This is a genomic window from Rhodococcus sp. KB6 (genome assembly GCF_001445685.1).
Lineage (GTDB): Bacteria > Actinomycetota > Actinomycetes > Mycobacteriales > Mycobacteriaceae > Rhodococcus_F > Rhodococcus_F qingshengii.
The window spans coordinates 286,518-344,188 of the sequence record NZ_LNAK01000134.1; the positions used below are offsets into that span (position 1 = coordinate 286,518).

General features: G+C 62.4%; 49 protein-coding genes (2 of these 49 cut by a window edge). 38 read left to right on the forward strand and 11 right to left on the reverse strand.

Annotated features, from left to right (window positions below; all coding sequences use genetic code 11):
• The 19 genes from ASU23_RS21305 to ASU23_RS21395 form a co-directional block, all read left to right on the forward strand.
• Positions 1 to 1,255 carry the 3' portion of a pitrilysin family protein gene (locus ASU23_RS21305; protein ID WP_003942169.1) on the forward strand. The gene continues 104 nt to the left of window position 1, outside the view, so 1,255 of the gene's 1,359 nt are visible here — the last part of the coding sequence; its start codon lies beyond the left edge, outside the window; it ends in the stop codon at positions 1,253 to 1,255.
• A 28-nt stretch (positions 1,256 to 1,283) separates the two neighbouring features.
• Positions 1,284 to 2,396 carry an alcohol dehydrogenase catalytic domain-containing protein gene (locus ASU23_RS21310; RefSeq protein ID WP_172827083.1) on the forward strand — a complete coding sequence of 371 codons (1,113 nt, stop codon included), beginning with the start codon at positions 1,284 to 1,286 and terminating at the stop codon, positions 2,394 to 2,396.
• Positions 2,397 to 2,577: 181 nt separating this feature from the next.
• The gene (locus ASU23_RS21315) at positions 2,578 to 4,272 is read left to right on the forward strand and encodes a cutinase family protein (RefSeq protein WP_058038663.1); all 1,695 of its coding nucleotides are present in this window, start codon (positions 2,578 to 2,580) and stop codon (positions 4,270 to 4,272) included.
• 160 nt (positions 4,273 to 4,432) lie between these two features.
• Positions 4,433 to 4,762 carry a hydrogenase maturation nickel metallochaperone HypA gene (gene hypA, locus ASU23_RS21320; RefSeq protein ID WP_073512368.1) on the forward strand — a complete coding sequence of 110 codons (330 nt, stop codon included), beginning with the start codon at positions 4,433 to 4,435 and terminating at the stop codon, positions 4,760 to 4,762.
• 2 nt (positions 4,763 to 4,764) lie between these two features.
• Positions 4,765 to 5,577: a hydrogenase nickel incorporation protein HypB gene (gene hypB / locus ASU23_RS21325; protein ID WP_058038664.1), complete on the forward strand. Its 813-nt coding sequence runs from the start codon at positions 4,765 to 4,767 to the stop codon at positions 5,575 to 5,577.
• Between the two features lie 180 nt (positions 5,578 to 5,757).
• On the forward strand, positions 5,758 to 6,873 hold the full coding sequence (locus ASU23_RS21330) for a NiFe hydrogenase small subunit (RefSeq protein ID WP_007735073.1): 1,116 nt from the start codon (positions 5,758 to 5,760) through the stop codon (positions 6,871 to 6,873).
• A 54-nt stretch (positions 6,874 to 6,927) separates the two neighbouring features.
• Positions 6,928 to 8,721 (forward strand): nickel-dependent hydrogenase large subunit, encoded by a 1,794-nt coding sequence (locus ASU23_RS21335; protein ID WP_058038665.1) that lies wholly within the window; start codon positions 6,928 to 6,930, stop codon positions 8,719 to 8,721.
• A 3-nt stretch (positions 8,722 to 8,724) separates the two neighbouring features.
• The gene (locus ASU23_RS21340) at positions 8,725 to 9,627 is read left to right on the forward strand and encodes a NifU family protein (protein WP_058038666.1); all 903 of its coding nucleotides are present in this window, start codon (positions 8,725 to 8,727) and stop codon (positions 9,625 to 9,627) included.
• A 19-nt stretch (positions 9,628 to 9,646) separates the two neighbouring features.
• On the forward strand, positions 9,647 to 10,267 hold the full coding sequence (locus ASU23_RS21345; RefSeq protein WP_058038667.1) for a DUF5947 family protein: 621 nt from the start codon (positions 9,647 to 9,649) through the stop codon (positions 10,265 to 10,267).
• Complete coding sequence (locus ASU23_RS21350; RefSeq protein WP_007735081.1) at positions 10,264 to 10,902, forward strand: DUF6084 family protein; 639 nt, start codon at positions 10,264 to 10,266, stop codon at positions 10,900 to 10,902. The genes ASU23_RS21345 and ASU23_RS21350 overlap by 4 nt, the downstream gene beginning before the upstream one ends.
• Positions 10,899 to 12,260 carry a hypothetical protein gene (locus ASU23_RS21355; protein ID WP_058038668.1) on the forward strand — a complete coding sequence of 454 codons (1,362 nt, stop codon included), beginning with the start codon at positions 10,899 to 10,901 and terminating at the stop codon, positions 12,258 to 12,260. The genes ASU23_RS21350 and ASU23_RS21355 overlap by 4 nt, the downstream gene beginning before the upstream one ends.
• Before the next feature lie 174 nt (positions 12,261 to 12,434).
• Positions 12,435 to 12,929 (forward strand): hydrogenase maturation protease, encoded by a 495-nt coding sequence (locus ASU23_RS21360; RefSeq protein ID WP_047271381.1) that lies wholly within the window; start codon positions 12,435 to 12,437, stop codon positions 12,927 to 12,929.
• 3 nt (positions 12,930 to 12,932) lie between these two features.
• Positions 12,933 to 13,220, forward strand: coding sequence for a HypC/HybG/HupF family hydrogenase formation chaperone (locus ASU23_RS21365; protein ID WP_007735086.1), 288 nt, complete (start codon positions 12,933 to 12,935; stop codon positions 13,218 to 13,220).
• Positions 13,217 to 15,505, forward strand: coding sequence for a carbamoyltransferase HypF (gene hypF, locus ASU23_RS21370; protein WP_050655148.1), 2,289 nt, complete (start codon positions 13,217 to 13,219; stop codon positions 15,503 to 15,505). The genes ASU23_RS21365 and hypF overlap by 4 nt, the downstream gene beginning before the upstream one ends.
• A 16-nt stretch (positions 15,506 to 15,521) precedes the next feature.
• A complete protein-coding gene (locus tag ASU23_RS21375; protein WP_003942168.1) occupies positions 15,522 to 15,821 on the forward strand; it encodes a HypC/HybG/HupF family hydrogenase formation chaperone in 300 nt (99 codons plus the stop codon).
• Positions 15,818 to 16,930: a hydrogenase formation protein HypD gene (hypD, locus tag ASU23_RS21380; RefSeq protein ID WP_007735088.1), complete on the forward strand. Its 1,113-nt coding sequence runs from the start codon at positions 15,818 to 15,820 to the stop codon at positions 16,928 to 16,930. The genes ASU23_RS21375 and hypD overlap by 4 nt, the downstream gene beginning before the upstream one ends.
• Complete coding sequence (gene hypE, locus ASU23_RS21385) at positions 16,920 to 17,990, forward strand: hydrogenase expression/formation protein HypE (protein ID WP_058038669.1); 1,071 nt, start codon at positions 16,920 to 16,922, stop codon at positions 17,988 to 17,990. Before hypD ends, hypE begins: the two co-directional genes overlap by 11 nt.
• The gene (locus ASU23_RS21390; protein WP_054825611.1) at positions 17,990 to 18,739 is read left to right on the forward strand and encodes a DUF6390 family protein; all 750 of its coding nucleotides are present in this window, start codon (positions 17,990 to 17,992) and stop codon (positions 18,737 to 18,739) included. Before hypE ends, ASU23_RS21390 begins: the two co-directional genes overlap by 1 nt.
• Before the next feature lie 31 nt (positions 18,740 to 18,770).
• Positions 18,771 to 20,588, forward strand: coding sequence for an ABC transporter ATP-binding protein/permease (locus ASU23_RS21395; RefSeq protein WP_058038670.1), 1,818 nt, complete (start codon positions 18,771 to 18,773; stop codon positions 20,586 to 20,588).
• Positions 20,589 to 20,670: 82 nt separating this feature from the next.
• On the opposite strand, the gene ASU23_RS21400 is transcribed toward ASU23_RS21395, so the two are convergent.
• Positions 20,671 to 22,995: a LuxR C-terminal-related transcriptional regulator gene (locus ASU23_RS21400; RefSeq protein ID WP_058038845.1), complete on the reverse strand. Its 2,325-nt coding sequence runs from the start codon at positions 22,993 to 22,995 to the stop codon at positions 20,671 to 20,673.
• Positions 22,996 to 23,229: 234 nt separating this feature from the next.
• Here ASU23_RS21400 and ASU23_RS21405 point away from each other — a divergent pair, with 234 nt between their 5' ends.
• From ASU23_RS21405 to ASU23_RS21415, 3 genes are all read left to right on the forward strand, one after another.
• Positions 23,230 to 24,894, forward strand: coding sequence for an alpha/beta-hydrolase family protein (locus ASU23_RS21405; protein WP_047271397.1), 1,665 nt, complete (start codon positions 23,230 to 23,232; stop codon positions 24,892 to 24,894).
• A gap of 103 nt (positions 24,895 to 24,997) precedes the next feature.
• Complete coding sequence (locus tag ASU23_RS21410) at positions 24,998 to 26,425, forward strand: hypothetical protein (protein WP_058038671.1); 1,428 nt, start codon at positions 24,998 to 25,000, stop codon at positions 26,423 to 26,425.
• A 313-nt stretch (positions 26,426 to 26,738) separates the two neighbouring features.
• A complete protein-coding gene (locus tag ASU23_RS21415) occupies positions 26,739 to 27,401 on the forward strand; it encodes a GAP family protein (RefSeq protein WP_058038672.1) in 663 nt (220 codons plus the stop codon).
• A gap of 51 nt (positions 27,402 to 27,452) precedes the next feature.
• Here ASU23_RS21415 and ASU23_RS21420 read toward each other — a convergent pair whose 3' ends face one another.
• Positions 27,453 to 28,916, reverse strand: coding sequence for a glycoside hydrolase family 5 protein (locus ASU23_RS21420; protein ID WP_058038673.1), 1,464 nt, complete (start codon positions 28,914 to 28,916; stop codon positions 27,453 to 27,455).
• Between the two features lie 176 nt (positions 28,917 to 29,092).
• On the opposite strand from ASU23_RS21420, the gene ASU23_RS21425 reads away from it, so the two are divergent.
• Entirely contained in the window at positions 29,093 to 30,013 is a 921-nt protein-coding gene (locus ASU23_RS21425) for an alpha/beta hydrolase (protein ID WP_058038674.1), read from the forward strand.
• A gap of 220 nt (positions 30,014 to 30,233) precedes the next feature.
• On the forward strand, positions 30,234 to 31,148 hold the full coding sequence (locus ASU23_RS21430; protein WP_007735104.1) for a tyrosine-protein phosphatase: 915 nt from the start codon (positions 30,234 to 30,236) through the stop codon (positions 31,146 to 31,148).
• A gap of 174 nt (positions 31,149 to 31,322) precedes the next feature.
• Here the strand turns inward: ASU23_RS21430 and ASU23_RS21435 are convergent, their stop codons facing one another.
• Positions 31,323 to 31,898 (reverse strand): TetR/AcrR family transcriptional regulator, encoded by a 576-nt coding sequence (locus ASU23_RS21435; protein ID WP_030535586.1) that lies wholly within the window; start codon positions 31,896 to 31,898, stop codon positions 31,323 to 31,325.
• 108 nt (positions 31,899 to 32,006) lie between these two features.
• On the opposite strand from ASU23_RS21435, the gene ASU23_RS21440 reads away from it, so the two are divergent.
• From ASU23_RS21440 to ASU23_RS21450, 3 genes are all read left to right on the forward strand, one after another.
• Entirely contained in the window at positions 32,007 to 33,188 is a 1,182-nt protein-coding gene (locus ASU23_RS21440; protein WP_058038675.1) for a GDSL-type esterase/lipase family protein, read from the forward strand.
• A gap of 71 nt (positions 33,189 to 33,259) precedes the next feature.
• Complete coding sequence (locus tag ASU23_RS21445) at positions 33,260 to 33,766, forward strand: hypothetical protein (protein ID WP_058038676.1); 507 nt, start codon at positions 33,260 to 33,262, stop codon at positions 33,764 to 33,766.
• Between the two features lie 52 nt (positions 33,767 to 33,818).
• Positions 33,819 to 34,634, forward strand: coding sequence for a MerR family transcriptional regulator (locus tag ASU23_RS21450; RefSeq protein ID WP_058038846.1), 816 nt, complete (start codon positions 33,819 to 33,821; stop codon positions 34,632 to 34,634).
• Positions 34,635 to 34,653: 19 nt separating this feature from the next.
• Here the strand turns inward: ASU23_RS21450 and ASU23_RS34305 are convergent, their stop codons facing one another.
• On the reverse strand, positions 34,654 to 34,809 hold the full coding sequence (locus tag ASU23_RS34305; RefSeq protein WP_165638325.1) for a hypothetical protein: 156 nt from the start codon (positions 34,807 to 34,809) through the stop codon (positions 34,654 to 34,656).
• A 276-nt stretch (positions 34,810 to 35,085) separates the two neighbouring features.
• Here ASU23_RS34305 and ASU23_RS21455 point away from each other — a divergent pair, with 276 nt between their 5' ends.
• Positions 35,086 to 36,135, forward strand: a complete 1,050-nt coding sequence (locus ASU23_RS21455) for a biotin/lipoate A/B protein ligase family protein (protein WP_003942269.1) — start codon at positions 35,086 to 35,088, stop codon at positions 36,133 to 36,135.
• Between the two features lie 45 nt (positions 36,136 to 36,180).
• Here ASU23_RS21455 and ASU23_RS21460 read toward each other — a convergent pair whose 3' ends face one another.
• Complete coding sequence (locus ASU23_RS21460; RefSeq protein WP_058038677.1) at positions 36,181 to 37,341, reverse strand: hypothetical protein; 1,161 nt, start codon at positions 37,339 to 37,341, stop codon at positions 36,181 to 36,183.
• A complete protein-coding gene (locus ASU23_RS21465; protein WP_030535581.1) occupies positions 37,341 to 38,288 on the reverse strand; it encodes a metal-dependent hydrolase in 948 nt (315 codons plus the stop codon). The genes ASU23_RS21460 and ASU23_RS21465 overlap by 1 nt, the downstream gene beginning before the upstream one ends.
• Positions 38,289 to 38,512: 224 nt before the next feature.
• Between ASU23_RS21465 and ASU23_RS21470 the strand changes: the two genes are divergently transcribed.
• Positions 38,513 to 39,169, forward strand: coding sequence for a TetR/AcrR family transcriptional regulator (locus ASU23_RS21470; RefSeq protein ID WP_007735111.1), 657 nt, complete (start codon positions 38,513 to 38,515; stop codon positions 39,167 to 39,169).
• Here ASU23_RS21470 and ASU23_RS21475 read toward each other — a convergent pair.
• Both ASU23_RS21475 and ASU23_RS21480 read right to left on the reverse strand, forming a co-directional pair.
• Positions 39,135 to 39,869, reverse strand: a complete 735-nt coding sequence (locus tag ASU23_RS21475) for an energy-coupling factor transporter transmembrane protein EcfT (protein WP_042450697.1) — start codon at positions 39,867 to 39,869, stop codon at positions 39,135 to 39,137. The genes ASU23_RS21470 and ASU23_RS21475 overlap by 35 nt on opposite strands.
• Positions 39,866 to 41,905 carry an ATP-binding cassette domain-containing protein gene (locus ASU23_RS21480; RefSeq protein ID WP_030535578.1) on the reverse strand — a complete coding sequence of 680 codons (2,040 nt, stop codon included), beginning with the start codon at positions 41,903 to 41,905 and terminating at the stop codon, positions 39,866 to 39,868. Before ASU23_RS21480 ends, ASU23_RS21475 begins: the two co-directional genes overlap by 4 nt.
• Before the next feature lie 102 nt (positions 41,906 to 42,007).
• Between ASU23_RS21480 and dapB the strand changes: the two genes are divergently transcribed.
• Together dapB and ASU23_RS21490 are read left to right on the forward strand one after the other, a co-directional pair.
• The gene (gene dapB, locus ASU23_RS21485; RefSeq protein ID WP_003942179.1) at positions 42,008 to 42,772 is read left to right on the forward strand and encodes a 4-hydroxy-tetrahydrodipicolinate reductase; all 765 of its coding nucleotides are present in this window, start codon (positions 42,008 to 42,010) and stop codon (positions 42,770 to 42,772) included.
• Positions 42,769 to 43,233: a hypothetical protein gene (locus ASU23_RS21490; protein ID WP_003942246.1), complete on the forward strand. Its 465-nt coding sequence runs from the start codon at positions 42,769 to 42,771 to the stop codon at positions 43,231 to 43,233. Before dapB ends, ASU23_RS21490 begins: the two co-directional genes overlap by 4 nt.
• A 34-nt stretch (positions 43,234 to 43,267) precedes the next feature.
• Here ASU23_RS21490 and ASU23_RS21495 read toward each other — a convergent pair whose 3' ends face one another.
• Together ASU23_RS21495 and ASU23_RS21500 are read right to left on the reverse strand one after the other, a co-directional pair.
• Positions 43,268 to 43,876 carry a DUF3105 domain-containing protein gene (locus tag ASU23_RS21495; RefSeq protein ID WP_202427056.1) on the reverse strand — a complete coding sequence of 203 codons (609 nt, stop codon included), beginning with the start codon at positions 43,874 to 43,876 and terminating at the stop codon, positions 43,268 to 43,270.
• A gap of 96 nt (positions 43,877 to 43,972) precedes the next feature.
• Positions 43,973 to 44,920, reverse strand: coding sequence for a hypothetical protein (locus ASU23_RS21500; RefSeq protein WP_058038678.1), 948 nt, complete (start codon positions 44,918 to 44,920; stop codon positions 43,973 to 43,975).
• Positions 44,921 to 45,120: 200 nt separating this feature from the next.
• Between ASU23_RS21500 and ASU23_RS21505 the strand changes: the two genes are divergently transcribed.
• Positions 45,121 to 45,519, forward strand: coding sequence for a DUF1801 domain-containing protein (locus ASU23_RS21505; RefSeq protein WP_007735116.1), 399 nt, complete (start codon positions 45,121 to 45,123; stop codon positions 45,517 to 45,519).
• Positions 45,520 to 45,526: 7 nt separating this feature from the next.
• Here the strand turns inward: ASU23_RS21505 and ASU23_RS21510 are convergent, their stop codons facing one another.
• Positions 45,527 to 46,684 (reverse strand): isochorismate synthase MenF, encoded by a 1,158-nt coding sequence (locus ASU23_RS21510; protein WP_020969440.1) that lies wholly within the window; start codon positions 46,682 to 46,684, stop codon positions 45,527 to 45,529.
• A gap of 199 nt (positions 46,685 to 46,883) precedes the next feature.
• On the opposite strand from ASU23_RS21510, the gene ASU23_RS21515 reads away from it, so the two are divergent.
• From ASU23_RS21515 to ASU23_RS21540, 6 genes are all read left to right on the forward strand, one after another.
• Positions 46,884 to 47,114 (forward strand): phosphopantetheine-binding protein, encoded by a 231-nt coding sequence (locus ASU23_RS21515; RefSeq protein WP_003942230.1) that lies wholly within the window; start codon positions 46,884 to 46,886, stop codon positions 47,112 to 47,114.
• The gene (locus tag ASU23_RS21520; protein ID WP_003942103.1) at positions 47,102 to 47,902 is read left to right on the forward strand and encodes a 2,3-dihydro-2,3-dihydroxybenzoate dehydrogenase; all 801 of its coding nucleotides are present in this window, start codon (positions 47,102 to 47,104) and stop codon (positions 47,900 to 47,902) included. The genes ASU23_RS21515 and ASU23_RS21520 overlap by 13 nt, the downstream gene beginning before the upstream one ends.
• Before the next feature lie 41 nt (positions 47,903 to 47,943).
• The gene (locus tag ASU23_RS21525; protein WP_042450693.1) at positions 47,944 to 49,608 is read left to right on the forward strand and encodes a (2,3-dihydroxybenzoyl)adenylate synthase; all 1,665 of its coding nucleotides are present in this window, start codon (positions 47,944 to 47,946) and stop codon (positions 49,606 to 49,608) included.
• Between the two features lie 36 nt (positions 49,609 to 49,644).
• Positions 49,645 to 50,292: an isochorismatase family protein gene (locus ASU23_RS21530; RefSeq protein ID WP_003942132.1), complete on the forward strand. Its 648-nt coding sequence runs from the start codon at positions 49,645 to 49,647 to the stop codon at positions 50,290 to 50,292.
• A gap of 47 nt (positions 50,293 to 50,339) precedes the next feature.
• Positions 50,340 to 50,792, forward strand: coding sequence for a flavodoxin family protein (locus ASU23_RS21535; protein ID WP_003942217.1), 453 nt, complete (start codon positions 50,340 to 50,342; stop codon positions 50,790 to 50,792).
• Between the two features lie 207 nt (positions 50,793 to 50,999).
• Positions 51,000 to 57,671, forward strand: partial view of a non-ribosomal peptide synthetase gene (locus ASU23_RS21540; RefSeq protein WP_253741430.1) — the 5' portion only. 5,790 nt of this gene lie beyond the right edge of the window; the window shows 6,672 of its 12,462 coding nt (coding positions 1-6,672); its start codon is at positions 51,000 to 51,002; the stop codon falls past the right edge of the window.

Below are 57,671 nucleotides of genomic sequence, written 5' to 3' on the forward strand. Positions count from 1 at the left end.
CGGCCTGCGCGTCGTCACCGAGTTCATTCCCGGTGTGCGTTCCGCCTCCGTCGGTGTGTGGGTCGGAGTCGGCTCGCGCGACGAGCAGCCGAGTGTGGCCGGTGCCGCGCATTTTCTCGAGCACCTGCTGTTCAAGTCGACGCCGTCACGGACGGCGTTGGACATCGCGCAGGTCATGGATGGTGTGGGCGGCGAACTCAATGCATTCACGTCGAAGGAACACACCTGTTTCTACGCGCACGTGATCGACGACGACCTTCCGATGGCGGTTGACCTTGTCGCCGACGTCGTGCTGCGAGGGCGTTGCAGAACCGCGGACGTCGACGTCGAGCGGCAAGTAGTGCTCGAAGAGATCGCGATGCGTGACGACGATCCGGAAGACTTGCTCGGCGACGCGTTCCTGACCGCGTTGTTCGGCGATCATCCTGTCGGCCGTCCGATCATCGGTAGCGTCGAATCGATCGAGTCGATGTCGCGCAATCAGTTGCATTCCTTCCATGTTCGGCGTTACACACCGCAGCGGATGGTGCTGGCCGTAGCGGGAAACGTCGACCACAAGCAGGTTGTGACGCTCGCTCGCCGTGCATTTGCCGGACATCTCGAGCGCGGGGTCAAGCCGGCGCCGCGGCGCGAAGGCACTCTGCGGTTGCGAACGATGCCTGAATTGAGCTTGACCCACCGCGACAGCGAGCAGGTCCACCTTGCGCTCGGGGTACGCGCGTTCGGCCGGCACGAGGGCCATCGCTGGGCGCTGTCGGTGCTCAACGCCGCAGTGGGCGGTGGGCTGAGTTCTCGTCTGTTCCAAGAGATTCGGGAGAAGCGCGGGCTTGCGTACTCCGTCTATTCGGGCGTCGACACCTTCGCGGACACCGGAGCGTTCTCCGTGTATGCAGGTTGCCAGCCGGAGAACCTCGGGGAGGTTGCCACGGTGATCCGCGAGGTACTCGCGAACGTGGCGACGGACGGAATCACCGATGCCGAGATCGCCCGCGCCAAGGGATCGCTGCGCGGCGGATTGGTTCTGGCACTGGAAGATTCAGGCTCACGCATGAACCGTATCGGTCGCAGTGAACTGAACTACGGCAACCATCGCAGTGTTGCGCAGACGCTCGCGACCATCGACGCAGTCACCTCCGAAGAGGTGCTCGAGGTGGCGCAGGTGCTCTTGACGAGGCCGTTTGCAGCCGCCGTCGTGGGTCCGTACAAGCGGGTTCGTGACCTCCCCGCGTCGGTACGCGGGATCGTGGGCAAGTAGTTCGAACTATCGAAATCGGGGTGTGCAGTTGAAGATCCGTGGTGCAGTGCTCGAAGAGATCGGCCGGAAGCGTCCCTTCGCAGAGTCGACTCCGATTTCGATTTCGGAACTCGACCTCGAATCCCCGGGCCCGGGTGAGATCCTGGTCAAGATCGAAGCTGCCGGGCTTTGTCACTCCGACCTCTCCGTGGTCGACGGGAATCGGGTACGACCCGTGCCGATGTTGTTGGGCCATGAGGCGGCAGGTCGAATCATCGAACTCGGCGACGGAGTTGATTCGTTGTCGGTGGGCACCCGCGTCGTGATGACTTTTCTTCCACGGTGCGGTGAATGTGCGGGATGCGCCACTGACGGCCGGATGCCTTGCACGGTGGGTAGCGCTGCCAACAACGACGGCAGTTTGCTCGGTGGCGCGCAACGACTGCGGCGCTCCGGCGAGAACGTCAAACATCATCTCGGTGTTTCGGGTTTCGCGACGCATGCTGTGGTCAACGCCAAGTCGGTTGTTCCCGTCGACGACGACATCCCGGCCGAAATTGCAGCCGTACTCGGTTGCGCGGTGTTGACCGGTGGGGGAGCGCTCCTCAACGCGGCGAAGCCTCGCCCGGCAGACACCGTGATGGTGGTCGGCTTGGGTGGCGTCGGGATGGCCGCAATCCTGACGGCGAGGGCACTCGGGGTCGAGAACGTCATCGGCGTCGACGCACTGGAGTCCAAGCTGGCTCAGGCGCTGGAACTGGGCGCGACCGAGGTCTTCACACCGTCCGGCCTGTCCGAGAGTGGCGTTCGCGCAGACATCGTCGTCGAGGCCGCGGGAAATTCTCGGGCCTTCGAGACAGCGGTGGCTGCGACGGCAGCGGGTGGCACGACCGTCACGGTCGGGTTGCCGGCGCCTGACGCGCGCTCGTCGATCTCACCTCTCGGACTGGTCGCCGAAGCGCGGACCATTATCGGCAGCTACCTGGGATCTGCGGTCCCGTCCCGCGACATCCCGATCTACGCGCAGTTGTGGCGCGACGGGAAGCTGCCGGTCGAGAAGCTCATTTCCTCGCGAATCGAATTGGCCGACATCAATTCGGGTATGGACGAACTCGCCGACGGAAAAGCAATCCGACAGGTCATTATCTTCGACGCGGAGTAGGTGCACGTCGGTGTTATGCAGCGGAAATGAGGCGTTTGCGCTCCCGATTCCCTCCCGAGTCGCCACGGAAAATCGTTACCCGTTGTAACGCTCCTCTCGTACTGGACGACTACTCGAATGACGTTGCGTGACGCCCCGGGGGTCGGTCGTACGTTTTCCAAAAGCTGATTGGGGAGAAGATATGCCGGTTCGTGGGTTCTTTTCGCGACATCGAATACTGGCGGGTGCAGTAGCGCCCGCAGCGCTCGGCGTGGCCGCACTGGTCGCGGTTGCGGTCGCTGTGGACTCTCCGGAGTCACGCACGATCGAGACACAATTGACGTCGTCGGTCACCGAGTGTCACGACATGGTCAGCATCGCGGTTGCCGGTCGACACGACACACCGGACGCTTCGACGGTGAAGATGTTGCTGGGAGCCGACGGGAAGCCGCTGCCGGCCGCCCTGTCCGGTGACTACAAGAGTGAACGCGTCGACCAGGTGATCAACCCGGCAGGCTCCGTCAACGCGAACAAGCCCGGCTCGTACGCGGCTGTGTACATCGCGTACCCGGCCAACATGGCGTCCTACGAGGATGCCGTCGCTGCCGGCGCTGCAAATACGCAGTCCGTGATGAGTGCCATCGCCAAGGAATGCCCGAAGACTCAGTTCTCGATCGTCGGGTACAGCGAAGGCGCCGATGTGGTGCGTTGCGTCGCGATGGACATCGGTACGCAGGAGAACAACGAGTTCGGGGTCGACCCGGACAAGGTTGTCGGTGTGGTCATGCTGGCGGATGCAGGCCGTGAAGCGGGCGACGGTACGTTCCTCGGTGCCAAGAATCCGTTCACGAACCCGGATAACTTCAATACGAAGTACCAGAACGGCACCTCCGCGACACCTGGCGAAGGTGTACTCCCCGGCACTGCCGGAGGTTTCGGCAAGCTGAACGGCAAGGTCGCGTCCTTCTGCTCGGACGGTGACTTCACCTGCTCGGCTCCCAGCAACATCTCTCTGTTGATCTTGGCGGCAAATGTCGGTCGGCAGTTGAACATCGACCAACTCGAAGCGCAGGGTCTGAACCCGGCCACCGGTCAGGACGTCGCGGTGGTGTTCGGCCAGATCGTCTTCGAGGCGTTCGCAGACATTTCGTCCAATCCCAACTGGATGCAGAGTGACGAGACATTCCTTCAGGTGATGCTCAAGGTCTCGGATCCGGAGTACAAGCCCGGAAAAACACCCGCGCCGGCGCCGGTAGCCGAGGGCGAGACGGTGTCCACCGACAAGGTGTCTCCGCTGGCATATCTGCCGCAGAAGCTTTTCAAGGAGATCGTCGGTCTGATTGCTACCAACCAGAACACGATTCCCGTGATCTTGAGCGACCCCTACCAGCAGACACTCGCTCCAGACGTCGGACACCACTTCGATTACTGGCGAGATGCGGATGCGGCCAACGGCAAGCCGTTGACTTCAGCTGAGTACGCAGCGGCCTGGCTCACCTACCTCGCCCAGCAGGCGAAGGAAGGAAAGCCCGTCGACACAACTGCGAAGCCGACCCCGGAACAGATCAGTGCTGCTGTCGATGCCTACATGGCTGACGGCAATGCTGAGGGCGACGCCGCGGTGGCTGAAGGCACCGGAACCGGTCAGGCACCGGCCGGGACCACTGGCTCCACGGGATCTGCTGGAGCGCCCGCAACCACGTCACAGGTGCCTGCGGCAGGATCGGCGTCGGTCACATCGGGAGCGGTTGCCACTCCGACGGGTTCGGCGGCAGTGACGCCGACGTCGACAGTTCCGACCACACCGGTAGCGGGAACGGATGCAACGACGGCGCCCCCGACTACGACAGTGACGTCGACGACCACGACGACGAAGGTGCCGGTTCCGAACCCGTAATCCTTCTCGCCGGCGTTCGTCACACGAATAACGCTGTCACAGGCTGCGATCCGCAATTAGTTGCGGATCGCAGCCTGTTTTCGTGTACGGGTTACGCACAGCGACCGTTGGTGCTTATCGTGGAAGGGAGGTTTCCGGATCACGAATCGTGGGTTTCACCGTGCACGAGCTGTCCATTGCGCAGAGTGTGGTCGAAGCCGTGTGTGAGCGTGCCGGCGAGCGACGAGTATCGAGCGTGCGGCTTGAAGTAGGGCAACTCTGCGCGGTGGTTCCACACTCTCTGCTGTTCTGCTTCGACGTCGTCACCGCGGGTACTCACGCCGAAGGTGCCAGCTTGCACATCGATGAGATTGCAACCAGCGCGCGATGCAAAAGCTGCGGCGTGATGTTCTCGCCGCCCGACATGTTCTTGCTGTGTGAATGCGGCAGTGCTGATGTCGAGGTGCTTGCCGGCCGAGAGTTACGGATCCTGTCGATGGAAGTGAGCTGAGCATGTGCGCGACGTGTGGGTGCGGGGACACCACAGGACCTCGGGTGTCGGTAGTCGCAGACGGAGAACACGAGCAGGAACACGACGATCATGGGCACGGTCATGGGCACGGTCACGAGCATGACCATGAGCGCGGCCACCCCGACCACACCGTGATTCTCGAGCAGCAGGTGCTCGCCAAGAACGACGGCATTGCGGTTCACAATCGTCAGTGGATGCGGAACCGCCGAATCACGGCGCTCAACATCATGAGTTCCCCCGGCGCGGGGAAGACGACATTGCTGGCGCGAACTATCCGGGAGCTCGGATGTCAGCGACCGATAGCCGTGATCGAAGGTGACCAGGAAACCCGGCTCGACGCCGAGCGGATCCGAGATACCGGCGCGTCGGTGGTGCAGGTGAATACCGGGGCCGGATGTCACCTCGATGCCGCGATGATCGACCGCGCACTGCGCGCCTTGGATCCCGCTGAAGAATCGCTGCTTCTGATCGAAAACGTCGGAAACCTGGTGTGCCCCGCGCTCTTCGACCTCGGCGAGGAAGGCAAGGTTGTCCTAATTTCGACGCCGGAGGGGGCAGACAAGCCGAAAAAGTACCCACACATCTTCGCTGTCGCGGACCTCGTGGTGATCAACAAGATCGACTTGCTCCCGTACGTCGAGTTCGACGTCGATGCCTGCGTCGAGCAGGCGAGAATACTCAATCCTGCTGTGCGCGTTGTTGTTTTGTCTGCCACGACAGGTGAGGGCATGGACGAGTGGTACGAGTGGATCGGTAGTCGTTCGGCGATTTCTCCGGTGGCCGTTGACAACTGATCTGCTCGGGTAGTTAATGAAATGAGTGGGTGCCACGCAAGTGGGCCGAGGTTCGACTCCGGTGGCGTCAGCGTTTCGGTGCCGCGGCAATTCGAGGCCACAGAGTCTTGAGGCCATAGCGTGTCAGGCCGGTGGCGGCGCCGAGAATCAGGCGCAAGTGCACCCGTGAAAGCGGCTGACATGGACACACAAAAATCGACTGCTGGCACCACGGCGGAACCTGCCTCCGAAAGCGCAGCTACCCCCGCAAGCGCAGCGGCCAAAGCGGAAGAAACTCTGATCCACGTGCTGTGGATCAATGCCGGTCTCAGTTGCGACGGAGATTCGGTGGCGCTCACTGCAGCCACACAACCCAGTATCGAGGAGATCGCGCTCGGCGCGTTGCCCGGCCTGCCTCAGGTAGCGGTTCATTGGCCGCTCATCGACTTCGAATGCGGACCGCAGGGTGGCGCTGACGATTTCCTGGAGTGGTTTTGGAAAGCCGACCGCGGAGAACTGGAACCCTTTGTTCTTGTCGTCGAAGGATCGATACCGAACGAGAAACTTCACGACGAGGGGTATTGGTGCGGCTTCGGGAACAATCGCGAAACCGGCCAACCGGTCACCACGAGCGAATGGCTCGACAAGCTGGCACCGAAAGCCACTGCGGTAGTTGCGGTCGGTACGTGCGCGACCTACGGCGGCATACATGCGATGGCCGGCAATCCGACCGGTGCGATGGGTGTGCCGGACTATCTCGGGTGGACCTGGAAATCGAAGGCGGGCATCCCGATCGTCTGCGTTCCCGGGTGTCCCATTCAGCCGGACAACCTCTCCGAGACCCTGACTTATCTTCTGTACATGGCCACTGACCAGGCGCCGATGATTCCCTTGGACGAATCCCTGCGCCCGCAGTGGCTTTTCGGTGCCACCGTTCACGAGGGCTGTGACCGTGGTGGGTACTACGAGCAGGGTGAGTTCGCGACGGAGTACGGGTCACCGAAGTGCATCGTCAAACTCGGATGTTGGGGACCGGTCGTGAAATGCAATGTCCCCAAACGTGGTTGGATCAACGGAGTCGGCGGGTGTCCCAACGTCGGCGGGATCTGTATCGGGTGCACGATGCCGGGGTTCCCCGACAAGTTCATGCCGTTCATGGATGAACCACCTGGCGGCAAACTCTCCACCAATGCGGTGGGAATGTACGGGTCCGTGATTCACAGTCTGCGCCGGATCACCGGTCACACGTTGGACAAGGAACCGCACTGGCGCGAGCGCGGGTCGAAATTACTCACCGGTGCAACGCGTACGTGGTGACCGACCGGATACATTCAAATCAGTTCGTGAGCAACGTCTCTGGGAGGCACTGCAATGACGGCCATCGTTCCCGAACCCACCTCGACTGCAGACCGCGACGGTCTTGTCGAGATGGCGTGGGACCCCATCACCCGAATCGTCGGCAGTCTGGGCATCTACACCAAGATCGACTTCGCCAATCGCGAAGTGGTGGAGTGCCACAGCACGTCGTCGATCTTTCGCGGGTATTCCCTGTTCATGAAGGGGAAGGACCCGCGCGACGCGCATTTCATCACCAGTCGTATCTGCGGCATCTGCGGTGACAATCACGCCACATGCTCGTGCTACGCACAGAACATGGCGTACGGCGTCAAGCCGCCGCATCTGGGCGAGTGGATCGTCAATCTCGGCGAGGCCGCCGAGTACATGTTCGACCACAACATCTTTCAAGAGAATCTTGTCGCCGTCGACTACTGCGAGAAGATGGTCTCCGAGACGAATCCCGGTGTGCTGGCGCAGGCAGAGAACACGCGCTGCCCGCACGAGGAGCAGCACGGGTATCGCACGATCGCGGACATCATGCGGACTCTCAATCCGTTCACGGGTGAGTTCTATCGCGAAGCGTTGCAAGTCTCGCGTTCGACTCGCGAAATGTTCTGCTTGATGGAGGGCAGGCACGTTCACCCGTCGACGCTCTATCCCGGCGGCGTCGGCACCGTCGCGACGATCGAACTGATGACGGACTACATGTCGCGGCTGATGCGGTACGTCGAATTCATGAAGAAGGTCGTGCCGATGCACGACGACCTGTTCGACTTCTTCTACCAGGCGATGCCTGGTTACGAAAAGGTTGGCCTGCGGCGGACCCTGCTGGGTTGTTGGGGATCGTTCCAAGACCCCGAGTACTGCAATTTCTCCTACAAGGACATGACCGACTGGGGCCGGAAGATGTTTGTCACTCCCGGTGTGGTTGTCGACGGAAAGTTGGTCACCACGGATCTGGTGGACATCAACCTCGGTATCCGAATCATGCTGGGCTCCTCGTATTACGAGGACTGGAGTGATCAGGAGATGTTCGTCAAAACCGATCCGCTGGGTAACCCGGTCGATCGCAGGCACCCGTGGAATCAGCACACCAACCCTCACCCGCAGAAGCGGAACCTCGAGGACAAGTACAGCTGGGTCATGTCACCGCGATGGTTCGACGGAAAAGACAACCTTGCTCTGGATACGGGCGGGGGAGCATTGGCTCGCCTGTGGAGCACCGCTCTGGCCGGCCTGGTCGACATCGGATACCTGGAGTCGACCGGACACAGTGTGAAGATCAATCTTCCGAAAACAGCACTGAAGGCTCCTGTCTCGCTCGAGTGGAAGATTCCCGAACATGGCAGCAATACCCTCGAAAGAAACCGCGCGCGAACGTATTTCCAGGCATACGCAGCCGCGGCTGCCCTTCATTTCGCTGAGAAGGCGCTTGTCGAGATCCGGGCCGGCCGGACCAAGACGTGGGAGTCGTTCGAGGTCCCGGACGAGGGTATCGGTTGCGGATTCACCGAAGCCGTCCGCGGAGTTCTCTCACATCACATGGTGATTCGTGACGGAAAAATCGCGAACTATCACCCGTACCCACCGACACCGTGGAATGCGAGCCCGCGCGACAGCTACGGAACCCCCGGTCCGTACGAGGATGCCGTGCAGGGTCAGCCGATCTTCGAGGAGAACGATCGAGACCACTTCAAGGGCATCGACATCATGCGGACCGTGCGTAGTTTCGATCCCTGCCTGCCGTGTGGTGTTCACATGTATCTCGGCGGTGGCAAGACTCTGGAGAAGTTGCACTCTCCGACGCAGTCCGTGACCGGGGAGTGATCGATGGAGCAATCGGCCGACTACTGGCGCGGAGCAGGTGAGCGCATCGAGACGTTGTTGCAGGCCAATGCCGGCGCAGGCCCGGTGGCGAGAGATCGCGCCGAGCAACTGGTGCGTGAAGTCGTGCAGTTGTACGGCGCAGCACTCGAACGCACCGTCGCTCTGGCAGATCCGGCCACGATGGATGCGATGGTTCGCGACGATCTGGTGTCCAGCCTGCTACTGGTGCACGGACTTCACCCGCACGACGTGGAGACCCGCGTCCGCACTGCGCTCGACAGCGTGCGTCCGTACCTCGGTTCGCACGGAGGCGACGTCGAACTGATCGAGGTGGCGGACGGCGTAGTGCGACTACGGCTTCTCGGAAGCTGTAACAGTTGCCCTTCGTCCTCGGTGACCCTCGAAACCGCGGTCCAGGACGCGGTGCAGGCGGCGGCACCCGAGACCACCGGAATCGACGTCGAAACACCGGATTCGCACGAGCTGAAGTCGGGTGTGATTTCGGTCGAGTCCCTGTTCTCGCACGTTCACGCCGACGGGGGAGGTACGCACTGGGTGGAGGTCCCCGAATTCGCCGAAGTCGAGGTGGGAGAGGTCGCGGGCTTCCGCGTGTCGGGCACCGATCTGTTGGTCTGCCGCTCCGGTGACGATCTGTACGCGTATCGCGACCGTTGCCCGGTGTGTGAGCACTCGATGGCGCGGGCTGTGCTCGAACGCATGATGGGCCGTCCTGCCCGAGACGCCGCTGTCCTCACCTGTCCGACGTGCTCTGCCCACTTCAGTGTGTACGGGGCGGGAGCGCGGGTGGGCACCGGCTCCGAGCACCTGGCGCCTGTGCCGGTGCTGATTCGCGACGGAGTGCTCTCGGTCGCGCTTGCTGACGATTCTGTGATACCGGTGACCTAGCCGTGAACGCAGCCCGGTCATGAAAGTCACTGTGGGAGAGGTGCTCACACGAATCGCCTCGTCGCGTGTCGTTCCGACCGGACCGAGGTGTGAGATGTGTGCGGCGGGCATAGGCGACGAACACCAGCACGTCGTGGACGTACAGGTCCGGAGCCTGATGTGCGTGTGCCGACCCTGCTATCTACTCTTTGCACCGGTCGACGCGGACCTTCGATACAAAGCGGTTCCCGATCGGTACCTCGAGTTTCCGGACTTCGACCTCGGCCCTGGCCGGTGGGAGTCTCTGGAAATCCCCGTCGGCCTGGCATTCTTCTTCCGCAACTCACTCCTCGACAAGTACATAGTCCTCTATCCGGGACCGGCCGGAGCTACCGAATCCGAGTTGCCCATCGACTCGTTCGAGACTGTGCTCGAGGAGAATCCGGGGCTCGCGCAGATGCGGGCCGACGTCGAGGCGTTGATCGTGTCGGTGCCCACGTCAGGACAATCGCCGAGATGCTTCGTTGTTCCCATCGACGCCTGTTACGAACTGGTGGGACGATTGCGCACCGTGTGGCGCGGATTCGACGGTGGCCAGGATGCCGCACGCGCAGTGGACGAGTTCTTCGGGCGCGTCGAGGCGCGAAGCAGGTCGGCATGACTGTTCTCGACTTCTCGATCGACAACATGGAGGTGGAACCGTACGCGGTTACGCCGAATCTGACGGTGAGATTGAGAATGTCGGAATCCACCGGCACGACCGTCCGTGCGGTGGCTCTGCGCGCGCAGGTACGAATCGAACCACACCGCCGACCGTACTCCGACGCCGAAGGCGAAGGTCTGCGCGATCTCTTCGGTCCGCGGGAGCGTTGGTCGAGTACGCTGCGCACCTTCCTGTGGATGGAATGTTCCACGGTCGTTCAAGGATTCACCGGAACAACGGTCGCGGCCTTGCCCATGGCGTGTACGTACGACTTCTCGGTGACGGCGTCGAAGTACATGCACGCACTCGGAGACGGAACGATTCCGATCGTGGTTCTACTGAGCGGCACGGTATTCACCGACGGACCGCGTGGTTTCTCCGTGCAGCAGATCCCGTGGGACAGATCTGCTGCCTACGAATTGCCGGTCGACGTGTGGAAACAGCTGATGGCTGCGCATTATCCGGCGTCTGGTTGGGTACGCCTCGACCATGAGACGATTGCCGATCTCGTGCGGTTCAAGGCAGCGCACGGCCTCACGGACCTCGATTCAGCCGTGCGGCAGTTGCTGACGGCGAGCCAGGTGCCGCGATGACTCGAACGGGGATGGATCACGACGTTCGGGCCGTGGCCGACGCCGTCCTGTACGAGGGATATCTTCTCTATCCCTACCGGGCCGGCTCGGCGAAGAATCAATCCCGTTGGCAGTTCGGGGTTCTCGGACCGCCCGGCGCCGCCGAGGTCGGAGTCGGCGAGGAACCGTCGATGTCCGCGCAATGTCTGCTCGGCGAATTCGAGCGGAACGGCGTCGAGGTTTCTGCGACTGTGAGATTTCTGCACCACCAGTCGCGGACGGTTGAACGACTCGGCGCCGGCGGGGCGTGGATCCCGGTCGATCGGTTGGTAGTCGGCGAGCGGGAGTCGATCTCGTGGGACGAAGCCACCGAGTCCGAGATCGTGTTGGGTCCGTGGGGTCTGGACGAACTCGAGGCCGGCGTCGAAGAAACCTTCTGTGCGGCCGGAGTTGTCGAAGGAGAGACTTTGTCGGGCTCTCGGGGCAGGGTGGTCGGACGGATCGTTCGGACACGGCTTCCGGTGAATGGCCTCTTGGCAGTGAGCGCCTCCGCCGGGGACGGACGCACGGTGATTTCCGTGACGATCATGAACGCCACGAGCGTCGACGCACGGGACAAGGGCACGGCCACCGCGCAATCGATGCTGGGGACTCACGTCATTGTGAACTGCACAGGCTCGAGGTTCCTGTCGTTGTTCGAAGAAGCAGATCACTCGGAGCAGTTGCGGCAAAATCGCTGTTATCCGGTGCTTGCGGGGACCGAGGACCCCACTCACCCTGGCACATCTCCCACCGTTCTGGTGTCACCGATCATCCTGTACGACTTTCCCGAGATTGCGCCGCAGAGCGAGGGATCTCTCTTCGACTCGACCGAGATCGACGAAATTCTCACCCTGAGAATCCTTGCCATGACCGACGAGGAAAAGGCGCGGGCGCGAGCTACCGACTCCAGAGCTGCCGACATCATCGACCGATGTGAGCGATTGACGGACGACGATCTAGCCGGCCTGCACGGTGTGCTGCGAAATCCGCACGCCGGTTCTGATCTGATACCCGAGGTGCCTGACGGTGTGGACTGGTGGACCCCGGAAGCCGACACCAGTGTCCAACCACGCACCGACGCAGTTCTGATCAACGGCGTCCGTGTCTCTGGTGGAAGTACAGTTCGGCTCCACCCCTCACGCCGCGCTGATGCTCAGGACCTGTTCTTCGACGGCCGGATCGCCCACGTCGCCACCATTCATGAAGACGTGGACGGCGACATTCATGTTGGGGTGACACTGTTGGACGATCCGGCCGCCGATCTGCACAACTGGTACGGCCGCTACCTGTACTTCGCGCCGGACGAGATAGAGCCGATGCCGCGCGACAGCGCGTGACGTACTCACAGCTATCGAACTTCACAGCTATCGAGAGGAGAACTCGCCATGAGGAGCATGGGATTGCTGTCGACGGCACTTCTCGGCGCCACCGCGATCGCAGCCGCGATCGTCCTGGTGGTGTCGATGCCGGACATCCAGCGCTATCTGCGAATGCGAAAGATGTAAAGCGCTGTGCGCGTGCTGATTGCAGGTGTCGGAAACATATTTCTCGAAGACGACGGATTCGGCCCCGAAGTTGTTCGGGCGCTGCAGCATGAGAATCTCCCATCGGGAGCTCACCTGGTCGACTACGGGATTCGGGGCGTGCATCTGGCGTACGACTTGTTGGAGTCGTGGGACGCCCTGGTCCTGATCGATGCCTTACCGGCGACCGGAGTCCCGGGCAAGCTCGCGATCATCGAAGTGGACCCCGAAAGTGAAGGCCCGCAAGGAGGTTTCGACGCGCACTCGATGCATCCGAGTTCGGTGTTTGCCAGCCTGCAGGCCCTCGGCGGAACACTCCCGCGGACGTTCGTGGTGGGGGCACATGCGAAATCGATCGGCGACGGAATCGGATTGAGTGCGGAGATGCGTGATTCGGTAAGGCAAGCCGCTTCTGCGGTGCTGGCACTCGTCCGGTCCATCGACGTGGACTGTGATGCCACCACACTGGGGCCGGAGGTGTGAGTCATGTGTCTGGGGATTCCGGGACGGGTACGCGAACTACTGGACGGATACGGAGGTCAACTCGCTCTCGTCGACGTGGAGGGGGCACCACGCAAGGTCAACATCGGAATGCTCGACGAAGGCACCGTCACGGCAGGTGACTGGGTGGTGATCCACATGGGCTTTGCAGTCGAGAAGGTCGACGAGCAGGGAGCTCGCCATGCTCGGGCCGGCCTCGAACTGATGGGCCGTGGTGGCCACGACGGTGAGGTAGTCGACTCCGATACTGGTAACGGCGAGGTCGGGACATGAAGATCGCCTGCCGTGTCATCGTTCGTGGCGTAGTCCAGGGGGTGGGCTTCCGGCCGTTCGTCCATGCGACCGCCACCGAACTGGGACTGTCGGGTTCGGTGGGAAATTCTGCTCTCGGTGTCGTGATCGACGTCGAAGGCGACGGAGAGACAATCGATGCATTTGTCGCTCGGGTGCGAAACCGCCCCCCACCGCTGGCACGGGTGGAGTCGGTGGAGCGCGAGGACTCGCGGCCGGTTGGTCGTGAGGGGTTTCGCATAGTCGAGACGGATGCGGGGTCGGTCGGGCGAACCTTGGCGCCGGCGGATGTCGGGATCTGCGACGACTGCCTCCGGGAACTGACTGATCCGAGCGATCGGCGATATCGTCATCCATTCATCACCTGCACCAACTGCGGTCCGCGATTCACGATCATCGAATCGCTGCCCTACGACCGGGCCGCTACGACGATGAAGCGATTCCCGTTGTGCGCGAACTGTGCGGCGGAGTACGTGGATCCCGCCGACCGCCGGTTTCATGCGCAACCGATTGCCTGCCCGCAGTGCGGTCCAACGCTATCGTTCGTGGAAGGGGACGCGCCCGCCGTGACCGGTGAGGGTGCACTGCTACGAGCCCGATCCCTACTGCGAGACGGGAAGATTCTTGCTGTCAAGGGAATCGGAGGATTTCACCTGGCTTGTGATGCCCGCGACGACCGCGCGGTTCACGAGTTGCGTGAACGCAAGCATCGAGCAAGCAAGCCGTTGGCGGTGATGGTGCGCGATGTGCCAGAAGCCAGAGAGTTGGGTGTGGTCGGTGATGCCGAGGCTGATGCCATGTCCTCGCGCGAGCGCCCGATTGTGCTGGTTGCCAAAGCGTCTGGATACGCGCTTTCCCCCTTGATTGCCCCCGGCATTCCGGATATCGGAATCATGCTGGCCTACAACCCGATTCAGCATCTTCTTCTGGGTTTGGCCGGAGAAGAGGCGGGCCCAGCGGTGTTGGTCATGACATCGGCGAACATCGGCGGTGAGCCGATTCTGTACTCCGACAACGATCTCGAACGATTGGGTGACCTGGCCGACGGGGTATTGACCCACAACCGTCCGATCTTGATGCCGTGTGACGACTCGGTGATGCGAATAGTCGGCAGTGGAAGACAGTTGCTTCGTCGCTCGCGCGGATATGCTCCGCTGCCCGTCACCGCGCCGTTCGACGTACCGCCTACCTTGGCGGTCGGGGCCGACCTGAAGAACACCTTCTGTCTTGCCGAGGACGGATATGTGTGGCCGAGTCAGCACATCGGAGACATGGGCGACCTCGCTGTCATCGACAGTTTTGCTGCGTCGGAGAGTCACTTCGAATCGATCACGGGGGTGGTGCCGCACCAGATCGCCTGTGACGAGCATCCTCGGTATCGCTCGTCCTCGTGGGCTCGCAGTCGTAGTGGTGACCGACCGGTGCGCATCGTCGGGCATCACCACGCACATGTGGCTTCCGTGATGGGGGAGAACGGCCGGGACGGGAGCGAACCAGTTCTCGGAATAGCGTTCGACGGCACCGGCTACGGGGCGGACGGCGCAGTGTGGGGAGGGGAACTACTGCTGGCGACGTACAAGGGTTATCGCCGTCTCGCGCATCTGGGATACGTACTGCTGCCCGGTGGCGATGCCGGAGTGGAACGGCCGTACCGAATGGCGCTCGCCCACCTGTGGCATGCCGGGTTGGACTGGGAATCCGACCTCGCGCCCGTGGCAGCCTGTCCGCCCCGAGAGCAGTCGGTCCTACTTCACCAGATGGAAACCGGTTTCGGGTGCGTGGACACCTCGAGCATGGGGCGGTTGTTCGACGCAGTCTCCTCGCTGACCGGGGTCCGTCAGAGGGTCGACTACGAAGCGCAGGCTGCCATCGAGTTGGAGGGGGTGTCGAGGGGAGTCGACAGCGCCGGTTCGCGGTACACCTTCGATTGGACGCAGTCGGACGACGATTCGTGGACAGCAGATCCGCGGTCGGTCATTCGGGCTGTTGTCCGCGATCTCCGGGAGAAGTTGCCCGCTGAAGTGATCGGCGCCCGTTTCCACGAATCCGTAGCGCACCTGGTGCTCGAGTGGGCAATTCGTGGCCGGGAACTGGCGGGAGTGGACGAGGTAGTACTCACCGGAGGTGTCTTTCAGAACCCTCTACTGCTCGTTCGGGCGTGTGCTCTGCTCTCAGACGCTGGATTCACGCCGTTGACAGGACTGGAGTTGCCGCCGAACGACGGCGGTCTCGCCTACGGCCAAGTGCTGGTGGGGAGTTCGTCATGAGGTCAGGAGTTGTGTCATGTGCCTAGCCGTACCGGGACGTATCGAGTCCCTGGAGGAACGCGACGGAACGACGATGTCGGTGGTGAACTTCGGTGGCGTCCGAAAAGAAGTGTGTCTCGAGTACATTCCGGGCGCCCAAGTCGGCGAGTACGTCGTGGTGCACGTCGGATTTGCCATCCAGCGACTCGACGAGGAATCCGCTCGCAGCACGCTGGCGGAATTCGAGCACCTCGGCGTACTGGAAGAGGAATTCGGTGACGGGTTCGAAAGGGCTGCCCGGGCCGCGGGGATCGAACCGAAGGAGACGGAATCATGAAATATCTGGACGAGTTCTCCGATCCGGAACTGGCCGGCAAACTGCTGGATCAGATCCGTGCGCTGGCCACACGGCGATGGGCGATCATGGAAGTGTGTGGTGGTCAGACACATTCGATCATCAGACACGGCATCGATCAATTACTTCCCCAACAGATCGAGATGATCCACGGACCCGGATGCCCGGTCTGTGTCACCCCGCTCGAGATCATCGACAAAGCTCTCGAAATCGCGGCAAGACCCGATGTCATTTTCTGCTCCTTCGGGGACATGTTGCGAGTTCCGGGGAGTTCGTCGGATCTGTTCCGCATCAAGAGCGCCGGCGGTGACGTGCGGGTGGTGTACTCACCGTTGGATGCACTGACTATTGCCAAGGAGAATCCGGGCCGGCAAGTGGTGTTCTTCGGGATCGGATTCGAGACCACCGCGCCGGCCAACGCCATGACCGTCTATCAGGCCAATCGCCTGGGTATCGAGAACTTCTCGCTACTCGTTTCGCACGTTCTGGTCCCGCCGGCGATGGCCGCGATCATGGATTCGCCAGAGTGCCGCGTGCAGGCATTTCTGGCGGCCGGGCATGTGTGCAGTGTGATGGGAACGTCGGAGTACCCGGCGCTGGCCGAGAAGTACAAGGTCCCGATCGTCGTCACCGGATTCGAGCCGCTGGATCTGCTGGAGGGCATCCGAAAGACGGTGCTGCAGTTGGAATCGGGTCGATACGAGGTCGAAAATGCCTACGCCCGTGCCGTCACCGCGCAGGGCAACACCGCAGCGAAAGCGATGCTCGAGGATGTGTTCGCCGTGTCGGACCGGACGTGGCGCGGCATCGGATCGATCCCGGACAGCGGTTGGCAGCTGGCACCGAAGTATGCGTATTTTGATGCCGAAGAGCGTTTTTCGGTGACCGATATCCACACTGACGAGTCGAGCGTCTGCCGTTCCGGAGAAGTGTTGCAAGGTTTGATCAAGCCACACGAGTGCAGTGCCTTCGGGAAGGAATGCACTCCGCGGAATCCGCTCGGTGCCACGATGGTGTCGTCCGAGGGGGCGTGCGCCGCGTACTACCTGTACCGGCGCCTGGAACTTCAGGAGGCGGGTCATGCCGGCTGAGGAGACCGCTGTCGTGGACTTGTCGGCGTGGGTCTGCCCACTGCCGCTGCGTGATTCGCCGAACATCGTCATGGGGCACGGTGGTGGAGGAGCGATGTCCGCCGAGCTCATCGAGCACCTGTTCCTGCCCTCGTTCGGAAGCGCTGCCGATGCAGAACTCGGTGACTCGGCCGTATTCGACGTCGGCGGGGTGCGGCTCGCGTTCTCGACCGACTCGTATGTCGTCAAACCCATGGTGTTTCCCGGCGGAACTATCGGCGATCTCGCTGTCAACGGAACGGTGAACGACCTGGCGATGACTGGAGCGCAGCCATTGGTGATGTCGACGGCATTCATCCTGGAAGAAGGGACGGCACTGACCGACATCGCGGGAATCGCGAAGGCGCTCGGTGAGGCCGCGCACGTTGCCGGCGTTCGGCTGGTGACAGGTGATACCAAGGTCGTCGATGCCGGTCACGGCGACGGAGTCTTCATCAACACCGCAGGAATCGGGATTGTCGCAGACGGGGTGGACATCAGCCCCACTCGCGCACAAGTGGGTGACGTCGTGATCGTCAGCGGCGACATCGGCGTTCACGGCGTGGCAGTGATGAGTTGTCGCGAAGGTCTCGAATTCGGGACCGAAGTGCGCAGTGATTGTGCGGCCCTGAACGGCGTGGTGGCCGACATGATTGCCACCGGTGTCGACATCCACGTCCTGCGCGACCCTACGCGGGGCGGAGTCGCCGCGACCCTCAACGAGATCGCTCAGGCGTCGAACATCGGGGTTGCGCTGGTGGAGCGAGATCTGCCGATTCCCGCTGACGTGCGCGACGCCTGTGGGCTACTCGGCTTGGATCCGTTGTACGTCGCAAACGAGGGCAAGTTGATCGCTTTCGTTCCACGCGAAGATGCCGCCCTGGTTCTGGAAGCGATGCACGGCAATCCACTGAGTGTGGGAGCCGCCGTGATCGGGGAGTGCGTGGCCGAACATCGCACAATGGTGGTGGCGCGTACGGCATTGGGAGGCAATCGGGTAGTGGATTTGCCGGCAGGTGAACAACTTCCTCGGATCTGCTGATGACTGCCGTCGGTATGAACGGGCCGGCGTTGTTTGCCCGCTACGCGTATCCGCCGAACGAGTTGGGTTACTGCGGACCCGACGATCCTTCAGTGCTGCTTCGTCTGGCCAGCGGCAACTCGGGCAGCGGCGACCGTGATCACGCTCGTCAATTCGACGGTGCGTGGCCGTACCTCGAGGCATTGGCTGTAGGAGCGGGCATCGACGACCCCCTGGATTCGCGAGTGATCGAAGCCTATTGGGTGGGAGGTGATCTCCTCGACTCTCTCGATTCGGGGAAGTTGTTACAGCACTTGAGGGGGGCATTCGGTGAACGCGAGAACACCGGGTTCCTCCCCGTCCTCGGGGGTCGGGACCGCGCGCTCGCGCACCACAGTTTTCACGTATTTCTGGTGTATCCGTGGGTCAAGCTTCTTCGGAAGCGCGGTGCGGTCCCACTGTCCGTCCTCCAGAACTGCCGGATCAGATGGGGAGTGGTCGAGGACGTCGGCGAGGAGCATGCATTGGTGGTTTCGTCCCCGCTCGAGTTCGACGGTGAGCAACTCGCACGCGGCCGACCGGCAACGCAGAGAGTGCGGTGGAGGGTCGAGGGCAACGCGCTTGCGGCGATGCCCGTCCCCGGCGCTGTGGTGACGATGCACTGGGATTGGGTGTGCGACAGGATAACGGCAGAGCAATCACGTGCATTGGATGCCGCGGAAGACTCGGGATTGCGGATCGCGAACCGAATGCTGTCGACCGATATGTGATCGTCAGTTCCCCTCCAGGACGGAGGCTACGGTGAATTGGGGTAGCGCGGTACCGGACAGCGCACTGTGGTTGGCAGAGGCATATGCGATCACGGTAGCGGTTCTCGTCGTCACCGCGCTGCTGCTTGCTCGGTATACCGTCTGGGGCAACCAGTTTCGGCGAATGGCTTGGCCCTACTTCGATCCCCGGCGCACCGTCATTCCGCTGTCGATTCTCGCGTTACTGCTGCTGCTCACGATATTCGGTGTCCGCGTGACGGTGTTGTTCTCGTACTGGTACAAGGATTTCTACGACGCCATTCAGAACCTCGACGAAACCGCTTTCTGGCACTACCTGCGAGTGTTCGCGATATTGGCCGCAGTCCACGTCGCTAGCTCACTCGTCGTCTACCTGGTAGGCCAAACACTCGATATCAATTGGCGCAGTTGGCTCAATGACACATTGACCGACGATTGGCTCGACGGCCGCGCGTACTATCGCGGAAACTTCCTGGAGAACCCGGTCGACAATCCGGACCAACGTATTCAGGCAGACATCACCGCATTCGCGACGTCGTCCCGCACGTTGTCCATGGGCGCCGTCGCCGCAATGGTCTCGATCGTCAGCTTCACCAAGATCCTGTGGGATCTGTCCGGTCCCTTGACTGTTTTCGGTGCCGAGATTCCGCGAGCGATGATCTTTTTCGTCTACATCTACGTGTTGGTGACCACGGCACTCGCATTCTGGATCGGCCGGCCTTTGATCATGCTGAACTTCTTGAACGAGAAACTCGGCGCCAGCTTCCGGTACGCGTTGGTTCGACTACGGGAGTACGGCGAAAGCATCGCCTTCTATCGCGGAGAGAACGTCGAACGACGCACGCTCGGACTACGTTTTGCTGCAGTGATCCGCAATATGTGGGCGATCGTCTTCCGGACGCTCAAGTTCAGTGGCTTCAATCTGGCAGTGGATCAGACAGCGGTGGTGTTTCCGTTTCTGGTCCAGGGATCTCGATTGTTCAGCGGGCAGATCACTTTCGGCGACGTGATGCAAACTGCTCAAGCATTCGGCCAGGTGCACAATTCGTTGTCGTTCTTTCGAGAGTCTTATGCCGATTTTGCAAGTTTCCGGGCCACACTGATCCGTTTGACCGGGCTCGCCGATGCCAATCGACGTGCCCGCGCACTTCCCGTGCTCGACGCGTTCTCCGCTGGCAGTCATTTGGTTGTTCGGGGACTCGACGTGCGCACGCCGGTTGGTGAGGCGTTGATCTCCGAACTCGACATGTCACTGGGGCCCGGCGATGCACTGCTGGTGAAGGGTCCGTCGGGTAGCGGCAAAACCACGCTGCTCCGCAGCATCGCGCAGTTGTGGCCGTACACAAACGGTTCCGTGACCACCCCGGTCGGAGACGTCCTGTTCCTCTCACAACGGCCATACCTACCATTGGGTTCTCTGCGCGCGGGTTTGGCATATCCGGACCAGTTGCCCTCAGGTCAGCCGAACACCGGGCGCTCGAACTTCGACGACCGCAGGCTCCACGATGCGCTCGCCGAGGTGCATCTCGCACATTTGATCGGTCGGCTCGACGAGCCGGCTGATTGGACTCGAATTCTGTCGCCGGGCGAACAACAACGGTTGGCGTTCGCCCGAGTCCTCCTGATCCGACCGCGAACCGCATTTCTCGACGAGGCGACATCCGGAATCGACGAAGGCCTCGAGTACACGCTCTACGACATCCTTCGCCGTGAACTGCCCGACAGCATCATTGTCAGCGTCGGGCATCGCAGCACCCTCGACGTTTTTCACAATCGACAACTCGAACTGCGCGGTGCGGGACACTGGACTCTCGCTGATCACGAAGGCTGAGAAAACTTTCGACAGTCGGATTCTTGCGACAGGATTCGGCCGGGTTACCCGCCGCGCCGCGATCGATCGGAGACACGGACCGTCACGAGGTCGAAGGGTTGCGGAAGTCGTTTGTGCGCTGGAGCACCCAGGCCGCAATCCTGGTGCGCGAGCCGTACCCCAGTTTGTTCAGTATGTGATCGACGTGGCCGTCGACAGTGCGCTGAGAAATGACCAGCTTGTCCGCGATTGCTCGGTTGGTCAGGCCCTGTGCGACGAGTTCGGCCACCTGCTGCTCCCGCGGAGTCAGCACTTCGTCGGCCGCCGATTTCGGTGATCCACCGGGCGGTTGCTCTCTCAGCGCGCGGGCCGCTGCGTCGTCGAGAGTCAGAGCTCGTCCATGAGCGAATGCTGTTTGAAACACCCTGTCTCCGATCCGGTTACGAGCCTCGGTCACGCTGTTTTCGTGGTACGGGACCATGCTCCTGAAGGTGTCCATCGGGCTGCCCGTGGCGGTGAACAGCGTGTCGGCAGCTCCCATCAGTGTGGCTGCCAGCTTTGTGTCCCGGTCGACAAGCGTCCACGCGATTTCCTCGAGGCACCATGCACATCCGAACTGGTTACCCAGCCCTCGCAGCAATCGGAGAGAATCTTCGAGTAGCTCGATACCGCGAGCGTGGTTGCCATGACGCCACAGGGCGGATCCGTAGTCCGACATCGTCATCGACCGCCACAAGATTTCGCCGCGCGATTCGGTGAGGGCCAACTCCTCCTCGTAAATACTTGCAGCCCGGTCGGTTTCGCCGAGTGCGTCGACGACGAAGGCGAACCAGTAGAGCGCGGGTACCAGACGGGCGATGTCGTCGTTTGCCCGGAATGCTGCGACAGCCTGCTCCAGGTACTCGGCGCCGCGCACGAGATCGCCGTCGGCGACCGCGACGAATCCGAGCGTGTACCGCGCCAGTATGCGTCCGTCGTCGTTCCGCTGCATCTCGGCCTGTCGCCGAGCCTCTTCGGCAATGCTTGTCGCCGAAGCGATATCTCGTTGGAGGGCTGCCAGCAGTGCGCCTGTCGCGGCGGCCTCGACTACCGCCTCATCGAGAGTGCCCTCGGTCAGTTCGGGCACCTCGGCCAGGGCGCGACCCAACCAGTAGCGACCTTCGTTGAATCGACCACGTGCAAGCCAGTAATCATGCAAGGCACTTGCGGTACGCAATGTGGCTTCGACCGAGTCGGGTTCGGTCAGACCGAATTCCAACGCGGTGCGCACGTTGGGTAAGTCGCGGTCGATCCGCGTCATCCAATCGATTTGGTGCGGCCCCGTCCAGTCGACTCCGGCGCGGAAGACGAGTTGCCTGAACCACTCACTGTGCCTGCGCTGCAGCGAGACCCACTCGTCGACTGACACCAGTTCACGCCCGTAGTCGCGAAGAGTCTCGAGTAGGCGGTAGCGGACGTAAGAGCCGTTTTGTTCACGGATGAGGATCGACTTGTCGACAAGGGACATCACGAGATCGCCCAAGTCGTCGTTCTGTGCTTCGTCGGCGAGAATTCCTTCGACGGACCCGAGATCGAAGCTACCCGCAAATACGCTCGAGTTCGCCCACAACGACTTCTCCGGCGGCGTACACAGAGCGAAGCTCCAGTCGATACTCTGTGCAAGCGTTTGTTGACGCGCTGGAGCGTTCCGGCTGCCCCGCGTCAGCAGTTGGAAGCGGTCGTCGAGTTTTTGCAGGATCTGATCGACCGACATCGCCCTCAGTCGGGCAGCCGCCAACTCGATCGGCAGTGGTAGTCCTTCCAACCGGCGGACGATCTTCTCCACAGCCGCGCTGTTCTCGCTGGTGATGCGGAAGTCCGTCACGGAGGAACGTGCCCGCTGCTCGAACAGCATCATCGCATCACCATCACGGGTGTCGGTTGGCGACGGCGCCTCGGTGGGAAATCGCAGAGGCGGCACCCGTAATACCATCTCGCCGGGAATGTCGAGCGGTTCTCGGCTGGTCGCCAGAAGTGCCAATCGGGCACAGCACCGGAGAAGTTCGGCGGCGGTGTCGGCAACCCAGCCGATGAGGTGTTCGCAATTGTCCAGAACAAGCAGGACACGTTCGTCGACGAGACGGCCGATCAGTACCGATCGCGGTGACCGCGTAGATCGGTCTTGTACTCCGAGTGCGGCAAGAATCGTCTGATCGAGAAGTGCCGGCTCCCGCAGTTCGCTGAAGTCGACGAACCAGACGCCCCCGGGGAACGCACGGGAGGAATCATCGGCGGCACGGAGCGCCAAGCGGGTTTTGCCGACCCCACCCAGGCCCGTAAGGGTCACAAGCCGGTAGTCCGACAGCAGGCGTCGGACTTCTTTGGCCTCGGACCGACGACCGACGAAACTGCTCAGTTCGATCGGTAGGTTTCCTCGTTTTGCCGCCATGAGAATCGCGCCGAATTTGTACGTCCTGAGTGGATTGACCCCACACAGTGTACGCGGAATCGCGTGTGCGAAATCTGTCAAGGCACCACCGGTGTTCGCCCGTGATTGCCGTTGGGCCGAAGCTTTTCGGTGCATGACGCGGAATAGCGAGCACTTTCCACCGACGTAGTTCGCGCCTCATTCGAAAGGGATGAGAGGCGCATTTCATCTTTCTGGCGCACTTACGATTCGGGCATGAAACGTGTGTGGGAAGGTGTGCGGCGCTACGGCAAAACGCTGCACTCGGTCGGGTTGTCGTTCGGTCTGGTGTTTTTCGTCCTCTCGATGAGCCCGTCCCTCTTACCGCGCGCGTGGTACCTGCAGGGCGTGGCAACCGGTATTTCCGTCGCCACCGGGTACGGCATCGGTGTGAGCGTGGCGTGGATGATCCGCAAATGCGGAGTCGAACCGAGATGGTCGGACCGGACCAAGCGGATCGGTTGGGCCGTACTCGCCGTACTGGCAGTGATATTGGTGCCTCTGTTTCTGATCTTGGGTTCGTGGTGGCAGCAGATCGTCCGTGATCTGGTCGAGGCGCCTCGCGTGAACCGGGCGAACTATCTTCTGGTGCTGCTGATTTCGCTGGTGGTGTGGTTGACCTTGTTGGAGGTGGGTCGTGGTCTGCGGTATCTCACCAGAGGGCTCGCTGCCGTTGCTCTGCGGTTTGTTCCCAAGGAAGCAGCGAAAGTCGCGAGCTTGGTCGTCGTCTTCGCGTTGGCGATCTTCGTCGTCAACGGTGCCCTCTACAACGGGCTCATCGCTTTTGCGAACTGGAGTTTCTCCGGCGCGGACAACGACACGCCCGATGGTATCGACCAGCCTCTGATCGCCGAACGCAGTGGTTCACCCATGTCTGCCGAGGCATGGGATTCGCTGGGCAAGGAGGGTCGCACTTTCATGGGTAGCGGGCCGTCTGCGGTGCAGATTTCCGCGCTGACCGGCCGGGACGCGAAGCAACCCATCCGCGTGTACGCCGGCCGTGAGTCGTCGGATTCCGTCGACGGTGTCGCGCAGCGGGTCGTCAACGAACTCGAGCGCACCGGCGGCTTCGACCGTGCCGTCCTGGCAGTAGTGACCACCACCGGCCGCGGCTGGGTGAACGACGACGTGGCGTCCGCTTTCGAATACGTCCAGGGCGGCGACACCGCCATCGCGGCGATGCAGTACTCGTTCCTTCCCAGCCCTTTGGCATTCATCGCCGATCGCGAAACCCCGATGGCCGCAGGCCGGGCGCTGTTCAACTCTGTCTATGCGAAGTGGATCGATCTGCCGCTCGACAAGCGCCCCAAGCTTGTCGTTTTCGGCGAGAGCCTCGGATCGTACGGGGGGCAGGCCGCGTTCGCGGGAGCACAGGACATGGCGACGCGGGTGGATGGGGCGTTGTGGTCGGGGACTCCGAACTTCACCGCTCAATGGCAGGAGATCACCAGCAGTCGTGACTCCGGCTCACGGGAAGCCGTGCCGGTGATCGACGACGGGCAGTCGATTCGTTTCGCTGCCTATCCGGAGGATCTCGAACTGGATGCGCCGTGGAACGACTCACGCGTCATGTACTGGCAGCACGCCAGCGACCCAATTGTCTGGTGGTCTTTCGACCTGCTTCTGAACAAGCCGGACTGGCTTGCCGAGCCTCTCGGCCGTGATGTCGATCCGGGAATGACGTGGATACCGTTCGTGACATTCTGGCAGGTGACACTCGACATGGTCTTCTCGGCGGACGTTCCGCCAGGTCACGGGCACAACTACGGTGCCGAGGCGGCGGACATGTGGGCGCGGATCCTGCACCCCGACAACTGGTCTCAGTCGGACACCGACGCGATTCGCGGCGCTCTGACGAACGACTTTCAACCCACCAAGTAGTAGTGCGGAGTGCGGACCTCGTGACGGTCTCTCGTCGTTGGACCGGGAGTACTCGCTCTAGATCGTTCTATCACTGTTTGTCAGCTATCTAACAAGGAGCGCGATGCATTCATCAAGAACACTCGTAGCTGCGGTGGCGCTGAGCGCGATCACTGTATTTGCCGGGGCTGGGTCCGCGGTTGCCGCGCCGGCGGTCGGATCTGTCGATTTCGGTTCGTCGAGCGGATCCGGATCAGGAACCGGTTCGGCTAGCGGATCCGAATCTGGTTCTGTCGATTTCGGATCCGGCGGACCGGACGTCGAGCATCCGGTGTCGACCTGCTTCTGGTCCGTGCCGATCAATCCCGAGCGCGCGGACCCACAGCTCAACTACGCCTTTCCTGACACTGCGGCGATTTACTGGGCTGCGCAGTTCACAATCCCCGAGAACGCCGAGTTGGTTATCCGAGGGCAGTATGCGCATGCGCGCTATCAGTCGTTGAACTCGTACAACGCGGCAACCGCGATGCCGACCGCCGTCCTCAATGACATTTCGACAGCTCCCGACGCAGGTTCGCGCAACACCTATCTTCCCGGTGCCGATCGATCGAACGAAAGTGCCAGGTCGTACACGGCTTCCGTCCTCAACGAGGCCTCGCCTGTTGAGCCGAAACCCAACACCTTGTATGCCGGTGTGCCAGGTCAGGACCGGATAAGCCTGCTTTATCGCATCTACCTGCCGGACAACGGGCGTGATCTCACCGGCGGCGTTGGACTGCCTGAGCCAGAGCTGCACCTTCCCGGTGGTCAAGTGCTGCGGGGGCAGGATCTGTGTTCAGCGGTCGGTGCGGACAACGGAATCTTGAAGCCGGCTTCGCTGCCGTTAGACACGTACAAGGCATTGCGTGACCAACCGGGCAAGCCTGCGACATTCCCTTCCGAGCAGGCACCAGTCTGGCGGGCGTACTACAGCGCCGAGTTCACGCTCGGCTGTACCTATCTCGGCAAATGCGATGGCACACCCCAGCGGGTGGGCGGGCAGTACTCCAACATCGACAACAGCTACGTCACAGCCGAAGTCAACCGTGGGTTCGGCGAAGTTCTAGTACTTCGGGGAGAGTTGCCGAGGACTCCGAAGACTACAGGCGGCGCAAAGAATCTCGACAGCGCGGTCGACATGCGGTTCTGGTCGATGTGCAGCAATGAATCGCTGGCAACGACGAAGGTAGCGACGTGTCTGTTCGACGAGCAGATGGCCACTGATGCGGATGGTCGCTACACGATTGTCGCGTCGCTCCCTGAAGACCGACCCGCAAACGCTACGAAGGAATGTGGGGTGTCATGGCTTTCGCTCTCGCCGGCCGGTGACGGCGCAGGGCATCCCGACGATTCCCTCTTGATCATGCGGAACATGCTGCCGGCCAAGGACTTCAGCCACGCTGCACACGATACCAAGACGCCCGGCGACGAGAAGGCCGTGATGGGAGAGTATTTGCCGGACGGGCAATATACGTCCAAGCTCGCGTTCGAGGGCAGTGGCTGCGCGAAGTAACCCGTCTTTACGCGTGAGGTCACTACTCGAGATTGTGTCTGGTGATCCTCCTCGATGATGTCGGCTGCGCTCTGCTGCGAGCGCAGCCGACACACCGTTAGCCAAGTCTTTTCGCGATCTTCGGTGGGGAATCGAGGCCTGCGGTTCAGGCACTCATCCCTTTCGAATGAGGCATCAACTACGCAGGCGCTCGCAGTGTCAGCATTGTCGCGCAGCGGTATCAGCTGTGCTCTGTTGTCCGCCGTGGCGGACAGGGGCGCCTTTTCTCGCCTACCGCCTATCCTGCTTGCTGCAATCAGAAATGAGTTTTGACATGGGTTCCGTTGTCGGAGAACTTCTCCCATTGGCCGTCGGTGTCGCCGTGTCGCCGGTGGCCGTCATCGCCACTATCTTGATGTTGCTCTCCAAGCGAGCGGGTAGCACCAGCGCCGGGTTCGCGGTGGGCTGGTTACTCGGAATCTTCATCGCTACAGTTCTTTTCGTCATCTTGTCCAGTGCCGTCAGCACGTCAGACGACGGACCGTCCGCCACGGTTTCGTGGATCAAACTAGCTCTCGGTGTCCTCCTGTTGGCCGTCGGGGTCAAGCAGTGGCGGGGGCGCAGCGGCGAGCACGAAACACCGAAGTGGATGCAAGCCGTCGACGAGATGACCGCGGTCAAGGGATTGGGCCTTGGATTCGCGCTCGCCGCGATCAACCCGAAGAACCTGCTCATGTGCATCGCGGCCGGAGTGTCGATCGGCTCGGCGTCGTTGGCGACCAGCGGAGCGATCACCTCGATTCTCGTATTCACGGTCATCGCCAGTTCAACTGTCGCGATCCCGGTCATCGGATACCTGGTGGCTGCTGATCGCCTGCGAAAGCCATTGGCCTATCTCAAAGTCTGGCTCGAGGACAACAACACCACGGTGATGAGTGTGTTGATCTTGGTCGTCGGAGTTGTTCTGATCGGCAAGGGAATTGGCGGAATCTTCTGATACCCGCTCTTTCGCGTGGTGTGAACGCGCGATTCCCGGATGATCGTTCGATCAGGCGCGCTTGACCGCGTAGTCGCCGTCGGCGTGACCGATCAGTTGCCATCCGCCCTCGATCGGGGACAGTCGGACGTCGGAGAGATTCGTGGTCTCGAGCTGTGGCCGGTCGGTGCCGGGGTACCAGGCCTCGACCCGTCCGGTGCCGCTCCCGTCAAACCCGTCACGCGATACCTCCGTCAGCGAGCCGGGCGCTGCCCGCGGATACGCTCGCGAGAGTGGCGCGGCGAATCCCTCTACGAGCCCGAGTGATTCACCGGACGGGCAGTCGATGCGATTCAGATTTCCCTGCGGCTGGTGGGTATTGCCGTCGCGAACCGGGTGGGGGTCACCGCACGCTTGTGTCCACGACCACCACGCGCCGCCCATCCGGTACCTGTCGGTGGCATCGACGAAGCGGTCGACGTCTGCTCTCTGCTCGTCGGCGTCGCCGAACCAACCCCATTCACCTGTCCACAACGGTGCGTCGTACCAGGCGGCAGCGAGGTCGGCGATCTTGAATCCGTCTTCGATTCCGGGAAATTCGCTACTGACCGTTATCGATTCGCTGTAGAGATGGGGCGAGAAGACCACCAGGGGATCGGTCAGGTAATGGCGTGAAGGCAGCGCGTCGAGGCCGAAAGCCGACCAGATCGCGCTGGGCTCGAAGAACACGAGGTGTGGAAATCCTCCTGCTTCGGCCTGTCTGATGGCGTCGGTGGCCCGCTTGTAGAACTGCCCGATCTGATCAGCTGCCGTGAATGGATCGCGCAGGCCGGGGTTCGGTTCGTTCAACAGGTCGTATCCGGCTACAGCTGGTTCGTCTTTGAACTCGGCAGCCAACCGCGCCCACGTCGCGACGAGGCGACTCTGGATTCCTTGCTCGTCGTCGTAGAACGCCTGGAAGGCATGGGCGATCGCGGGTGCGGCTTCCCTGAGTCCACCGATGTTGCAGGTTGTCCATCCGCCGGTCAGGGTTGCCCACTCGGGTGCGCCGTCCCAGCCGACTCCCGGCCGCATGAATGACGGGCACGACTGGTCGCTCGGGGTGCCGACGTACGGGCCCCATGCATCCTGATGCATGTCGAGAACGGTGTAGATGCCGTGGTCTTTTGCATCCTCGACCGCTACTCGAACGCGGTCGACGTACGCAGTGTCGAATGCACCGCGGATCGGTTCCAGGAGGGACCACGCGACGTTGAGTCGGACGACGTTGAAGCCCAGCGCTGCCATCTGCGCGAAGTCCGTTCTTCCCAGCGGCGTAACGGTGGGTAGACCGGTGCCGTTCGTTGCGTAGTCATTGAGACCGTTGGCGTTCACGCCGCGGAGCAACACCGTTCGTCCGTCGACGTCCTTGATCGTTCGATCTGCGACGGTCAGTTGGGGGAGAGTCCAGCCCGGATCCGGTGGTGCAGCGTTCGCCGCCGGAGTTGCAATCTGGAGGACCAGGATTGCGAGGGTGGCAAGCAACAGCGCACGCATCCATCGACCTTTCTAGACAAACGTCCAATTCCGAGTCGAGGCTAGCGTGAGAAGACCTCTTTCCGGCGCGGTTTGCTCATACCTGTCACGGCCCCGCGTTGCCGAGAACACGTCGGACACGTGCTCCTGCTGGAGGTGTCATCATTGTCGACAAGTCTCGACCCGAGGGAGCCCTGGTGAAGCTTGCATTGACTGATCTGATCGAACAAATGCCTCGTGACGATTTGGCGAGTACGCGAGCGTTCTATGCGTCGCGGCCTGCCGGTGTCGGTCCGAGTTCCCTGCAGGAACTGCTTGTGGTGCGAGCATCCAGGGTGGTTGATCCCACGGCGAGCCGGGCTGTTGAACACGCACTCGACATCGAGGGCCGATCCGTTTCGGTGCGCGTAGTCACTCCGAAAGACGGCGATGTCAACGGGGTCTATCTGTATCTTCCGGGTGGGGGTTTCTACATGAGTTCAGCGGCCAGCGCTGACGCCCGAAGCATGAGACTTGCCGACGAGGTCGGGGTGGTAGTGGTTACCGTCGATTACCGGCTTGCACCGGAATTCCCTTGGCCGGCAGCGCCGGACGATTGTGAGGAAGTCGCCTTGTGGCTGCTTGAGGTCGCTGCCGAACGGTTCGGGACGACCAGGCTCGCCATCGGTGGCATGTCGGCGGGAGCAACCTTGGTGACGACGACGTTGCTGCGCCTTCGTGATCGAGGTCTGGCCAAGGCATTTTCGGGTGCGGTGCTGGAAGCGGGTACGTACGACGTCAGTGCCCAGACTCCCGCGGGCCGCACCATCAGCGACGAATACTTCATCGAAGCCTACGTCGGCCATGTCGATGATCGCACTCTCCCGGATATTTCTCCGACATTCGGCGACCTCAGCGGCCTGCCGCCGACCCTCGTTGTCGTTGGATCAGAAGACGTGGTCCTGGCAGAGAACCTTGCCATGGTGGCGCGACTGTCGGCGGCCGGAAACGACGTCGACTTGCGTCTCTATCCTGATGTCCCGCATGGATTTACAAACCATCCAACGCCTGTTGCCCGCCGCGCTGCGTCGGATATGGGTGCCTGGCTTGGGCAATGTCTCGACGGCGAGTCGGAGTGACAAGCACGGGCGCGGCCGCGGTCTGTCGTTCGAACGGGCCCGGCGTGGTCGATGGCGACGCAGTGACGGGCAAGAGTTTCTTCCTGCCGGATGGCGGCTGGCCGGGCACCTGAACACATGTCCGGTTTCTGGAGCAAAGTCGGGACGAGGAGCGTGCCACCCTTGTAATCTCGCACGGGAGTTTGCGGGGCGCGGGGTATCCCGCACAGCGAATGAGAGGATGAAGGTGACAACTGTCTACACGCGCCGCCGAGGGGCGCGCCCTTTCGGAATCGCCCTCGCTGCGCTGGTCGCCATGGGTGCGGCCCTGACAGGCCCCACACTCGCCTCCGCCTCGAGCGGCGACCTGCAATTGGGTTCGAGTCAGTTCGGATCGTCCGGGGAGCAACCGCCGCTGCCGGAGATCCCACCGCCGTCCGCGGCCGAGATCAGGCTCGACGAGGCGCGGAACTTCCGCGACATCGGCGGGTATCGGACTACCGACGGCAGGACCGTCCGGACAGGCCTGGTGTTCCGTTCCAACAAGCTCAGCTCGCTCAATGAGACTGATCTGGCAAAACTCACCGCCGCGAACCTGACCCTCGACGTCGACCTGCGCAACGCCTCCGAACGTGCGGAGGATCCCGATCGGATCCCCGCCGGGGTCACCTACCAGGTCGCCGACGTCGTCAGTATCGAACACGGCATCGCGTTCCACGAGTTCGTTCCCCTGACCCTCGGTCGCGCGTTGATCGACGGCGCAGTCAAGGGAACCTCGAACATCGGCCAGAGCATCGGCTACCCGTTCATGGTCAACTACCGTGGTTCCGATGTCGCCTTCCGTGACCTGCTGACTGCGATCGCGAACAACTCCGACGGCGCAACCGTCTACCACTGCAGTGCAGGGAAGGACCGCACCGGCTGGGGTACCGCGATCCTGCTGACCATTCTGGGTGTCCCGCGTGAGTTCATCAGTGCCGATTTCATGGCGTCGAACACGTACCTGGGCCGGGACGACGCGGTGGACCTGTCGTGGCTCGATGCGGCGTATGCACAGGTGGACCGGCTCTACGGCGGTATGGATACTTACGTACGGGAGGGCCTCGGCGTCGACCAGGGCACTGTCGACTCTCTGCGCGCCAAGCTTCTCCTCTAAGCGGAGCTCCACGCCCGGCTTCTTGCCTACTCGGACCTTCTTCTGTCCCAGTGCGACCTGTGGTTGCGGGAGCGCGCGATTGTGTGGCGCCGCTCCTGGGGTGGGCCCGAGGTTTCTTGGCCGTGTGCGATCACCAAGTGGCGCAAGAACTTGGCGCGCAAGAATCACGACTGGTCATGGACTCGACGCTGGCCAATTGGTCAGCATCGAATCGAGAGCCTCGAGGATTCTTGCCCAGCTTTCGGCGCTGTCCGGTGCACTGTGGCTGAACGATCCACCCAGCTCGAGGCTGGCGTACCCATGAAAAACGCTGCCGAGCAACCGAACTGCGTGGGTCTGATCGAGATCGGTGAGGTTGTACCCGCGCAGAATCGATCGCATCATCTGCGAGTGTCTGAAACCCGCGCTCGCGGCCGCGGCCTCCGGGGTGAGGCGCATCTGTGACGCGGCGTACCGACCAGGGTGTGACCTCGCGTAGTTGCGGTACACGTTCGCGAAGGCGGTCAAGGCGTCGCGGCCGGACCGACCGGCCACGGCGTCAGCAGCCTGGTCGGCCATCTCTTCCAAGGCAAGCAGCGCGATTCTGGTTTTGAGGTCGTTCGAACTTTTCACGTGCGAGTACAGGCTTGCGACCTTGACGTCGAACGCTCTGGCGACCGCCGATACGGTCACCTGCTCGAAGCCCACCTCGTCGGCCAATTCGGCGCCCGCCACGGCGAGGCGTTCGGGTGTCAGTCCTGCGCGAGGCATGTCCGTTGGTCCTGTTCGTCGAGAAGTGAAACCGCTTGCCTAAATAGTATAGGCAAATTACTGTGTGCTGTAGTTAAAACCTTCGCAACTTATCTACAGGTGAATGAGATGAACAGCCAGAGCAGCTGGATTACTACCGCAATTTCCGAGGACATCGTGCGCGGAGCCCTCGAGCTCGAGCGGACCGAACGCGGTGTGCTGACACACCGTCTGCCTGCCAGAGCTCGCACGCAATTCGCTGACGGGCAGATGGCAATGGCGCAATCACAACCGTCCGGAGTGCGGCTGGTGTTCCGAACCAGCGCTACGGCCATCGAACTCGACACTCTGCCCACGAAAATGATCTACATCGGTGCCCCGCCGAGGCCGCAAGGGGTGTACGACCTGATCGTCGACGGCGAACCAACCGGGCACGCAATCGCTGAGGGTGGCAACACGGTGACGATCGACATGGCGACCGGTACCGCTCAGAGACAATCCGGACCCGTCAGCACCATCCGCTTCGCGGACTTGCCCGCGCGATCCAAGACCGTCGAGATCTGGTTGCCGCACAACGAAACCACCGAACTTGTCGCATTGCGAACCGACGCCCCGCTCGAACTCGCAGTCGGCACGAAGCGCGATGTGTGGCTCCATCACGGAAGCTCGATCAGTCAAGGCTCCGGCGCTGAAAGTCCCTCCCGCACTTGGCCTGCTCTCGCAGCCTCCCTCGGCGGCGTGGATCTGATCAACCTCGGGTTCAGCGGCAGCGCTCTGCTGGACCAGTACGTCGCCCGCGCTATGCGAGACACTCCTGCCGACCTCATCAGCATCAAGATGGGCATCAATCTGGTCAACTCCGACGTGATGCGCCTGCGGGCCTTCACGTCGGCAATGCACGGCTTCCTCGACACGGTCCGCGACGGTCATCCAGTGGCTCCACTGCTGGTCGTCTCGCCTGTCTATTGCCCGATTCACGAAGACACGCCTGGACCTGGTGCATTCGATTTCGACGCGCTTGCCAGAGGCGAAATGCGATTCGTTGCTACCGGCGATCCCGCCGAGCGCGCAGCCGGAAAGCTGACGCTGCGCTCTATTCGGGAAGAGTTGGCGCGCATCGTAACCCAGCGATCGGCGGATGATCCCAATCTGCATTACGTCGACGGGTGCGATCTCTATGGTGCGGCCGAGAACGAAGAGTTGCCGCTTCCCGATCAGCTCCATCCGGACGCTGCGACGCACCGTCTCATCGGCGAACGCTTTGCCCAACGGGTATTCGCAGACGACGGCGCATTCGCACGCTCGGTGTGATCGCGCAATCTGGTTCGATCGGATTTCACACGATTTGACCCTGACGTAGCGTGAGGGCTCACGATGGCTTCATGACCGATACTTACCCAGCATTCGACATCAGCCCCGTCCCTGTCCCCGCTATAGACGCCGTGCCTCCGGAACAGTTCCGAGGTCTCTACGGAATGCCCATGTTCGTGTCGGTTCCGACATCGGATCTGGCCGAATCTGCCGACTTCTGGATCCGTGGGCTCGGTTTCTTCGACCTCTTTTCGGTACCGGATCGACTGACGCACCTGCGACGCTGGGCATTTCAAGACGTTCTGCTCGTGCCCGGCGAATGTGCAGATTCACCACCGTCCGTCAGTGTGAGCTTTGCGTGTGTGCTGAGTCAGATAGACCAGATAGCACAGGCGTGTGAGGAATTGCGGCCCGGATGCACCAGCGGTCCACATCTGAAGCCGTGGAATTCACTGGAGTTGGAGATTGTGACACCGGAGAACGCGCGCGTGATCATGACGGCCGCTCGTCCGTACGACCCGAACAGTGCCGAGGCCGAGCATCTGCGAGGGATGGGAATTGACGGACCCGACGACTGAACCGAGGTCTGACGCTGTGGCCTCCCGAACCGCGTCTGTCAGACTGGATCACGTGACGGACCAACTCTTCGGAGACGAGGCAGACAGTGCTCTCACTGTCGGTGCTGCCGCATCACGACTAGGCATAACCGTACGTACCCTCCATCATTGGGACGCAATCGGTTTGGTGCGTCCGTCCGGGCGCAGTGACGGGGGCTACCGGCTGTACACCGACGCGGACCTCGGTCGCATCGGCCGGGTGCTTGTCTACCGTGACGTGGGTTTGTCGCTCGACGAGATCGGGATATTGCTCGATGCGCCCGCAGCCCACGTGGACGAGACGCTGCGTGGGCAGCGCGCCGAGTTGCGGCAACGGATAGCCGACTTGGAGGAACTGGGCGAGTCCTTGGATCGCATCATCGATGCCAGGAAGTCGGGTGTGCTGTTGCCGGCACACGAGCAGGTCTCGATCTTCGGCCGACACTGGCAGCCGTCATGGGGACCTGAGGCGCACGAGCGTTGGGGTGACAGTGCGCAGTGGGCGCAGCACGCGGAACGGTCGGTGGGTAGGACCACTGAGGATTGGCAGAAGATCGCCGACTGCGTCGAGACGCTCAACGAAGATCTGGCGCTGGCCTGCCGATCCGGTGTCGAACCGGGAAGCGGCGAGGCGAATTTGCTGGCAGAACGGCACCGAGCGTCGATCGGGGTTTACTTCGACTGCACACATTCGATGCAGGTGTGTCTGGGACGGATGTACGTGGCCGATCCGGGATTCACCGCGTTCTACGAGCAGGTCGAGACCGGTCTGACAGTGTGGCTCCGCGCTGTCATCGATGCGAATGCTCGGGCCAACGGGGTTGCCCCCGAATCGGCGACGTGGGTGTGAGTGAGCTGGTGGTCGCTCGTCAGTCCAAAGACGCACACGCAGTGCACCACGGTCGGCCGTCGACTCCGTGGGCACGATGGGACACTGCGATGCGCGCGGCCAAAATGCAGCTTTCGTTGTCGTGATAGACGTCGAGATCCGAAGGAACCGTCGAGTGGAACGCCGGGACCTTCATGTCTACCTCCGTTGTGGCTCGCCAGGGAGTTGGCTCGTTGCGGCAATCCTCCCACCACAGAGATCATCTCGCCTGTCGGCAGAAGCAGGGCCGTTGCTCGGCCAAATTGCCAGGGGTCGACACGTGCGGTCCCGTCCGCGCGATTGTGCAGCCCCGCAGCGACTTACAGGTGTGGTTACTTGATCGCCCTGCCTTCCGAACAGATGCGCACTGCGCGCGGGGTGTGATCTTCGACGGCGCTCACCGCAGAGAATCCCGCAGGGATAGGCTGGACGGATGCGTGGAGAGTACAAGGTTCCTGGTGGAAAACTGGTCGCGGTCGACGTCGAGGTGGCGGACGGTCGGCTGTCCGAAGTCGCAGTCTCGGGGGACTTCTTCCTCGAGCCCGACAGCGCGCTCGACGACATCAACGCGGCGTTGCGCGGAATGCCCGCCGACTCGGATGCAGAACAGTTGGCGCATGCCATCTCCACTGCGCTCGACGAGTCCGTCTCGATGATCGGCTTCACGCCGCAGTCGGTCGGCATCGCGATCCGGCGCGCACTCGGCCACGCCACGAGCTGGGCGGATCACACCTTCGACCTCATCCCGCCGGTGGTTCTCGATCCCGCGATGCACGTCGCGCTGGACGAGGTCATCGCGCGTGAGGTCGCATCGGGTGAGCGTCCGCCGACATTGCGTTTCTGGGACTGGGACTCGCCCTTGGTCGTGATCGGATCGTTCCAGTCCGTGCGTAACGAGGTCGACTCCGAGGCGGCTGCGCGGTACGGCATCGGGGTGGTGCGCCGAATCTCCGGTGGCGGCGCGATGTTCATGGAACCGGGCAACTGCATCACGTACTCGTTGGCAGTACCGGCGTCATTGGTCGAGGGTTTGAGTTTCGAGCAGTCCTACGCGTTTCTCGATCAGTGGGTCATGGGAGCGCTTGCCGAGGTCGGTATCAACGCTCGGTATGTGCCGCTCAACGATATCGCCTCGGACAAGGGCAAGATCGCCGGCGCCGCTCAGAAGCGATTCGCGTCCGGCACTGTGCTCCATCACGTGACCATGGCCTACGACATCGACGCTGAGAAGATGACGCAGGTGTTGCGAATCGGACGAGAGAAGATGTCGGACAAGGGAACCAAGAGTGCGGCCAAGCGCGTCGATCCGCTGCGTTCGCAGACCGGAATGACGCGTGCAGCAATCCTGGAGTCGTTTGCGCAGCACTTTCGAGGTCAATACGACACCCACGACAGCGATTACACGGACTCGGAGTTGGAGCAGGCGCGCAAGCTGGTGGACACGAAGTTCAGAACCGAAGAGTGGACTCACCGCGTCCCGTGAAACCGAGAAACCGGGACGAGACCCGAGCGGTCTCGTCCCGGTCGCCTAGGTAGCCGGAGTCGCTGAGTTTGCCCCGAGGAGCTCGGCGTCGGCCGTCCCGGAGTTCCGCTTCGGAATGGTGAAAGTTGCGCTCACGCACAGGATTGCGATGACGAAGCACGCCACTGTGTACCAGAGGTTCCCGATGGGATCTCCAGCGCTGGTGGAACCGTCGACCGCGTCGAAGAAGTCGGGAAGCGCACTCGCCCACAGGACGGCCATGACAACCAGGTACACCACGCTGTAGATCTGCACGAACCTGTTGGTGTGTGCAGGAGTGTTCGATTCTGCCGAGCGCAGGTGCGTCCATTGGCGGACGAGAACCACGATCGCGACCACTGTGAGGACTGCAAGTTCAGCGGCGTAGAGGAACCCGCGGACAGTGTCGCTTCCCATACCGAAGACCGTCGCCGGGAGCGGGAGAATGAACGTACCCAGCGAGGCCAGCAGGCCGATCACGATGGTGCGCCATACCAATTGAAGTCCGGAGAAGTGCTTGCCGGCATCGACGTGCCGTCCGACGAAGTACTGGACGCAGAATGCCAACGACATCGGCCACAGCGCGGCGAAGACGACCACGCTGGGAAGTGGAACCGCGTTGAACATGGGTTGGTTGATCGGGTTCGACGTCGACCACTCCCACCACCGCAACTGGGGCCCCAGGTGGTCGAAGATTTCGTAGAACGCATGGTGGACGAAGCCGACGCAGACAGCGCCCAGTAGTGGACCGTATCTGCGGAAAACGCCGAGCATTCTGACTATTTCGAAGGCCAACGTCGCCATCAGTGGATAGATGGCAACGATGTACAGCGGCAGTCGACCCCACATGAAGTCGACGGTGAACACGTTGTGCGCGAACATCGTGTCCACTTGTTCTTCGATGCCGAACGCCGCCGGGAAGTACAGCGGAGGCTCGATGATGAACAGGTAGGCGGTGGCGCCGAACCAGAGAACCAGATTGGTGGGGTCGCCGTTGCGGCGCAACCGCACGATCGCCAGGACCAGTGCGAGCACCGAGCCGACGATGATGGTCCATTCGAGGACGGGCAGGGTCCAGTTCTCCAGCGCCGCCGGGTTACGGAACTCGACGAGTCCACCTGCTTCCTGACAGGAGAAACCGAGTTCTGTTGCGAGCTGGGAAAACGTGGGGGAGCAGTGTTCTGCCATCAGTTGGCCCCTGACGTGATCGACTCGGCTTGTGCCTGAGATTCGGCGGTGTACCAGCGTGTGCAGTCGTAGCCGTCGTCGTAACGCTTGAACCACTGGTCGGCGAGTGCGGGGAGTTTCTCGTGGTCCGGGTTGTGATTGGGCATCTGGCTGCGGAAGACACCGCCGAGTGCAACGAGTTGTTCTCCGAGTTGAAGGTGATCGAAGGCGCGAGGCATCGTGCCCTTGGTCAGATACGGAGCGAACGACGTCAGAATCTTCTGCTTGGTGCGGTGGGTGGCGAACATCGACAGTGAGTCGACTTGCCGCTCGGAGAGCGGAACGTGCTGGTTGAAGCCTGCGCAGGCGATACGAATCACCTTCATCACGTGCGCGAAGATCGACGGTGCCATCCGCATCCGGTAAAGCTCGCTTCCGACTACGGAATTGAAGATGATCAGAGCCGAGCTGCGATGCTCGACCTCCTCGACGAAGTGCCAGATGAACAGCGACGCGACGCGGTCGTCTCCCGGGCGGAACAAGGTCGCCTCGTTGTCGAGCATCAGCTTGAACACCGGAGTGAAGGTCGCCTCCAGGTCCGCGGTGTATGCAAGCCGGTAGTTCAGCGAGGTCGCCTCGGTCAGTAGATCGAATTCACCGATCACAGCGTCGAGCGTGTTCTGTAGTCCGGGGTAGCGCCTGATCAGAGCCTTCACATGCTGGCGGTGCGCGGTCGAGTGATGGCCTTCCTGACGCATGAACGCCACGGCTTCCTCGGCCACTTCAGGATCGCTGATCCGCGACTTGGTCTGCATGATCATCTTCACGATCATCTTCTCGAAACCGATGGCCAGGAACGAGACCGCGTTGGACATGCTCGACCAGGCCGGATTCTCCGGGTTCCACAGGAAGGGAACGTCCTGATCCTCGAATCCGAAGTCCATTTTTCGGGGTTGAAGGTTGGTCACTTGTCGAACCTCGTCTTTCGGAGGGGCTGGTCAGGTGGCCGCTCTGGCACTCGAAGCCACGTGTGGCGGTAATCATACATATTGGTGTGCAGTTGTATGTTCACTTCGGCGAGGGGAGTGAATTCGAGGGGCGCAGATGCAAAACCTGCCTGTGTTAGCCTGTGGCTCTTGGACTTCGAGCGCAAAGACATGGTTCGAGCCTCGTTCGAGCGAGGAAGTGGGCAGTGGCACGAAGGCGTGGGTGGGGCGGCAATCCACCGGACAGTGACGAAGATGCGTCTCGTCGCATTGTCGAGGCCGCGGTCGAGTTGATCGGACGGACGAGTTCGGAAATCAGCATCGGCGACGTCGCCGAGTCACTGGGCGTGATCCGGCAGACCGTGTATCGATACTTCCCCAGCGCTGACGCTCTGATGCGGGCAGCTGCAATCGCGTCGGTCGACGGCTACCTCGATCGGCTCACCACACACGTGAGCGGCATCGAAGATCCCGTCGAGGCGATGACCGAGGGTGTCGTCTACACCCTGACCCAGGTCCACCGAACGCCGCATCTCGGCATTCTGCTCACCAGCACGAATTCGAGTCTTCATCCCGAAGGTCTGACCTCTCAGGAGGCGCAGGCCTTCGGAATGGCGATGATCACCCGCTTCGACGTGGACTGGGTGCGTTTCGGATACGACGACGCATCACTTCAGGAACTGGTCGAATACGTCCTGCGGACGATGCAGTCGTTTTTCCTCGCGCCCGGCGACCCGAAGCGGAGCGACGAGGAACTGCGGCGATACCTACGGCGCTGGATGGGTTCTGCGATCATCGCCCAGGGAAATTCTGTCAGCGGTGATCCGATCAGCGCAGAACCAGAGTCAAAACAACCGCGCTGACGCACGCGGCGATGACGACGATCAGCGCGAACAGGTCGGCGAGCTGAGGGCGCTTGGGGTACGCCGCGATCAAACCGGTGCCCCCGCGAGCGGAGATCGCTTCACCCATCTCGGCAGAGCGCCGAATTGCCACCGACATGGTCGTGGTGATCAGATCGACTATCGAATTGTCGGCAGCGCTGTTCACCACAGCTTTCGGGCGTAGTCGTCGCGCCGCCACCAGGGTGAGCATCTCGTCGATCAAGAGCGGAAGTGAACGAATGCAGAGGGCCGTCGCGATCGCCCACTCGTCGACCGGGATCTTGAGGAATCGCAGCGGTCTACCGAGCGTTGCCAGTGCCGGCGCCACATCGCTCATCGACGTGGTCCATGCCAACATCAGTGAGACGCAGAGCAATACAAGACCGAACGTCACAGCTTGCAGGTAGATGAAGACTGCGTCGAGGCCGATCGGAAGATTGATCAACGCGCCGAGCAGGATCAGCGCCCACAACCACCACGGAGGTCGCGGAACTGCAGTCGGGGGGATGCGTCCGATCACCGCGGTCAGCAACAACAATCCGAGTACGACGCCGATCGCCGGCCAGGACGGAGCGGTCACGACCACGATGCTGACGAGAACGACGGCAACGATCTTCGTTCCGGCCCACAATCGGTGGATCGGCGATGAAGTCGGGACTTCGCGCAGAAGTGTTGTCACGTCGTCGATCCTTCCAAGGCGCTGCTGGCGGCAGGGTCGAGGATGCGACCCTCCGACAGTCGAATTGTTCTGCTGCACACGGCGTCCATGCCGTCGACATCGTGGGAGATGACGACTACTGCGGTTCCGTTCCGACGAATCCACCTGAGTACGTTCAGGATTTCGTGTCGACCGGGTGGATCGAGACCGGCCAACGGTTCGTCGAGGATGAGTACCCGCGGTTGGCGCACGAGGAGACCGGCCAGGACGACGCGTCGCATCTGTCCGCCGCTCAACTCGTCGATGCTGCGGCCGGCGATGTGACGGTCGAGTCCGACGGCGTCGAGCGCCCACGAGACTTGCACCGATCCGATCTCCGGACCTCCGGCGGCCTCGATGTCTTCGGCGACGGTTCGGCGTTGCAGCTGCAGTCGCGAATGCTGGAACGTGAGACCGACGGTGCCGAGTTGGCGTGAGACGGGTTTGCCGTCGAAGACTGCGGTTCCCTTGCTCGGTGCGATCAAGCCCGCCATGATCCAGGCCAGAGTCGATTTACCGGAACCGTTGCCGCCCAGAACCAGCAGCCCGTCGCCGTCGCCGATTGTGAGATTTACGTCCGACAGTGCGCGCCGCGACCACGGAGTCCGGTCGTTGTACGTGTGGGTGACATCGGTGAGTTGGAGGACAGCTCGAGTGCTGACCGGCCACGGCGCAGACGGCGGACCCCCGAACGTCGACGTCATCCAACCGGGTTGGTGATCGATCTGCCGTCCGCGTTGTAGTTGAATCACCCGATCTGCGTTGCGGGTGTCGGCGTGGTGATGGGTGACCAGTACCACGGCCATCGGGTGGCGTCGCGGAAGTTCGGCAAGGAGCGAGACCAATTCCTCCCGGCCGGCCTGATCGACCATCGCGGTGGCTTCGTCCGCGATCAGCAGAGCGGGGCGCCGCGCCAGCGCGGCTGCAACAGCCAGACGTTGCATCTCGCCACCGGACAGTCCGGAGGTCTCACGCATACCCATGCCCGCGAGTCCCACCTCGGCCAGCAGTGCATCGACGTCGGGATGCGACTCGGGGGGGAGCCCCCAGACGACGTCGTCCGCGACGCGGGTTCCGAGGATCTGGCTTTCGGGTCGTTGGAGGACGACGGCGGTTCCGCCGTGTCGGCCGAGACCGGCGGACCCGGGTCTCGTCAGCGTCCCGACAGTCGGCGCGCGACCGGCGAGCAACCGGGTGAGTGTGGACTTGCCCGAGCCGTTGTGGCCGACGACGGTGACGAACTCTCCTCGTCGCACGGTGAAGTTGACGTCGACGAGGGCCGGTGTCGTTGCACCCGGATAGGTGAAGCCCACGTGATCGAAAGTGACCGGCAGAGGATCGATCGGACGGTCGTCGGGTGCTGTCTGGAGCGGGTCGGCCGAAGGGAGTGCAGCCAATCGGTCGAGGACGGCGCCGAGGACGAAATAGGAGACGACGGTACTGAGGACGATTCCGGAGATGATGGACACGCCGATCCACAACCACCAGTAGTCGATGATCGAGCCGATGCTGTTCTCGATCCATTCGGCTGCGCCGACCAGTGTGGGGGCACGCTTCAAGATCTCGGCCACGCCCAACGCGGTGTTCTCGAGCGAGGTCAACAACAAGGTGCGCAGCGGAGCGAGAACAAGCAACAGGACTATGGAGAACAACGCCAGCGCGGGCCCGATGACCAATGACGACAGCAATGCGGAGACGAAGCCGAGACCGCGCCGCTTGACCGTACCGATGATTCCGCCGAGGAGAGCGCTCAATGCGACCGCCGCCGCAGATCCCGAACCCGCCGCGACAAAGGCGACTGCCGTGGCCGAGATACCGGCCGTCGTCACGGCGCGGACTCGGAAGCGCTGGGCAACAATTCCCATCGGAACGGCGGCCACGAGGTTGAGGGCGCTGGCCATGGGGATGACCGTGGCAATGACGGACAACGCGACCGTGAATCCGGCCATGACGGCACCCGTTGCCAACTCGAGTGGTCGAAGGTTGCCGGTTTCGCGGACTTGCGGACGGTTGCTCACTACGTCCAGTGTGCCAGTGGTGACATAACTCCCGCCCGACTGATGGTGAGCGCATCGGGGTGATTGCGTAGGCTTCACCTCAAACAATGCATCGGACGGAGCGTGGAAGACGTGAGTGCAGCACCCATCAGGGTCGGGGTTCTGGGAGCCAAGGGCAAGGTCGGTCGAGCGATCTGCGAGGCAGTGGAAGCTGCTCCCGATCTGGAACTCGTCGCTCAGGTCGACACCGGTGATCGCATCGAGACGTTTGTCGACACCCGCACTCAGGTAGTGGTCGATTTCACGCACCCCGACGTCGTCATGGGAAATCTGGAATTCCTCGTGGCCAACGGAATTCATGCAGTGATCGGCACCACCGGTTTCGACGAGTCCAGGCTTGCGACTGTTCAGTCCTGGCTCGACGCCCAGCCGGCAACGGGTGTTCTGATCGCCCCGAACTTCGCCATCGGTGCTGTGCTGTTGATGCGCTTCTCGGCTGCCGCGGCGCGCTTCTTCGATTCCGTCGAGGTCATCGAACTCCATCACCCCAACAAGGCAGATGCTCCCTCGGGCACCGCATACCGAACGGCCGCCATGATCGCCGAGGCTCGCGCGGAAGCAGGCGTCGGACGCAGCCCTGACGCCACCACGACCGAGCTCGAGGGTGCGCGCGGAGCCGACGTCGACGGCGTCCGGGTTCACTCCGTGCGGATGGCCGGACTGGTCGCGCATCAGGAAGTGATTCTCGGAACTCAGGGCGAGACACTGACCATTCGCCACGACTCGATCGACCGGAATTCGTTCGCGCCGGGCGTTCTGCTCGGTGTCCGCCAGATCGGCTCGCGTCCGGGTCTGACGGTCGGTATCGATTCCTTTCTCGATCTATGAACAAGACCACCCGCACCGTCGCACTGATCGTCGCGATTTGCATCGCGCTCGCGGTGTACTTCGTGCTGCTCGGCCAGCGCGGAATCCAGCTCATCCAGGACGGTGGCGGCGCCGCGATCGGTCTCGGGATCGGCGTGCTGATCCTGCCGTTCCTGGGGCTGTGGCTCGTCATCGCCACGCTCCGTGCCGGCTTCACGCACCAGCGCCTCGCGCAGCAGATTCACGACGAGGGCCTCGCTGTCGATGCGTCTGCGCTTCCGAAATTGCCTTCGGGCCGGATCGAGCGAGCGGCCGCCGACGAGTTGTTCGCCCAGATCAAGGTCGACTGGGAAGCAGACCCGGACAACTGGAAGCAGAACTTCCGACTCGCTCGCGCCTACGACTATGCCGGTGACCGAAGCCGGGCTCGGGAAACCATGCGACGGGCAGTCGAACTGGAACGCCGTTCACGAGGCAAGTAGGTGTCTACGCCGCGAAGCGGGGCCTGCTGAGACGCTACCGCTCCGGAACGGTTGTGGGAGATGACGGATCCGGAGTGGTGGGGTCGAATGGCGGCGGGTTGTTCGGGTCGAAGCTCGTCACCGGCACCGAACAGGTCGCGCCCACTTCGGGATACGTGTTCGGGTTGACGCGCAGAGCCGAGACGAACTGATCGATGCGCGCGTCCGCGGCGTTGTCGAGCTTGAGCTGACGGCCCCACGACTGCAGCGAGATCGGCGAATCCAGGGTCGGATACGGCGACATCAACGTGTAGCTCATGCCCTCGACTCGCTGTGCCAAGCGAGCCTGATCCTCGCTCGAGACGAGGTCGGGGTTGTACGTGATCCACACGGCCCCGTGCTCGAGAGAATGGACCGCATTCTCGGTCCGAATCGCTTGTGGATAAACAACTCCGGTGCAGTTTGCCCAGACCGAGTCATGACGGCCTCCGAAGGGCGGTGAATATGTGTACGCCACGCGTTCGTTCGGGCGTACGTGTTGGGCTGCTGGGTAGTCGACCGTGACAACTCCGTCGATGGCTTCGGACGGATCCGGGTTGTCGATGCTCGGAACAAACGCATCCGGGCGCGGTGATCCTTCGAGGGAATTCGCACACGAAGCCAGTGCGAGAACTGCCGAGACCACCACTGTCGCTCGAAGTTGTTTGTTCACTCGGCCATGATAGCGGCGCCTGTCCGCTTTCCCGGGGACGCGAATCGACTACGACCCGAGAGAGCCGCTCGCTCCGCCCGACAGTGCGATGTCGCTGGCGCCGCGAAGAATTCGGATTGGTGGTAATGGCCCTCGGTATGCCTCGGAGCCACTGATCAGATCACCGGCAGCGTCGAACGCGATCGCCTCACCTTGTGGCTCGTCGGGAAGGGGGACGCGAATCGGGTTGGTGTTCAACGCTTTCACGATATCGCCGTCGGGAGCTGCGTACAGGTAAGCGTCGGTATACGTGCGGAGCGCTACCACCGTGCCGTCCTTGCTCACGGCGCCGCCGGTGACAGCCATCGTTCCGGCGTGGGGAACGGGCCCACCGGGTGTGAGGGTGGGAGTAAATCTGAGCTGACCTACTTTGGCCAACATGGTCGGCGAGCCCGTACTCAGATCCTGAACCTGCTGTCGCTCAGCGGTTGTGTAGACCACGCTTGCACCTAGGTAGTCCTTGGTGACGATGACGGGAACCCCGTCGCTCTGGATCAGTAGTGTCTCGGCGTCGTGCGCGCCGTCGGGATAGACCAGGGGGTAGGAGGTCGCCGCACCTGAAGCCGGATCGAGTTCGATCAGCCCGACCGACGTTCGTACCGCGTTGTTGTCGCCGATGTCTGCCAGCCACAGATGGCCGTCGGGAGTCGACGACAGATCCTCGACGTCGACACGAGGGGTGCCCACGCTGATCCAGCGCTGCACGTGGCAGTTCGAATCGAGTTCGGCGACCCGATCGTCGGAGCCGCTGTCGCCGATTGCGTACATCCCGGCCGCGGTGACGGTGAGTCCGGACAGCTCGGAAAGGCCTGCATCGGTGGGTGTGCACAGTACGTCGAAGACGCGGGCCTGTTGCGCCGCCGCAGGAACGGTGTGAACGCCGACAATCGCGGCGGCGAGAACAACCGATCCGGCAGCCCAAGCGACTGAGTGGGTGAGCGGTCGATTCCAGATCACGATGCAGTCCTCCAGGCCGAAGAATCGGGACTTAGTACCCAGAGAATACTGGACGTCCGTCTCACTTTGACCGAAACTGCAAGAAATCGCATCTGCCGAGACGCCGTGATGCGTCAGTGATTCACCGAGTGAATCCGCGTGCAGGAGGGGATACTCGACTCACCGGAGATCGGCGGCGACGAGCAGGAAGTGACGAAGCGATGGCGAAGAGTGAGTCCGACAAGCAAGGCGCAGATTCCCCGTCTCGGTTGATCGACAAGCGAATCGAGGAACTCGGAGACTGGCGGGGCGAGATGCTCGCCCGGATACGAACTCTGATCAAAGAAGTGGATCCGGATGTGGTGGAGGAATGGAAGTGGCGAGGTGTTCCCGTGTGGTACCACGCCGGAATGATCTGTACCGGTGAGACTTACAAGAGCGCAGTGAAGGTGACCTTTGCCAAAGGCGCATCACTCGACGACGCTTCAGGACTCTTCAACTCCAGCCTCGAGGGCAATACGCGACGGGCGATCGATTTCCACGAGGGCCAAGCCGTCGACGAAAAGGCGTTCAAGGCACTCGTTCACGCCGCGATTGCCCTGAACACCTCGAAGAAGTGACGCCCTGTCAGAGATGATGTTCAGCGAGGTCGAACGCACTGAGTAGCGTGCGGAATTTTGTACTGGTCTCTCTCAATTCGATTTCCGGGTCGGAAGTAGCGACGATGCCGCCGCCGGCGTAGGCCCGCGCCGAGAGGCCGTCTGCTGCGATCTCGGCGCAACGAATAGCTACCATCCACTCGCCGTCTCCAGTCCGGTCGCACCAGCCCACGGCACCGGCATAGAACCCACGATCGGCTTCGGTTGCGGTGATGTGCTCGCGTGCGGCGACCGTCGGTGTGCCGCAGACAGCGGGAGTCGGATGCAGCGCCATTGCGAGTTCGAGCGAGGTCAGGCTCGGGTCGATCAGGACACCTTCGATCTTGGTCCCGAGATGCCACAGTTGCGGTGTCCGAAGGATTTCCGGTGCGCTGGGTGCATTGAAGGACGTGCACAGTGGTCCGAGTATCGCGCTGATGGAGTCGACGACAAACGCGTGTTCGGCCAGATCTTTGGTCGACGCGCGGAGTTGCTCGGCATTCGCCTCGTCCTGATCCGAATTCGGATGGCGTGCAATCGAGCCCGCCAGCGGGTGGCAGGTGACGACGCCGCCTCGCCTTTCGATCAGAACCTCGGGCGTCGAACCGACCAGCGAACGCCCGCGGTACTTTCCTCCGGCGGGGGACAGGTCGACGCAGAAACCGTTGTGCGCGTGATCGAGTGCAATCAGTTTCTCGGCCAGAGCGGCGGGGAAGATCGTGGACTCGGCCTCGATGGTCAGGGAGCGTGCGAGGACAACTTTGTCGAGTTCGCCTGCTCGAAGTCGTTCGATGGCTCCGCGGACCCTGTCGGTGTGGATCTGCGGGCTGGGTTCGAATCCGGCTACCCGCGAAGTGGGTAATGACGGGATGTTCGAGTGATATAGATCACCGCGGACTCGTGTGAAACTCAGTGGCGCGGTGAGCGCGGACGGCGTCTCCGGGGAGAACGGCAGGGCGCCGACGACCGAGTCGATGCGCCCGGTCTTGAGGGCTTCGGCAGCGTCGAAGGCCGAGTCGAATTCTTCGACTACTCCCGAAGTGCGGATCGACGTTTGCCTACGTGAGAGCAGGAAAACGGAGTCCGTTTCATCGTCAGTCCGGTTGTTGCGCAACGGGAATTCGGAGACTTCGGCGAGTGCTGACATGGACACCCTTCCAGTTCGACAGATTGCTTGTTATGTTGAGGCTAGCCTTAGTTTGGGTGAATTTGTGTTGCGAGCGTCCGGGTTGTGTACTTCCGTACCGTTATGGTTAGGCTGGCCTAAAGTCAAGGCGTGCGGACGGGGTCGACACGAGGTTGGGTTGGCTCGATCTGAGCGCGTCGACCACTACTCGAGGAGACCGATGAGCAACACCGTGGACCGTGACCAGATCGTGCGCGACGTCGCCGAGGTTCTGTCGATGAGGGCAGAACAACTCGGCGACGACGCGGACCTGGGTGACGAAGGCCTTGACTCGGTTCGCTTGATGACGCTCGTCGAACGGTGGCGGGGAGCGGGCGCGGATGCCGACTTCGCGGAGTTGGCAGAAGAGCCCACGATCAATGCCTGGGTTCAGGTCCTGTGCCCGCAGTGAGCGAGCGCCGAATCGCCGTGGTCACCGGTGCTGCGGCGGGGATCGGCGCCGCAGTGGCCCGTACGCTTGCGCGCGACGGGTATTCGCTGGCGTTGCTCGATCGCGACGACGTCGAATTGAAGCGGGTAACTGCGGAATTGGCAGAAACAATCGTCGAAGGCGCCGATATCGAGAGTCACGTCGTGGACGTGACCGATCGGCAGGCAGTCGACGCTGCAGTGGCCTCGACGATGGACACGTTCGGCCGGATCGACGCGCTCGCGCACGTCGCCGGAATTCTCGACACCGGATCGGTGCTGGACTCCGATCCGGACCAGTGGCGGAAGATATTCGGCGTCAACGTCTTCGGATTGCTGAACGTGCTGCAAAGCGTGGGACTGGAAATGCGTCGCCGTCGGGCCGGGGCGATCGTGGTCGTCTCGTCGAACGCGGCCGGTGTCCCACGTATCGGGATGGGTGCTTACGGTTCGTCCAAAGCTGCTGCCACCATGTTGGTTCGAACCGCTGGACTGGAGCTGGCTACTGACGGCATTCGTGTCAACGTGGTCGCTCCGGGATCCACCGACACAGCGATGCAGCGGTCACTGTGGTCGGACCCTTCCGACGATTCGGGTGCCGACGCGGTCATCGAAGGCAATCTGGCGAGCTATCGCCTGGGTATTCCGCTCGGAAAACTGGCCACCGCAGACGATATCGCGGACTCGGTGCACTTCCTGCTGTCCGACCGGGCGGCCCACATCACCATGCAGGCGCTGTACGTCGACGGTGGAGCGACGCTCAAAGCGTGAGACGTATTTGCTGACAGTACTTTCGAACAGGAGTCACTTGCATGACCTCGAGGATCGCTCGCGAGCCCTTGGCACCCGTCGCACAGTATCCACCCGATTTGGTGACGTATTATCGGGAACGAGGCTATTGGACTGACGAGACGCTGGCCGGATTCGTCACGGCCGCGGCCGCACGGCATCCCGACAACGAAGCGGTGGTCGGCAGCGATGCCTTTGGCACACAGACACGGCTGACGTATTCCGACCTCGATCGTCGCAGCTCGGCCGTGGCCGGAGGCCTGTCCGGCTTGGGTGTTCGCGCCGGTGACCGGGTGCTTCTGCAGCTGCCGAACATCGTGGAATACGTCGAAGCATTGTTCGGTGTGTTGAAGCTCGGCGCCCTGCCGGTATTCGGGTTGCCGGCGCATCGCCGAACCGAAATCGGATACTTCTGCCAGTTCGCTGATGTCGCTGCCTATATCGTCGCCGACCGTCATGGCGGGTTCGACTACCGCGCGCTGGCGCGTGAGGTGAACGAAGGCCTCGAGACTCCGCCTGTTGTGATCGTGGCCGGTGACCCCGAAGAGTTTGTCGGTTTCGATTCGCTGCGCGGATACGAGGTTCCCGTTCTTGCCGACGTCGATCCGTTGTCGGTCGCCTTTCTTCAGCTTTCCGGTGGCACGACCGGTGTTCCGAAGCTGATTCCGCGAACGCACGCCGACTACCTCTACTCGGTGCGAGCGTCCAACCCGATCTGTGGCGTCGACGACTCGACGCGCATGTTGGTGGTTCTTCCTGCAGCGCATAATTTTCCGATGAGTTCGCCGGGCATCCTGGGCGTTCTCCACGCGGGCGGCTCCGTGGTTCTGGCGCCGGACACCATGCCCTCCACAGCTTTCGGTCTGATCGAATCAGAGCGAGTCACGCACGCTTCCTTGGTTCCACCGATCGCGTTGGCCTGGATGGCCGCCCCCAGTAAGGCAGATCACGATCTGTCGAGCTTGCGGGTTCTCGGCGTCGGCGGAGCGAAGTTCAGCGCCGAAGCCGCTGCACGCGTACCCACGGAGTTGGGCTGCACCCTCCAGCAGGTGTTCGGGATGGCCGAGGGGCTGGTCAACTACACCCGCCTCGACGACACGCAAGAATTGATCGTCAGCACTCAGGGCCGGCCCATTTCACCCGACGACGAGGTTCGTGTGGTCGACGACGAAGGCGCGCTCGTCGCGCCCGGAACCACGGGGCACTTACTGACTCGGGGTCCGTACACGATCCGCGGCTATTACCGGGCGGATGCGCACAATGCCGAGGTCTTCGACGCCGAAGGTTTCTATCGCACCGGCGATCTGGTCAGCGTCACCGATTCAGGACATCTGATAGTCGAGGGGCGCGCAAAAGACCAGATCAACCGCGGCGGTGAGAAGGTTGCGGCCGAGGAGATCGAGAACCACCTGCTCTCGCATCCGGCTGTCCACGATGCGGCCGTCGTCGCCGTTCCCGACGAGTACCTGGGCGAACGAACCTGTGCTGTTCTGGTGATTTCCGGAGATGCCCCGACCGTCGGCGAGATCAAGCGATACATACGAGGCCGAGGCGTTGCGGCGTACAAGGTTCCGGATCGAGTGGAGTTCGTGACCGAGTTCCCCGTCACCGGCGTCGGAAAGACCAGCAAGGCGGCCTTGCGCCGTGTTCTCAGCGAATCGATTGCCGCACAGACTCTGTCGAGTTGATCGGTTCCCACCCCCACATTTTCGAGGAGATTCATCATGGCGCTACCCACAGCAGTGCGATACGAGATGCCCACCGAGTTTCCGCAAAATCGGGTCGACTGGACTCTCGATCCTTCCCGAGCGGTGTTGCTTCTGCACGACATGCAGGAATATTTCGTGAACGCGTACGACCGAAGCGTCGACCCGCTCCAAACCGTGGTTCCGAACATCGACCGGCTTCGTTCGTCGGCGCGAGCTGCCGGAATCCCGATCGTCTACACCGCGCAACCCGGTGATCAGGATCCCGAGGAGCGTGCGTTGCTGTCGGATTTCTGGGGACCGGGTCTGAAGGCAGATCCCGCTCACACCGACGTGATCGCCGAGTTGGCTCCGCATTCGGACGACGTGATGCTCACAAAATGGCGCTACAGCGCCTTCATCAAGACGGATCTGCGTGAGCGGCTGCGCGAGAGTGGGCGTGACCAGCTGATCATCACCGGAATCTATGCCCACATCGGTTGCCTGACTACCGCTTTGGACGGGTTCATGCAAGACGTGCAGATCTTCTTCGTGGGCGACGCGGTAGCCGACTTCTCCCTGGACGAGCATGTCGGTGCGCTCGAGTACGCGGCCGGGCGCTGCGCCTCGGTCACCCGAACCGACGACCTGGTCAAGGCGATGAGCGCGGAAACCGTTTCGGCGTAGGCGTGAACGGCGACGGGTGCGCCACCCGTCGCCGTATTGTCAGATGTGTGAAGACTCTGTTGGTGGTTCACCACTCGCCCTCGCCGACAACCCACGAATTGTTGGATGCAGTCCTGGCCGGGGCTCGCGATCCCGAGATCGAGGGCGTCGAGGTGAAGGTGATGCCGGCGTTGGCGGCGACGGTGCCCGACGTCCTCGCTGCTGACGGCTATCTTTTCGGAACCACCGCCAATTTCGGTTACATGTCGGGCGCGCTGAAATACTTCTTCGACACCACGTACTACCAATGCCTCGGCGCGGTTTCGGATCGACCGTACGGCCTGTGGGTTCACGGTAACAACGACACTGCCGGTGCAGTGTCCTCGGTGCGCAAACTCGCCACCGGGCTCGGATTGGTCGCGGTGGCGGATCCGCTCGAAGTGACTGTGAGCGTGGACAAATCTGTCCGCGATGGTTGTTATGAACTGGGCGGAACCGTCGCGGCAACGCTGATGGACTAGCCTTCACTTTCTCGTTTCGATTCACGAAAGAGACTGTCCCGCAAGCGGTTGTAGAAGCGCGTGTCCTCTGATTGACGCGTCGGGAGCCGTCGGTTCTCGGGTCACCGGCGAGGCGGATTCCCCGATTCATTGACATTTAGTTTAGGCTACCCAAAACGACGTTAGGTCACCCTTGGGTGACGTGTGTCCACAGACGAGGGGATCAGTGTGAGCGTTCTTCCAGGTTCGAACTCCGGAGCGGCGAGCGAAGCTACGTTTGCTCTCACAGGAGCTCAACTCGGGATTTGGAACGCACAGAGGCTTGATCCCGAATCTCGGAGCTACCTCGTCGGTGAGGTGCTCGAAATCTCGGGCGACGAACCGATCGACACCGAACTGCTGACAGCCGCCATCACGGCGACGATCGGTGAAGCCGAAACCATGCGGCTGCGGATGATCGAGACGGCGGACGGCCCGCGTCAGTACATCTCCGACGAGCCGGTTGGCATCATCCCGATCACCGACGTCCGTGACGAGCGCGATCCCGTAGCCGTGGCGCACGCACTGGTCGACGCCGAGCGCAGCCGGGCGTCCGAGTACTGCCGCCTGATGGTGGAGCGTCCGCTGTACACCTACTCGCTGATCAGGCTCTCCGATCGCGAGATCTGGTGCATTCAGCTCTATCACCACCTGATCGTCGACGGATACAGCGCAGCAATGATTTCGCGCCGAGTCGCCGCGCACTACACGGCCGCGAAGAAGGGAACCGAGGTCGCGCCAACGCGATTCGGTTCTATGACAGATCTGGTCAGCGAGGACGAGGCGTACCGGGCTGGCGAGCAGTTCGCGGAAGATCGTGACTACTGGCGTGATGTCCTGACGCCGTTGCCCGCGTTGGACGGACGCGGCCAGCAGGTCACCGGTCCGGCGGAACGAACGATCCAGGTTCGCGAGGTCATTACCGCCGACGCCCTCAGCTGCCTCAAAGAGGTGGCAGACGCGACGGGAACAACGTGGGCCGAGGCACTGATCGCCTGCTACGGCGCGTTTCTCCACCGACTGCTCGGCGAGACGGATGTTGTCATCGCGATGCCACTCATGGCGCGCGTAGGCCGCACGGCACTCAAGACGCCGGCCATGGCAGTCAACGTTCTGCCTCTCCGGTTGACGATTCGCAGCCACGATCGACTCGGTGACCTGAGCAAGCAGGTGGCCGCCACGATGAAAAGCCTGCGCGCACACCAGCGCTACCGCGGTGAGAATCTTGCTCGGGACCTGGGCGTCGCCGGCACCGGCGCACTGCTTCACGGGATCGGAATCAATCTCAAGGCTTTCGACTTCGCCCTCGATTTCGCCGGCGCTGTGGGTGTACTGCGTAACGTCGCCGGGGGACCGCCGGAGGACCTGGGTTTGACGGTGACGCCCATTGCGGACGGCGAAGTTCTACTCGGATTCGAAGTGGACGCGCGTACCAATACTCGGGAATCGGTTCAGCGTCGCCTCGCCGGTTTCGTCAGCATCGTCAACGCGATGGTCGGGGAGGGAGATCCTGCCGTCGGTCAGGTGGAGATGATGCCTGCGGCCGAAGCCGCGCGGATTCTCGCCGGCCGCGAAACTGCACCGCTGCCCGGCTCGGTCGAACTCGTTCCCGACGTGTTCGACCGCATCGTCGTCGAGCACGCGGATGACACAGTCCTCGTGTGCGGTGACGAAACAGTGACAGGCGAAGAACTCGGTGGCCGCGTCCACAAGCTCGCCCGGTTGCTTCGGGCCCGCGATGTCGGCCCGGACGACATTGTCGGACTTGCGCTTCCGCGTACTTCCGAGATGGTGGTGGCTCTGCTCGCGACATTGAACGCGGGCGCAGCGTACGTGGCCCTGGATCCGCAGCACCCGGCCGAGCGGTTGCGAGATCTGATCGACGATGCGCAGCCGAAGGTCGTGATCACCACTTCCACTCTGGCCGAGCAACTCGTCGGAGGTTTTCGGCCCGACCCCCTCGTCATCGATTCCGACGCAGTCCGCGAAGAACTCCGTGCTAATTCCGAGCTTCCACTCGAACTCGGTGAACTGGCGACAGCACGGCATGGTGATCACCTGGCGTATGTCATCTACACCTCGGGATCGACAGGCAAGCCCAAGGGTGTGCTGGTCAGAGGCGGTGGATTGGCGCACCTGCTTCACCACCATCGCGCCACCATCTACCGGGACACCGCCGAGCGCGTCGGGAACCGCCAACTGCACACCGCGCACACAGCGTCGTTCGCCTTCGATGCGTCTCTCGATCAACTGTTGTGGCTGCTGTGTGGTCATCGTGTGCACGTATACGACGAGGAACTGCAGAAGGACGCGGTTGCTCTGGTCGCGGCGTTCGAGCGAGATCGCGTCGACGTGGTCGACACGACGCCGTCGATGGCGGCAGCGATGGTGGACAACGGGTTGCTGCGTACGCATCGGTTGCAGCTCCTCGTCGTGGGTGGCGAGGCGGCACCGCCCGCACTGTGGGACGCGATCATCGAATCCGGTGTTCCGGCTCGAAACCTGTACGGCCCCACCGAAACGACGGTCGACGCGATCGCGACCACGGTCGAAGGTGCCGGACCGCGTATCGGGTACCCCCTCGCGGGTACCCGTGCGTACCTGCTCGACAGCGCGCTCGAGCCGGTCGCCGACGGTGAACGAGGTGAGCTCTACCTGGCCGGACCGCAATTGGCCAGGGGCTACCTCGGCCGCGCCGGCGCGACCTCCGAGCGTTTTGTCGCAGATCCTTTCGGGGCTCCGGGAGATCTGATGTACCGCGCCGGGGACGTGGCGCGGTGGGTGCCGGGGCGGGGCTACGACTTCATCGGTCGCAGCGACAAGCAGGTGAAGATTCGCGGACATCGAGTCGAGTTGAGCGAGGTCGAGGCTGTTCTCGGATCGGTACCCGGAATCGGCGCCGCTGCCGCGCTGATCCGTACGGATGGGGGACGGCCCAGCCTCGTCGGCTACGTTGTAGCCGCCGCCGGCGCGACGCTTCCGCCGCAGGAAGAATTGCGCCGTGACCTCGCCGGTCGCGTACCGGATCATCTCGTTCCCGCCGCAATCGTCGTTCTGGACGAACTGCCCGTCACGGTGAACGGAAAGCTCGATCGTGCGGCACTACCTGCCCCGGCTGCCGAATCGGAAGGTCGCGCTGCATCCACACCACACGAGGAAATCCTCTGTGACGTGGTGGCCGAGGTGCTCGGCCGCGAACGCGTCGGCGTGGACGAGGATTTCTTCGGCCTCGGTGGTGACAGCATCACGGCAATCAGTGTCAGCAGTCGACTGCGGGTGCGTGGTCTGATCGTTGCTCCCAAAGAACTACTGGCACAGCGAGATCTGGGAACCATCGCCGCTGCGGCGCGTGAGATTGCCGATGACGCCGACGCCGTAGCCTCGGTTGCGGACGTGGCGACCGGCACCGTGATCGCCCCGCCGATCGTTCGAGCACTGATCGACAAGAATCCGACAGACGAGGCAATCGCGGGCTACGCGCAATGGACCGCAGTGCGCATCGACGACAGCCTTTCACTGGGTGACCTGCAGTCCGGCGTGCAGACGATCCTCGATCACCATGACGCTCTACGCCTGCTCCTGCGCCGTGACAACGACAGCGGCACTGCCGAATTGATCGTCCGGGACGCCGGTGCAGTGCGCAGCGAGGGACTCGTTCGCGAGGTGTCCGACACCTCCGAGCCGTCCCGGATCAGAGAGCTCGCGGAGGCGTCGGCGGCGAGTCTCGACCCACGCGCCGGTGAACTCCTGCGAGTCGTACTGGTCAATACCGAGGCCGGTCGACCCGACCAATTGATCGTCGTGGCTCACCATTTGATCGTCGACGGTGTGTCCTGGCGAATTCTGCTTCCAGACCTCCACGAAGCTACCGATGCAGCGCGCGAGCGTAGGTCGGCCCGGTTGGCTGCAGGCGGAAGTTCGTGGCGTCGATACGCAGGGTTGCTCGCGGAATTCGGGGCCTCTGGCAGCAGGGCGTCAGAGCTCGAGTACTGGAAGTCCGCGTCGGTACAGGCGGACGACGAGCCGATCGGCAGTCGTCGTCTCGACCCGAAGATCGACGTGACCGCAACCGCCTCTCGCACGACAACCATTGCGCCCCCGGCCGTCACCGACGCGCTGTTGACCACGCTTCCGGCGGCGTATCGAGCCAAGGCCGACGAAGTGCTTCTCTCGGGTTTGATGCTTGCCTTGCGCTCATGGCAGCACGGCCGCGGCCTCATCGGGCTGCCCGCGCAGACAGTTACCGTCGAAGGTCATGGCCGCGACGCGCTCACCAGCGACACCGACTTCGCCGGAACCATCGGGTGGTTCACCAGTGAGTTCCCCGTCCGGGTTCCCACCGATGCACTGCTCACCGCAGACGATCTTGCCGACGCACTGAGCGGCGGAGCAGCTGCGGGGCATCTCCTTCGTGCGGTGAAGGAGGCAAAACGCGCCGTACCCGGAGGCGGAGTCGGCTATGGAGTTCTGCGGCATCTGGATCCCGACACCGCACCTGACCTTTCCGCGTGCGCTACACCCGAACTGCTGCTCAACTATCTGGGCCGCTTCCCGTCCTTGCCCGGAACCGGATGGCGATTGCCGGAGCAGGATCCATTCGCGGTCATCGAGCCGGCGACGAAGGTTATGTCGGAAGTGCTGGCGCTCAACGCATTTGTCCGAGAGGACGACTCGACGACGCTGGCAGTCGAATGGACTGCGGCGGGTTCAGTGCTCGACGGCGCGACGATCGTCGAGCTGCAAGAGCATTGGGAACGTGCGCTCGCTGCCCTGACCGCGCATGCCGCGCTCTTCGAGGGTGGTTTGACGCCTTCCGATTGCTCGGCGACGATCTTCGGCCAGGGCGCGGTGGTCGATCAGGCAGGGATCAACGAACTCGAAGCCGTCCACGGACCGCTTGCCGACGTCCTTCCGCTCTCGCCGCTACAAGAAGGTCTCCTGTTCCATGCGGTCCGTGACGGAGTCGCAGACGTCTACACGCTCACTGCACGCTTCGACCTCTCCGGGCCACTGGACGAGGCGAAGTTGGCCGACGCGTTCGAGACCGTGATCGACAGGCACCCGAACCTTCGCGCAGCTTTTCACTACGAGCAGTTCGAACGGCCCGTTCAGATCATTCCGCGCGGCGCAAAAGTCGAGTGGCGTTCGGTCGATCTGACCTCCGTTCCAGCTGACACTGCATTCCGCTCTGCAGATCAGCTCGAGGACGAGGCCGCCAAGCATGTCTTCGACGTCAATACACCGCCTCTGCTGCGTGCACTACTGGTTCGGCTGCCCGGCGGGGTGCACCGTTTGGTCCTCAACGCGCACCACCTGCTCACCGACGGTTGGTCGACTCCGATCGTCCTGCGCGAGCTGATGAACGTCTACCACGACGGCGACAGCCGCCTCCCTGCGCCGACGCCGTATCGCGACTACTTGGCATGGATCGCCGGCCGTGATCAGGACTCTGCCCGCGCAGCGTGGAGCGAGCGTTTGCGTGGGCTCACCGCGCCGACTCTCGTTGCCGATGCCGGAGCGCCGCGAAGTGTGCCCGTCGCGCTCGAGGTTCCTCTCGCGACATCGGACGCCGAAGCGCTGATCGAACTCGGCCGTGCGCGAGCGCTGACGGTCAACACCCTGGTTCAGGGTGCGTGGGCAGCAGCGCTCGCCGAAGCGACAGGACAGTGGGACGTCGTGTTCGGGGCCACGGTGTCCGGCCGACCTGCCGAACTCTCGGGGGTGGAGGGAATGGTCGGGTTGTTCAGCAACACGATTCCGGCCCGCCTCGACATCGTCGCGGACCGGCCTTTGCTCGATCAGTTCGTCGATCTCCAGAACGCCCAATTCGACATCGTGGACGTCGAACACACCAGTTTGGCCGAGATCGAACGCATCGCCGGAATCGGGCAACTGTTCGACACGCTCCTGGTGTTCGAGAACTTCCCGAACTCCGGTGCAGGACAGCCTGCATCGCACACACTGCGGGTCGAGGGATTCACCAACCGCGGAGTCACGCACTATCCGATGACGTTGATGGCGCCGCCGAGCACCGGTCTGGATCTGGTTCTGTACCACGATCCGGCAGTTGTCTCCGACGCCACGGCGGAGCGAATGGTCACACGGCTCGCGGAGATCCTGCGTGGGTTGCTGACCGAGCCGACAGCTCCCGCATCCGCGGTGCTCACGGTAGTCCGACAGGCAGCGTCCGTTGCCGATGCGGTGTCTGCCGCGAAAAATGTCGCTGTCACGAAAAAGGTGGCCGCGTCCGAACCTGCGATCGATGTCGATCCCGCGGTCGTTGATGCAGTGTGCGCCTGTGTCGCAACGGTGTTGGAGATTCCCGACGTCGATCCGGGCGACAATTTCTTCACTCTCGGCGGTCACTCGCTCACTGCGATGCGGTTGGTGGGAAGCCTGCGCAAGCTGGGAATTCGCGTCGTCGTCTCGGATGTCTTCGACACCCCGACCCCCCTCGGTCTTGCCGTGGCCGCACGCGTCGATCGGACGAAGTTCTCGCCGGATTCGGTCGTTGGCGTCGATCGACCCGTCGTGACCGTGGCGACGTTCCGCGCCCCGGCGGTGGCGGGAAATCCTGATCACGAGCGGTACTGGGTTCGCACGCTCGCGGACCTGCCCCTCGAAACGGACCTTCCGTATGACCGCCCGCGCGGCGAAGAGTACCGCCCGCACACCTACCTCCGTCAGCTACGCGATGCCCGGTTCGGTGACGAACCAGGATTCGACGCGGTGCTGTTGGCCGCCGTGGCGGCGACGCTGAACAGCTTCGGCGGTGGTCGGGACCTTGCGGTCGGACTGGTCTCGGAAGGGACTGACACCCTGATTCGGGTCGACCTGTCCGGTCGGCCGAGAATTGCCGAT

Coding starts and splice junctions, on each gene's coding strand:
- ASU23_RS21315 (WP_058038663.1), top strand. CDS start 2,578: ATGCCGGTTCGTGGGTTCTTTTCGCGACATCGAATACTGGCGGGTGCA.
- ASU23_RS21330 (WP_007735073.1), top strand. CDS start 5,758: ATGGACACACAAAAATCGACTGCTGGCACCACGGCGGAACCTGCCTCC.
- ASU23_RS21490 (WP_003942246.1), top strand. CDS start 42,769: ATGAACAAGACCACCCGCACCGTCGCACTGATCGTCGCGATTTGCATC.
- ASU23_RS21420 (WP_058038673.1), bottom strand. CDS start 28,916: ATGCGTGCGCTGTTGCTTGCCACCCTCGCAATCCTGGTCCTCCAGATT.
- ASU23_RS21415 (WP_058038672.1), top strand. CDS start 26,739: ATGGGTTCCGTTGTCGGAGAACTTCTCCCATTGGCCGTCGGTGTCGCC.
- ASU23_RS21530 (WP_003942132.1), top strand. CDS start 49,645: ATGGCGCTACCCACAGCAGTGCGATACGAGATGCCCACCGAGTTTCCG.
- ASU23_RS21505 (WP_007735116.1), top strand. CDS start 45,121: ATGGCGAAGAGTGAGTCCGACAAGCAAGGCGCAGATTCCCCGTCTCGG.
- ASU23_RS21445 (WP_058038676.1), top strand. CDS start 33,260: ATGACCGATACTTACCCAGCATTCGACATCAGCCCCGTCCCTGTCCCC.
- ASU23_RS21460 (WP_058038677.1), bottom strand. CDS start 37,341: ATGGCAGAACACTGCTCCCCCACGTTTTCCCAGCTCGCAACAGAACTC.
- ASU23_RS21390 (WP_054825611.1), top strand. CDS start 17,990: ATGACTGCCGTCGGTATGAACGGGCCGGCGTTGTTTGCCCGCTACGCG.
- ASU23_RS21510 (WP_020969440.1), bottom strand. CDS start 46,684: ATGTCAGCACTCGCCGAAGTCTCCGAATTCCCGTTGCGCAACAACCGG.
- ASU23_RS21430 (WP_007735104.1), top strand. CDS start 30,234: ATGAAGGTGACAACTGTCTACACGCGCCGCCGAGGGGCGCGCCCTTTC.
- ASU23_RS21365 (WP_007735086.1), top strand. CDS start 12,933: ATGTGTCTGGGGATTCCGGGACGGGTACGCGAACTACTGGACGGATAC.
- ASU23_RS21410 (WP_058038671.1), top strand. CDS start 24,998: ATGCATTCATCAAGAACACTCGTAGCTGCGGTGGCGCTGAGCGCGATC.
- hypE (WP_058038669.1), top strand. CDS start 16,920: ATGCCGGCTGAGGAGACCGCTGTCGTGGACTTGTCGGCGTGGGTCTGC.
- ASU23_RS21435 (WP_030535586.1), bottom strand. CDS start 31,898: ATGCCTCGCGCAGGACTGACACCCGAACGCCTCGCCGTGGCGGGCGCC.
- ASU23_RS21455 (WP_003942269.1), top strand. CDS start 35,086: ATGCGTGGAGAGTACAAGGTTCCTGGTGGAAAACTGGTCGCGGTCGAC.
- hypD (WP_007735088.1), top strand. CDS start 15,818: ATGAAATATCTGGACGAGTTCTCCGATCCGGAACTGGCCGGCAAACTG.
- ASU23_RS21335 (WP_058038665.1), top strand. CDS start 6,928: ATGACGGCCATCGTTCCCGAACCCACCTCGACTGCAGACCGCGACGGT.
- ASU23_RS21405 (WP_047271397.1), top strand. CDS start 23,230: ATGAAACGTGTGTGGGAAGGTGTGCGGCGCTACGGCAAAACGCTGCAC.
- ASU23_RS21440 (WP_058038675.1), top strand. CDS start 32,007: ATGAACAGCCAGAGCAGCTGGATTACTACCGCAATTTCCGAGGACATC.
- ASU23_RS21350 (WP_007735081.1), top strand. CDS start 10,264: ATGACTGTTCTCGACTTCTCGATCGACAACATGGAGGTGGAACCGTAC.
- ASU23_RS21400 (WP_058038845.1), bottom strand. CDS start 22,995: ATGGCGGCAAAACGAGGAAACCTACCGATCGAACTGAGCAGTTTCGTC.
- hypF (WP_050655148.1), top strand. CDS start 13,217: ATGAAGATCGCCTGCCGTGTCATCGTTCGTGGCGTAGTCCAGGGGGTG.
- ASU23_RS21375 (WP_003942168.1), top strand. CDS start 15,522: ATGTGCCTAGCCGTACCGGGACGTATCGAGTCCCTGGAGGAACGCGAC.
- ASU23_RS34305 (WP_165638325.1), bottom strand. CDS start 34,809: ATGAAGGTCCCGGCGTTCCACTCGACGGTTCCTTCGGATCTCGACGTC.
- ASU23_RS21340 (WP_058038666.1), top strand. CDS start 8,725: ATGGAGCAATCGGCCGACTACTGGCGCGGAGCAGGTGAGCGCATCGAG.
- ASU23_RS21515 (WP_003942230.1), top strand. CDS start 46,884: ATGAGCAACACCGTGGACCGTGACCAGATCGTGCGCGACGTCGCCGAG.
- ASU23_RS21345 (WP_058038667.1), top strand. CDS start 9,647: ATGAAAGTCACTGTGGGAGAGGTGCTCACACGAATCGCCTCGTCGCGT.
- ASU23_RS21355 (WP_058038668.1), top strand. CDS start 10,899: ATGACTCGAACGGGGATGGATCACGACGTTCGGGCCGTGGCCGACGCC.
- ASU23_RS21525 (WP_042450693.1), top strand. CDS start 47,944: ATGACCTCGAGGATCGCTCGCGAGCCCTTGGCACCCGTCGCACAGTAT.
- hypB (WP_058038664.1), top strand. CDS start 4,765: ATGTGCGCGACGTGTGGGTGCGGGGACACCACAGGACCTCGGGTGTCG.